General features: G+C 72.9%; 47 protein-coding genes and 3 pseudogenes (1 of these 50 cut by a window edge). 21 read left to right on the top strand and 29 right to left on the bottom strand.

Going from position 1 to position 56,719, the window contains the following annotated elements:
* On the bottom strand, positions 1 to 1,425 hold the 5' portion of the coding sequence (asnB, locus tag BIV25_RS33330) for an asparagine synthase (glutamine-hydrolyzing) (protein WP_071376225.1). 417 nt of this gene lie to the left of the window's left edge; 1,425 of the gene's 1,842 nt are visible here — the first part of the coding sequence; the start codon lies at positions 1,423 to 1,425; the stop codon falls past the left edge of the window.
* 278 nt (positions 1,426 to 1,703) lie between these two features.
* On the bottom strand, positions 1,704 to 2,141 hold the full coding sequence (locus BIV25_RS33325; protein ID WP_071376224.1) for a MarR family winged helix-turn-helix transcriptional regulator: 438 nt from the start codon (positions 2,139 to 2,141) through the stop codon (positions 1,704 to 1,706).
* An 80-nt stretch (positions 2,142 to 2,221) separates the two neighbouring features.
* On the opposite strand from BIV25_RS33325, the gene BIV25_RS33320 reads away from it, so the two are divergent.
* The 3 genes from BIV25_RS33320 to BIV25_RS33310 all read left to right on the top strand — a co-directional run bounded on the left by BIV25_RS33320 (position 2,222) and on the right by BIV25_RS33310 (position 4,937).
* Positions 2,222 to 2,662 carry a PaaI family thioesterase gene (locus tag BIV25_RS33320; protein ID WP_256256510.1) on the top strand — a complete coding sequence of 147 codons (441 nt, stop codon included), beginning with the start codon at positions 2,222 to 2,224 and terminating at the stop codon, positions 2,660 to 2,662.
* 74 nt (positions 2,663 to 2,736) lie between these two features.
* On the top strand, positions 2,737 to 3,831 hold the full coding sequence (locus BIV25_RS33315) for a chemotaxis protein (RefSeq protein WP_071376222.1): 1,095 nt from the start codon (positions 2,737 to 2,739) through the stop codon (positions 3,829 to 3,831).
* Between the two features lie 71 nt (positions 3,832 to 3,902).
* A complete protein-coding gene (locus tag BIV25_RS33310; protein ID WP_079177037.1) occupies positions 3,903 to 4,937 on the top strand; it encodes a Gfo/Idh/MocA family protein in 1,035 nt (344 codons plus the stop codon).
* Here BIV25_RS33310 and BIV25_RS33305 read toward each other — a convergent pair.
* Positions 4,927 to 6,960, bottom strand: coding sequence for a phosphocholine-specific phospholipase C (locus BIV25_RS33305; RefSeq protein ID WP_071376221.1), 2,034 nt, complete (start codon positions 6,958 to 6,960; stop codon positions 4,927 to 4,929). The genes BIV25_RS33310 and BIV25_RS33305 overlap by 11 nt on opposite strands.
* 128 nt (positions 6,961 to 7,088) lie before the next feature.
* Complete coding sequence (locus BIV25_RS33300; RefSeq protein WP_071376220.1) at positions 7,089 to 7,502, bottom strand: SsgA family sporulation/cell division regulator; 414 nt, start codon at positions 7,500 to 7,502, stop codon at positions 7,089 to 7,091.
* A 347-nt stretch (positions 7,503 to 7,849) separates the two neighbouring features.
* On the opposite strand from BIV25_RS33300, the gene BIV25_RS33295 reads away from it, so the two are divergent.
* The gene (locus BIV25_RS33295) at positions 7,850 to 9,304 is read left to right on the top strand and encodes a PP2C family protein-serine/threonine phosphatase (protein WP_071376219.1); all 1,455 of its coding nucleotides are present in this window, start codon (positions 7,850 to 7,852) and stop codon (positions 9,302 to 9,304) included.
* 85 nt (positions 9,305 to 9,389) lie between these two features.
* Here the strand turns inward: BIV25_RS33295 and BIV25_RS33290 are convergent, their stop codons facing one another.
* Entirely contained in the window at positions 9,390 to 10,880 is a 1,491-nt protein-coding gene (locus tag BIV25_RS33290; protein WP_071376218.1) for a hypothetical protein, read from the bottom strand.
* 282 nt (positions 10,881 to 11,162) lie between these two features.
* On the opposite strand from BIV25_RS33290, the gene BIV25_RS33285 reads away from it, so the two are divergent.
* Both BIV25_RS33285 and BIV25_RS33280 read left to right on the top strand, forming a co-directional pair.
* Complete coding sequence (locus tag BIV25_RS33285) at positions 11,163 to 12,302, top strand: aminoglycoside phosphotransferase family protein (protein ID WP_071376217.1); 1,140 nt, start codon at positions 11,163 to 11,165, stop codon at positions 12,300 to 12,302.
* 270 nt (positions 12,303 to 12,572) lie between these two features.
* Entirely contained in the window at positions 12,573 to 14,546 is a 1,974-nt protein-coding gene (locus BIV25_RS33280) for an N-acetylmuramoyl-L-alanine amidase (RefSeq protein WP_071376216.1), read from the top strand.
* A gap of 10 nt (positions 14,547 to 14,556) precedes the next feature.
* Here the strand turns inward: BIV25_RS33280 and BIV25_RS33275 are convergent, their stop codons facing one another.
* From BIV25_RS33275 to BIV25_RS33245, 7 genes are all read right to left on the bottom strand, one after another.
* On the bottom strand, positions 14,557 to 15,054 hold the full coding sequence (locus tag BIV25_RS33275; RefSeq protein ID WP_071376215.1) for a hypothetical protein: 498 nt from the start codon (positions 15,052 to 15,054) through the stop codon (positions 14,557 to 14,559).
* A gap of 94 nt (positions 15,055 to 15,148) precedes the next feature.
* Positions 15,149 to 16,051 (bottom strand): universal stress protein, encoded by a 903-nt coding sequence (locus tag BIV25_RS33270; protein WP_071376214.1) that lies wholly within the window; start codon positions 16,049 to 16,051, stop codon positions 15,149 to 15,151.
* Between the two features lie 122 nt (positions 16,052 to 16,173).
* Positions 16,174 to 16,416: a DUF397 domain-containing protein gene (locus BIV25_RS33265; protein ID WP_071376213.1), complete on the bottom strand. Its 243-nt coding sequence runs from the start codon at positions 16,414 to 16,416 to the stop codon at positions 16,174 to 16,176.
* Positions 16,417 to 16,520: 104 nt separating this feature from the next.
* Entirely contained in the window at positions 16,521 to 17,687 is a 1,167-nt protein-coding gene (locus tag BIV25_RS33260) for a thiolase domain-containing protein (RefSeq protein WP_071376212.1), read from the bottom strand.
* Positions 17,684 to 18,754, bottom strand: a complete 1,071-nt coding sequence (locus BIV25_RS33255) for a thiolase domain-containing protein (protein WP_071376211.1) — start codon at positions 18,752 to 18,754, stop codon at positions 17,684 to 17,686. The genes BIV25_RS33260 and BIV25_RS33255 overlap by 4 nt, the downstream gene beginning before the upstream one ends.
* Entirely contained in the window at positions 18,751 to 19,701 is a 951-nt protein-coding gene (locus BIV25_RS33250) for a Zn-ribbon domain-containing OB-fold protein (protein WP_071376210.1), read from the bottom strand. Before BIV25_RS33250 ends, BIV25_RS33255 begins: the two co-directional genes overlap by 4 nt.
* A 14-nt stretch (positions 19,702 to 19,715) precedes the next feature.
* On the bottom strand, positions 19,716 to 20,516 hold the full coding sequence (locus BIV25_RS33245) for a crotonase/enoyl-CoA hydratase family protein (protein WP_071376209.1): 801 nt from the start codon (positions 20,514 to 20,516) through the stop codon (positions 19,716 to 19,718).
* Between the two features lie 157 nt (positions 20,517 to 20,673).
* Here BIV25_RS33245 and BIV25_RS33240 point away from each other — a divergent pair, with 157 nt between their 5' ends.
* Positions 20,674 to 22,290, top strand: coding sequence for an acyl-CoA synthetase (locus BIV25_RS33240; RefSeq protein WP_071376208.1), 1,617 nt, complete (start codon positions 20,674 to 20,676; stop codon positions 22,288 to 22,290).
* 121 nt (positions 22,291 to 22,411) lie between these two features.
* Entirely contained in the window at positions 22,412 to 24,157 is a 1,746-nt protein-coding gene (locus BIV25_RS33235; protein WP_177235501.1) for a sulfatase, read from the top strand.
* On the opposite strand, the pseudogene BIV25_RS33230 reads toward BIV25_RS33235, so the two are convergent.
* Both BIV25_RS33230 and BIV25_RS33225 read right to left on the bottom strand, forming a co-directional pair.
* A pseudogene (locus tag BIV25_RS33230) lies at positions 24,054 to 24,806 on the bottom strand (alpha/beta fold hydrolase); the annotation flags it as partial. The gene BIV25_RS33235 and the pseudogene BIV25_RS33230 sit on opposite strands and share 104 nt — an antisense overlap.
* Before the next feature lie 38 nt (positions 24,807 to 24,844).
* Positions 24,845 to 25,711, bottom strand: a complete 867-nt coding sequence (locus BIV25_RS33225) for an alpha/beta fold hydrolase (protein ID WP_177235500.1) — start codon at positions 25,709 to 25,711, stop codon at positions 24,845 to 24,847.
* 179 nt (positions 25,712 to 25,890) lie between these two features.
* On the opposite strand from BIV25_RS33225, the gene paaK reads away from it, so the two are divergent.
* The 3 genes from paaK (at position 25,891) to BIV25_RS33210 (ending at position 28,681) form a co-directional block, all read left to right on the top strand.
* Positions 25,891 to 27,195: a phenylacetate--CoA ligase PaaK gene (paaK, locus tag BIV25_RS33220; RefSeq protein WP_071376204.1), complete on the top strand. Its 1,305-nt coding sequence runs from the start codon at positions 25,891 to 25,893 to the stop codon at positions 27,193 to 27,195.
* 88 nt (positions 27,196 to 27,283) lie between these two features.
* Entirely contained in the window at positions 27,284 to 27,622 is a 339-nt protein-coding gene (locus BIV25_RS33215) for a helix-turn-helix transcriptional regulator (RefSeq protein ID WP_071376203.1), read from the top strand.
* A 108-nt stretch (positions 27,623 to 27,730) separates the two neighbouring features.
* A complete protein-coding gene (locus BIV25_RS33210; protein ID WP_071376202.1) occupies positions 27,731 to 28,681 on the top strand; it encodes a TIGR03620 family F420-dependent LLM class oxidoreductase in 951 nt (316 codons plus the stop codon).
* Here the strand turns inward: BIV25_RS33210 and BIV25_RS33205 are convergent.
* Positions 28,647 to 30,143 carry an acyl-CoA synthetase gene (locus tag BIV25_RS33205; RefSeq protein ID WP_071376201.1) on the bottom strand — a complete coding sequence of 499 codons (1,497 nt, stop codon included), beginning with the start codon at positions 30,141 to 30,143 and terminating at the stop codon, positions 28,647 to 28,649. The two genes, BIV25_RS33210 and BIV25_RS33205, sit on opposite strands and share 35 nt — an antisense overlap.
* A 104-nt stretch (positions 30,144 to 30,247) precedes the next feature.
* On the opposite strand from BIV25_RS33205, the pseudogene BIV25_RS33200 reads away from it, so the two are divergent.
* A pseudogene (locus BIV25_RS33200) lies at positions 30,248 to 30,763 on the top strand (penicillin acylase family protein); the annotation flags it as partial.
* A 68-nt stretch (positions 30,764 to 30,831) separates the two neighbouring features.
* Here the strand turns inward: BIV25_RS33200 and BIV25_RS33195 are convergent.
* From BIV25_RS33195 to BIV25_RS33170, 5 genes are all read right to left on the bottom strand, one after another.
* Positions 30,832 to 32,406, bottom strand: coding sequence for an acyl-CoA synthetase (locus tag BIV25_RS33195; protein ID WP_071376199.1), 1,575 nt, complete (start codon positions 32,404 to 32,406; stop codon positions 30,832 to 30,834).
* Complete coding sequence (locus BIV25_RS33190; protein WP_071376198.1) at positions 32,403 to 33,512, bottom strand: nitronate monooxygenase family protein; 1,110 nt, start codon at positions 33,510 to 33,512, stop codon at positions 32,403 to 32,405. The genes BIV25_RS33195 and BIV25_RS33190 overlap by 4 nt, the downstream gene beginning before the upstream one ends.
* 79 nt (positions 33,513 to 33,591) lie before the next feature.
* On the bottom strand, positions 33,592 to 35,160 hold the full coding sequence (locus BIV25_RS33185) for an NAD(P)/FAD-dependent oxidoreductase (RefSeq protein ID WP_071376197.1): 1,569 nt from the start codon (positions 35,158 to 35,160) through the stop codon (positions 33,592 to 33,594).
* Positions 35,161 to 35,700: 540 nt separating this feature from the next.
* Entirely contained in the window at positions 35,701 to 37,677 is a 1,977-nt protein-coding gene (locus BIV25_RS33180) for a serine/threonine-protein kinase (protein WP_071376196.1), read from the bottom strand.
* 572 nt (positions 37,678 to 38,249) lie between these two features.
* Positions 38,250 to 39,428, bottom strand: a complete 1,179-nt coding sequence (locus tag BIV25_RS33170; protein WP_071376194.1) for an acyl-CoA dehydrogenase family protein — start codon at positions 39,426 to 39,428, stop codon at positions 38,250 to 38,252.
* A 185-nt stretch (positions 39,429 to 39,613) separates the two neighbouring features.
* Here BIV25_RS33170 and BIV25_RS33165 point away from each other — a divergent pair, with 185 nt between their 5' ends.
* Positions 39,614 to 39,979 carry a DUF6479 family protein gene (locus tag BIV25_RS33165; protein ID WP_071376193.1) on the top strand — a complete coding sequence of 122 codons (366 nt, stop codon included), beginning with the start codon at positions 39,614 to 39,616 and terminating at the stop codon, positions 39,977 to 39,979.
* A 70-nt stretch (positions 39,980 to 40,049) separates the two neighbouring features.
* On the opposite strand, the gene BIV25_RS33160 is transcribed toward BIV25_RS33165, so the two are convergent.
* The 3 genes from BIV25_RS33160 to BIV25_RS53430 form a co-directional block, all read right to left on the bottom strand.
* Complete coding sequence (locus tag BIV25_RS33160) at positions 40,050 to 40,505, bottom strand: RpiB/LacA/LacB family sugar-phosphate isomerase (RefSeq protein ID WP_071376192.1); 456 nt, start codon at positions 40,503 to 40,505, stop codon at positions 40,050 to 40,052.
* A gap of 128 nt (positions 40,506 to 40,633) precedes the next feature.
* On the bottom strand, positions 40,634 to 42,034 hold the full coding sequence (locus BIV25_RS33155) for an ANTAR domain-containing protein (RefSeq protein WP_256256480.1): 1,401 nt from the start codon (positions 42,032 to 42,034) through the stop codon (positions 40,634 to 40,636).
* Positions 42,031 to 42,567, bottom strand: a complete 537-nt coding sequence (locus BIV25_RS53430) for an STAS domain-containing protein (protein WP_256256479.1) — start codon at positions 42,565 to 42,567, stop codon at positions 42,031 to 42,033. The genes BIV25_RS33155 and BIV25_RS53430 overlap by 4 nt, the downstream gene beginning before the upstream one ends.
* A gap of 354 nt (positions 42,568 to 42,921) precedes the next feature.
* On the opposite strand from BIV25_RS53430, the gene dhaK reads away from it, so the two are divergent.
* The 3 genes from dhaK (at position 42,922) to BIV25_RS33135 (ending at position 45,008) form a co-directional block, all read left to right on the top strand.
* Positions 42,922 to 43,914 carry a dihydroxyacetone kinase subunit DhaK gene (gene dhaK, locus BIV25_RS33145; protein ID WP_071376191.1) on the top strand — a complete coding sequence of 331 codons (993 nt, stop codon included), beginning with the start codon at positions 42,922 to 42,924 and terminating at the stop codon, positions 43,912 to 43,914.
* Positions 43,915 to 43,986: 72 nt separating this feature from the next.
* Positions 43,987 to 44,601, top strand: coding sequence for a dihydroxyacetone kinase subunit DhaL (gene dhaL, locus BIV25_RS33140; RefSeq protein ID WP_071376190.1), 615 nt, complete (start codon positions 43,987 to 43,989; stop codon positions 44,599 to 44,601).
* Positions 44,598 to 45,008 (top strand): PTS-dependent dihydroxyacetone kinase phosphotransferase subunit DhaM, encoded by a 411-nt coding sequence (locus BIV25_RS33135; protein WP_071376189.1) that lies wholly within the window; start codon positions 44,598 to 44,600, stop codon positions 45,006 to 45,008. The genes dhaL and BIV25_RS33135 overlap by 4 nt, the downstream gene beginning before the upstream one ends.
* A 37-nt stretch (positions 45,009 to 45,045) precedes the next feature.
* Here BIV25_RS33135 and BIV25_RS33130 read toward each other — a convergent pair whose 3' ends face one another.
* Entirely contained in the window at positions 45,046 to 45,747 is a 702-nt protein-coding gene (locus BIV25_RS33130) for a glycoside hydrolase family 75 protein (protein WP_071376188.1), read from the bottom strand.
* 436 nt (positions 45,748 to 46,183) lie between these two features.
* Between BIV25_RS33130 and BIV25_RS33125 the strand changes: the two genes are divergently transcribed.
* Together BIV25_RS33125 and BIV25_RS33120 are read left to right on the top strand one after the other, a co-directional pair.
* Entirely contained in the window at positions 46,184 to 47,152 is a 969-nt protein-coding gene (locus BIV25_RS33125; RefSeq protein WP_071376187.1) for a fibronectin type III domain-containing protein, read from the top strand.
* 184 nt (positions 47,153 to 47,336) lie between these two features.
* On the top strand, positions 47,337 to 47,834 hold the full coding sequence (locus BIV25_RS33120; protein WP_071376186.1) for a hypothetical protein: 498 nt from the start codon (positions 47,337 to 47,339) through the stop codon (positions 47,832 to 47,834).
* A gap of 51 nt (positions 47,835 to 47,885) precedes the next feature.
* Here BIV25_RS33120 and BIV25_RS33115 read toward each other — a convergent pair whose 3' ends face one another.
* Positions 47,886 to 48,431, bottom strand: coding sequence for a PadR family transcriptional regulator (locus tag BIV25_RS33115; RefSeq protein ID WP_071376185.1), 546 nt, complete (start codon positions 48,429 to 48,431; stop codon positions 47,886 to 47,888).
* 39 nt (positions 48,432 to 48,470) lie between these two features.
* Complete coding sequence (locus BIV25_RS33110; RefSeq protein WP_071376184.1) at positions 48,471 to 50,486, bottom strand: NADPH-dependent 2,4-dienoyl-CoA reductase; 2,016 nt, start codon at positions 50,484 to 50,486, stop codon at positions 48,471 to 48,473.
* Between the two features lie 173 nt (positions 50,487 to 50,659).
* Between BIV25_RS33110 and BIV25_RS33105 the strand changes: the two genes are divergently transcribed.
* Positions 50,660 to 51,073 carry a tautomerase family protein gene (locus tag BIV25_RS33105; protein WP_071376183.1) on the top strand — a complete coding sequence of 138 codons (414 nt, stop codon included), beginning with the start codon at positions 50,660 to 50,662 and terminating at the stop codon, positions 51,071 to 51,073.
* A gap of 17 nt (positions 51,074 to 51,090) precedes the next feature.
* On the opposite strand, the gene BIV25_RS33100 is transcribed toward BIV25_RS33105, so the two are convergent.
* Both BIV25_RS33100 and BIV25_RS33095 read right to left on the bottom strand, forming a co-directional pair.
* A complete protein-coding gene (locus BIV25_RS33100; RefSeq protein ID WP_071376182.1) occupies positions 51,091 to 51,462 on the bottom strand; it encodes a hypothetical protein in 372 nt (123 codons plus the stop codon).
* 106 nt (positions 51,463 to 51,568) lie between these two features.
* Positions 51,569 to 52,447 carry a hypothetical protein gene (locus BIV25_RS33095; protein ID WP_071376181.1) on the bottom strand — a complete coding sequence of 293 codons (879 nt, stop codon included), beginning with the start codon at positions 52,445 to 52,447 and terminating at the stop codon, positions 51,569 to 51,571.
* 331 nt (positions 52,448 to 52,778) lie between these two features.
* Here BIV25_RS33095 and BIV25_RS33090 point away from each other — a divergent pair, with 331 nt between their 5' ends.
* Positions 52,779 to 54,857, top strand: a complete 2,079-nt coding sequence (locus tag BIV25_RS33090) for a SpoIIE family protein phosphatase (RefSeq protein ID WP_071376180.1) — start codon at positions 52,779 to 52,781, stop codon at positions 54,855 to 54,857.
* Positions 54,858 to 54,869: 12 nt separating this feature from the next.
* Here BIV25_RS33090 and BIV25_RS33085 read toward each other — a convergent pair whose 3' ends face one another.
* Positions 54,870 to 55,661 (bottom strand): putative protein N(5)-glutamine methyltransferase, encoded by a 792-nt coding sequence (locus tag BIV25_RS33085; protein WP_071376179.1) that lies wholly within the window; start codon positions 55,659 to 55,661, stop codon positions 54,870 to 54,872.
* 313 nt (positions 55,662 to 55,974) lie between these two features.
* On the opposite strand from BIV25_RS33085, the pseudogene BIV25_RS33080 reads away from it, so the two are divergent.
* Positions 55,975 to 56,719, top strand: a pseudogene (locus BIV25_RS33080) (hypothetical protein); the annotation flags it as partial.

The raw sequence follows: 56,719 nt of genomic DNA, 5'->3' as shown, positions 1-56,719 counted from the left end.
GCGGTCGAGCAGGATGCGCACGAAGCGGGTGAGATGCAGATGGCTGATCTGCCGCATCCGGTACTCGAAGTCGCTCTCGCCGTCCAGCCGGTCGATCGTGGCGACGGCCGTACGGTAGCCGTCGGCGATGTAGCTCTCCAGGTCGAGGGACTTGGCCAGGTCGGTGCGCAGGACGTCGGTGTCGTCGCCGAAGTGCCGTCCGAAGTGCACCAGCCAGGGGAAGGTGTCGGTACGGCGCACCTCCTCGTCGAAGAACTGGAGGTAGCCGCCGAAGACCTCGTCGGCGGACTCGCCGGACAGCGCGACGGTGGACTTCTCGCGGATGGCGCGGAAGAGCAGCAGCAGCGAGGAGTCCATGTCGCCCAGGCCGGACGGCAGATCGCGGGCGCGGATCACCTGCTCGCGCACGGCGGGATCGGCGAGGGACTGGGAGTCGAGCACGATGTCCTGGTGATCCGTCTTCGCGAGCCGGGCCACGTCGTGCACGAAGGGCGTGTCGGGGGTGCCGCGCAGTTCGTCGGCGACGAAGTTGTCGGTCTGGCCGACGAAGTCGACGGCGAAGCTGCGTACCTTCTCGCCCTGTTCGGCGAGTTGGCGGGCGGCGATCGCGGTCATCGCGGAGGAGTCGAGGCCGCCGGAGAGCAGGGTGCAGCGCGGCACGTCGGCGACGAGCTGTCGGCGCACGATGTCGTCGAGCAGGGAACGGACGGTGGCGATGGAGGCGGCACGGTCGTCGGTGTGCGCGAGGGTCCGCAGCCGCCAGTAGACGCGGGTGCCGATGCCGGTGCGGTCGACGGTGACGACGGTGCCGGGTTCCACCTCGCGCATGCCGTCCCAGATCGCGTGCCCGGGCGTCTTGACCATGACGAACAGCTCGCGCAGGCCGTCCAGCGTGACCCGGCGGCGGGCCAGCGGGTTGGCGAGGATCGCCTTGGGCTCGGAGCCGAACAGGACGCCGTCGGCGGTGGGGTAGTAGTAGAACGGCTTGATGCCCATGCGGTCGCGGATCATCACGAGCTTGTCGTGACGACCGTCCCAGACGGCGAACGCGTACATGCCGTTGAGGCGTTCGGCGACCTGGTCGCCCCATTCGAGGTAGCCGTGCAGGACGACCTCGGTGTCGGAGTCGGTGGTGAACCGGTGCCCGCGGGCCTCGAGTTCGCGGCGCAGCTCGGTGAAGTTGTAGGCCTCCCCGGTATAGACCATGGCGATGTTCCCCTGGGGGGTCGACAGGGACATCGGCTGCCGGCCGCCGGGAAGGTCGATGATCGCAAGACGGCGGTGGCCCAGGGCGGCCGGGCCCTCGGTCCAGGTGCCGCGGTCGTCCGGGCCCCGGCAGGCCATCGTCTCGGTCATCGCATGCAATGTGGTGGCCTCGGTGGTCAGGTCACGGTCGAAGGAGACCCATCCGGTCATGCCGCACATGCGTTACCTCCTGCCTCCGGTTCACGGCCGGCCTCCGCGCTCACCTGCGCTGTCTCTATGGAAGTCGGATTCCGGTCGAAGAACCACTTGTAACAAGCACCTATATGTCGAGCGTCCGTCAGTTGCCCGAGGCAGTCAATGTGGGCGTAACACGGACGACCCCTTCACCCCATGGTTTCGGCCGCTTTTTGCTTGCACGAAATCCGGTGAAGCCGGTCCTGCCGGGCCGCTGCCGCCATGAACCGGCCACGGGCAAAAACTTCACCACGATCGCGGCGTCACGGCGCGGTGGGGGGCTCCCAGCGGGTGAGCGTCCGCAATGCCCCGGCCGCGCGGCTGAAGCCGTCCGTGCCGAGCGCGGCGCGCAGGCCTGCGTTGAACCGGTCGACCTCCGGCCCGGCGGCAACCAGCGCCGCGGCACCGGCATCGGTCAACTCCAGCACCACGGCGCGGTGTTCGCGGGGGTGGGCACGCTTGTCGACCAGTCCGGCGGCGGTGAGCCGGGTGACGAGCGCGGTGACGCCGGACTCGCGCAGGCCCAGGTCCGCGGCGAGTTCCCGCTGGGTGATCCCGGGCCGGTCACGCACCGCGTACAGCGCGCCGAGCTGCGCCGAGGTGATTCCGGCCGCGGCCAGCAGCCGGCGGTCCGCCGCGGTGCGCAGCTGGTGCGCTGCCCGCTGAAGCAGGAAGAACAGGCGCTGGTCGGGCTCGGACATGGGCCGATGTTGACAGAGGCGGCAGACCGGCGCCACTCTCACTTCACTAGTGAAGTGAGATGAGGAGAGCGAGGCGTGCCGTGCCCGACGTCCCTGATCTGTCGGCCGCCCGGAAGGTCCTGGCCGCACAGCCCTTCAGCGCCCTGCTCGGGGCCCGTCTCGTGGCCTTCGGTGACGGCGAGGCGACCCTCGAACTCGACGTCCGGGAGGAACTGCTCCAGCAGTACGGCTTCCTGCACGGCGGAGTGCTCGGCTACGCGGCCGACAACGCGCTGACCTTCGCCGCGGGCAGCGTGGCCGGGTCCCGGCTGATCACCGCCGGGTACGCCATCGACTACCTGCGCCCGGCCCGGGGCGCGACGCTGCGCGCCCACGCCCGGGTGATCCGGGCGGGGCGCAGCCGGGTCGTGTGCCGCTGCGACCTCTGCGTGGTCGACGACGACGGCAGGCAGACCCTGTGCGCGGTGGCCCAGGGATCGGTCGCGGTGGGCGCACCGGCCGTACCCGCCACCACGGCCTGACCCGGGAAACATCCCTCCCGCCCGGCGGGATTGCCCCGAATGCCCCATCCGTGAATCGGCCCTATCGTGCTGTCATGGAGCACGCACTGAGTCCCGCGACCCTGGCCGAACTGCGGCGCCCGCGTCCCTACCCGGCGGTGTCCGTGCTGACCCCGACACACCGCCGTGAACCGGAGAACGGGCAGGACCCCGTCCGGCTGCGCAATGTCCTCACCGAGGCACGCAAACGCCTGGAGGCCGACCCCGCCGTCACCCGTGAACGACGCAACGACGTCGAGGCCCACCTCGAACGGGCCCTGTCCGAGGTCGACCTCGCGCACGCCGAGGACGGCCTGGTGATCTTCGCCGCCCCGGGCGAGCACCAGGTGTGGTCCCTGGCCCGCACCGTCCCCGAGCGGGTGGTGCTCTCGGACACCTTCCTCACCCGCAACCTGGTCGCCGCGCAGGCGGCCGAGCGGCCGTTCTGGGTGCTGTCGGTCTCCGCGGACCGCGTCACCCTGTGGAGCGGCGGCGAGGACCGCGTCGTGGCCGACGACTCCGGCGGCTTCCCGCTGGAGCGCCCGGAGCGCAACTTCGACCCGGAGCGCCAGGAGCAGATCGGCGACACCCCGAGCGCGTACCGTGACGAGGCCACCCGCCAGTTCCTGCGCGACGCGGACACCGCGATGGCCGCGCTCCTGCGCGAGCAGCCCCGGCCGCTGTACGTCACCGGTGAGCAGGCGGCGCTGTCCCTGCTGGACGAGGCCGGCAGCGTGGCCGGCAACGCCGTGCAGATCCCGCACGGCGGCCTCGCGCACGCCGGTCCCGAGGCCGTGTGGCAGGCGCTGCGGCCGGTGCTGCAGGCCGCGGCCCGCAAGGACGCCTCGACCGTGGTGAGCGAGCTGACCTCGGCGCGCGGCCACCGGACCTACGCGGCCGGTCTGGACGAGCTGTGGCAGAGCGCCCGCGAGGGCCGGGTGCGGCTGCTCGCCGTCGAGGAGAACTTCCGGGCGACCGCCAACGACCTCGGCGACCATCTGGTGCCAGCCGCGCCTGGCGACCTGGAGGCCCGCGAGGACATCGTCGACGAGATCGTCGAGCAGTGCCTGGAGACCGGCGCCGCCGTCCGCTTCGTACCCGACGGCGCCCTGGGCGACGCCGACGGGATCGCGGGTGTGCTGCGGTACTGAGCCACTCCCCCGGCGGCGCTCCCTGCGCGGCGTACGCTACGGCGTGATCGTCGGCGTAAGGGAGCGCACGCATGGGTGACCTGCTGGGTGTGGCGGTACTGGGTGCGGGGCACATGGGGGCCGATCACATACGACGGCTTGATCAAGTGGTGAACGGCGCCAGGGTCGCGGCCGTGGCCGACCCGGACGTCGAGCGGGCGAAGGAGGCGGTGGCCGGCCTCGTCGGAGTGAGCGTGCACGCGGACGCGGAGGCCGCGCTCGACGCGCCCGGTGTCGCCGCCGTACTCATCGCCTCCCCGGGACCGGCGCACGAGGAGGCGCTGCTCGCCGCGTTCGCCCGGGGCCTGCCGGTGCTGTGCGAGAAGCCCATGGTCCCGGACTCCGCCGGTGCGCTGCGGATCGTGGAGGCCGAGGCCCGGCTGGGCCGCCGGCTCGCGCAGATCGGCTTCATGCGCCGTCACGACGCCGAGTACCGGCGGCTGAAGGCGCTGCTGGACGGCGGGAGCCTCGGCCGGCCGCTGATGCTGCACTGCACCCACCGCAATGTCTCCTCGCCGCCCGGTTTCACCAGCGCGATGCTGGTGAACAGCTCGGTCTCGCACGAGATCGACGCGGCCCGCTGGCTGCTCGGGCAGGAGCTGACGGCGGTGACCGTGCTGCGGCCCGCGCCCTCCGCGGGCGCCCCGGCCGGCCTGCTCGACCCGCAGTTCGTGCTGTTCGAGACCGACCGCGGCGCGCTGGTGGACGTCGAGGTCTTCGTGAACTGCGGCTTCGGCTACCAGGTGCGCTGCGAGGCCGTGTGCGAGCGGGGCAGCGCCCGGGTCGGCGCCGAGCACACCATGGTGGTCACCACCGGCGGCACCGCTCACGAGGAGGTGGCGCAGGACTATCTCGTGCGCTTCGCCGCCGCCTACGACCGCGAGGTGCAGGCATGGGTCGACGCCGCCCGGCGCGGCGAGGCCACCGGCGCGACCGCCTGGGACGGCTACGCGGCCTCCGTCGTCGCCGAGGCGGGGGTCCGGGCGCTGGAGCAGGGCGGCCGGATGGCCGTCGCCCTCGCCCCGCGCCCGGAGCTGTACGACAGCTGCGCCGAGGTCAGCCGCTGACGCTCGCGCCGCCCGTCTCCAGGTGCCCGGTGAGCCGGCGCGACCAGGTCGCGTCGGCGTCGGCGGTCACCGTGAAGTCGTACCAGCCGTTCTGGTACGCGACGGCGTTGAAGAAGTCCTCCGTCGAGGCGCCCGCGGCGACGGTGTAGGTCCAGGGGCCGTCGCCGCGGTAGTGGTTCGAGGTGATGGTGAACTTCACCGACGACGATCCGGAGTTGGTCATCTTGATGTAGAGCGCGAGCTTGCCGGTGCCGGGCTCGACGGCGTAACGGGCGCGCACCTCGGCCGACTTGCCCGCCTTCGTGGCGTCCCCCTGGAAGCGGCGCAGGAAGCGGTTGGGGCCGACCATGGTCAGGTCGTACTGTCCGCCGCCGAAGCCGGTCCCGATGTTGAAGAAGTCGGAGGCGGTGCCGCCCGCGTCGACCGTGTACTGGTACGGCGTGGTGTCGCGGTAGGCGTTCGGGTGGATGGAGAAGTGGGCGGCGCGGGAGGCCGGGGTGCCCTGGTTGGTCATGGTGAACCAGGCGAGGGTCTTGCCGGCCGCGTCGAACTCCAGGTGGTCCAGGTAGCCGTTCGGCTGGTACGGCAGCGCGCGGGCGGGCCGGGTGCCGGACTCCTGGGCGGGCAGGGCGTTGTCGGTGGGCACCGGATTGGGCAGCGGGCCGCAGGTGTTGATGCCGATGACGCTGGTCGCGGGCAGCGGGACCGCTCCGTGGACCGGGTTGGCGAAGTCGAAGACGCCGGTGAGGTCGCCGCTGACCTTGCGCCGCCAGTCGCTGATGTTGGCGCACCGCACGGGCGTGCCGAGCGCGGTCGTCCAGGTCTCCAGGAAACGCAGCACCGAGGTGTGCTCGAAGACCTCCGAGGAGACCCAGCCGCCGCGGGTCCAGGGCGAGATGACGATCATCGGGACGCGGAAGCCGAAGCCGAAGGGCACGCCGTTCAGGAACTCCCCGGCCGTGCCGGCGGGCGGCACCGGCGGGGGCACGTGGTCGAAGTAGCCGTCGTTCTCGTCGTAGTTGAGGAACAGGACGGTCGAGTCGAACACGTCCGGGTCGGCGGCGAGGGCCTGGTAGACCATGCTCACGAAGTGGGCGCCGTCGCCGGGCGGGGCGTAGGGGTGCTCGGAGAACGCCTGGTTGGCGACCACCCAGGAGACCTGGGGGAGGGTGCCCGCGACGACGTCGGCCTTGATCGCGGCGGCGATGTCGTCCGGGGTCGAGCCCGTCACGCCCGGCACCGAGGACATGCCCCGGTCGTACAGCGGATCGCCCGCCTTGGCGTTCGCGAAGTTCTTGAAGTAGGCGCAGCCGTTGTCCCCGTAGTTGTCGGCCGCGTTCTGGTAGACCTTCCAGGACACCCCGGCGGCCTGGAGCGCCTCGGCGTAGGTCTGCCAGGTCAGGCCGGACTCGTCGCCGCCGTCGTACGAGGAGGAGTCGACCTTGCCGCTCCACAGGAAGGTGCGGTTGGGGCCGGTGGCGCTGAGGGTGGAGCAGAAGTAGGCGTCGCAGACGGTGTAGTTGTCCGCGAGCGCGTAGTGGAACGGGATGTCGGAGCGGTCCAGGTAGCCGAGCGAGCGGACGTTGCCGACGCCCGCGACCCAGTTGTCCATCCGGCCCTTGTTCCAGGCGGAGTGCTGCGAGGACCACGAGTGCGGCAGGTCGCCGTTGCACTGCGCCAGCGTCTCGCCGTCCTTGCCGCCGGCGGACGGGGTCGCGCTCAGCTTCCACGGGTACTGCCGGCCCACCCCGTTCGGCTGGTTGAAGACCGGGTACCCCCCGCCGAGGGCGATGCCGCTGCGGTCGTCGAAGCCGCGCACGCCCTTCAGACGGCCGAAGTAGTGGTCGAAGCTGCGGTTCTCCTGCATGAGGATCACCACGTGCTGTACGTCCTTGATGGTGCCCGTCGCCGTGGCCGCTGCGGCCGACGCCGACGCCGTACGGGTGGTGCCGGCGCCCAGCGCCACACCCGCCGCGACGGACGCGCCCAGTCCCACGAAGCCTCTGCGGCTGATCGGTGTCATTCGCCCCGTCCTCGTCACCGGTGCGCCCGTGCGGCACACCGCGCGACAGGGTGCACGGGGTGATCGTCAGGGTCCATACCCGTGCGGTGAGGCGGAGGTGAACAGAAGTCAAAGGACACCCGCACCGCTCAGACCCCGCCGAACAGAGCGCTCAGCCCCCGTTCCACCACCCGTGCCACGTCCTCCTGTCCGGGCGCCACCGCCGCGTAGGTCCGCAGCAGGAATCGGCGCAGGGCCGAGGACTGGAACTGGAGCAGAGCCATGCCGTGCGGCGAGTGGAACTCCAGCACCGTCCGGGTGCGGCCGTACGGCCAGATCTGTACGTCCCCGTGACCGGCCGGGGCGCGCAGCCCGTCGTCGAGCAGGGAGCGCGCGAAGGTCCAGGTGACGTCCTCGCCCTCCAGGGACGCCTCTGCGGGGAAGTCGACGAAGACGGCCAGCGGATCGTCGGCGGTGTACCGCAAGGTTGCCGACACCGGGATCTCCTGATCCTCGGCCGTGATGAGCCGGGCGAGCACGGGCTGTTCGACAGTGGTCTCCATGTTTATATGGAGTGCGGGAAGGCCCTTCGCATGCCGCCAAATCCGGTCAGAGTTCGATGAGTACAGGCCGGTCGACACGGAGGCGAACAGAGACGCGTCGAACACGCGCGTGGGCGCCACGCGAAGATCGCTCACACGGGCCAACTCTCGTAGGTTTTCTACGACTTGTCCCGCCCGGCGCGTACGTCATTCGTGCCTGCGGATCACTCCCGGAAGACTCTGGCATATGCCGGAAGCACCACCGTATCGTGTGTTGCCAAATCCCTTACAGGGCGTCGCGGGCTGTGCCACAGTCGTAACGGTCCCCCGTCCCGCCCTGGCCGTTTCGTCCCCCTTCGGAGTGCGTCATGCCGTCCCCAGTCTCCGCGGGCCGCCCAGCCGCCCAGCCTCCCGGGCGCGGCTCGGTCGAGGCGCTGATCACACAGACGCGGCGGCTCAAGGGCGACGTGGACGCCGTACGACGGGACACCCGGATCGACGGTGCGGACCCCGAGGAACGCTGGCAGCGCGCCCTGTACGACCTCGCCCTGCACCAACTGGACGACCTGGACACCCACTTGGCCCAGCTCCGGGACGGGCCGGACCTCGCGCCGGCCGCCTCCCCCCAGCCCGCCCCGGCCCGGCCCGGCGCGGCGCCCGGACCCCGCCGAGCGCCGTCCGCTCCCCCGCACGGCTCGCTGCTCAGCAGGGTCGGCAGCGCGGAGTGGAACCTGCTGACCGACGAGGCGACCTGGTCCGGCGAGCTGTACCAGATCCTCGGCCGCGACCCGGCCGACCCCGCCCTCACCCTGGACGAGCTGCCCTCGCTGGTCCTGGAGGAGGACCGGCCGAAGCTGACCTCGATGGTGACAGGCTGCCTGGTCGACGGCAGGCCGATCGACGGCGAGTTCCGCGTCGCACGGCCCGACGGCTCCGAACGCACGGTGCACATGATGGGCGAGCCCGTACTCGGCGCCGACGGCGGCACCGCGTCGATGTGGGCCGTGCTGCGCGACGTCAGCGAGCTGCGCCGCACCCAGCGCACGGTGCGCGAGACCCGTGACTCCCTGCACCGCCGACGCAGGGAGGAACAGACCGAGCACCGGATCGCGGCCGAGGTGCAGGAGGCCGTACTACCGCCCTGGCTCGGCTCCCTGCGGCTCCCGCCCCCGGGTCCGAGCCCCCTCGACCTCGCCGCCCAGCGCCTCCCCGCGGCGGCGAGCACTCTCATCGGCGCCGACTGGTACGACGCGCTGGACCTGCCCTGCGGCGAGACCCTGCTCAGCGTCGGCGACCTCACCGGACACGGGGTCGCCGTCGCCTCGGGCATGGCCATGCTGCTCGGTGCCGTACGCGGCATGGCGCTGGCCGGCACCGGTCCGGGTGACCTCCTGGGCATGCTCAACCAGCTGCTGGACGCCACCGTGCAGCCCGCCCTGGGCAGCGCCGTCTGCTGCCGCTACCGGCCCGACACCCGCACGCTGGTCTGGGCGCAGGCAGGACACCCCGCCCCGCTGCTCTACCGCGACGGGACGGGGCGGATGCTGACCGCGCCGGACGGCGTGCTGCTCGGCGCGACCTCGGGTGCCGTCTACGGGCAGGCCGACGAGACTCTCCGGCCGGGCGACGTCCTGCTGCTGCACACCGACGGGCTGGTGCCGGGGCAGACCCCGACGGCGGCCGTGGACCGGCTGCTCGGCCTCGGCCCACGGTTCGGCGCGGCGTGCAGCGCGCAGGACTGTGTGCGGACGGTGGTCGAGGAGTTCGGCGGAGCCGGACGCGAGGACGACGCGTGCGTACTCGTCGCCAGGATCACGGTCTGAGCCCCGGAAGACGCATCAACCGGCACAACCGGTGCGACCGGTAAGGGAAACGAAACGAGCGCGCGGGCCTCCTGTGCCCGTGCGCTCACGCCTGAGCGCTGCTGCCCTTGGCCCTCGGCGTGGGCAGGGCACTCCTGATCTCCTCCCGCAGTTGGTGGATCTTCGGGTACTCGGCGTACTGGGCGGTCAGCTGGTACATCTGGCGCAGCCGGTCCCAGGTGCGACGCGAGGAGTTCGAGCCCATCGACATCAGGGCCAGCCGGGCGAAGCGGTCGGCCTGTTCCGGATCGTCGGCGATGAAGCAGGCCGACGCCATGGACAGATGGTCGAAGATCTTCGACCGCTCCCGCCCGTCGACGCGCAGGGCCAGCGCCTTCTCCGCGTAGTACTGAGCGTGCGCGGCCGCACTCGGGTCGAAGTCCGCCAGCGTGCGATAGGCGAGGGCCTGCATGCCGTACAGGTCCTCGTCCTTGAAGGTCTGCATCCAGTCCGGCGGTTCCACGTCCTGCCGGTCGGTGACGAAGAGGTCCTCCGCCTGACCGAGCGTGCGGCGCATCGCCTGGCCCTTGCCCATCGAGGCCTGCGCCCAGGCCTCGATGGTGTGGAACATCGCCTTCGTACGCGGCTGAAGGCGCTCGCCGGAGCCGGTCTGGGCGAGCTTCATCAGGTCCAGGGCGTCGTCGGGCCGGCCCAGGTGCACCATCTGCCGGGCCGCCCGGGACAGGGCCTCCCCCGCGCGGGGGCGGTCGCCGCCCTCGCGGGCGGCATGGGCGGCGATGACGAAGTACTTCTGCGCCGTGGGCTCCAGGCCGACGTCGTGCGACATCCAGCCCGCGAGGACGGCGAGGTTGGCCGCGACGCCCCACAGGCGGCGCTGGAGATGGGGTGGATGGTGGTAGGCGAGCATGCCGCCCACCTCGTTGAGCTGGCCCACGACCGCCTTGCGCTGAAGCCCGCCGCCGCGGGCCGCGTCCCAGGCGCGGAACACCTCGACCGAGCGCTCCAGCTCCTCCACCTCCTGCGATCCGATGGGGGCGGCCTCGTAACGGTCGAACCCAGCGGGGTCGGCGTGCAGGGGGTCGTCGAGGACGGGGGCGTCGGCCTTCAGGGCCGGGTCGGTGTGCAGCCAGTCGTGCATGGCGCTGCTGAGTGTGGATCCCGCGGCGAGCGCGGCACCCGCGCCCACCAAGCCGCGTCGGTTGAGCATGAGGTCCATTCCCGTGAATTCGGTGAGGACCGCAGCCGTGCGCTCGGGCGCCCACGGCACGCCGTCGGGATGTTCCTCGATCCCGCCGTCCTGCCGTTTCCCGTTACGCCCGTGCCGCACCAGACCGAGGTCCTCGATGGTCACGACACGGCCGAGACGCTCGGTGAACAGGGCCGCCAGCACCCGCGGCACCGGATCGCGCGGGATCTCTCCCATGTCGATCCAACGCCGTACCCGGGAGGTGTCGGTCGACAACTGGGGGTGGCCCATGGCCGCCGCCTGCTTGTTGACCAGCCTCGCGAGTTCGCCCTTGGACCAGCCGGCCAGGCCGAACAGGTCCGAAAGGCGGGTGTTGGGTTGTCCGCTCACTTCAAGCCCCCAGGTTCTCGGCTGACTTGACAGTAGCCCCGTGGAGGTTGCCGAGCGACTATTCGCCAGGGTTCGCCAGGGTGCGCCAGATGGTGTGCCACTGCCCATCGGGTGTCAGGTAGGAACGCGCCACCCCGACCCGGTCACCCCAAGTCGGCGAGAGCCGACGGGCGTCGATATGACAGGGGCATTCCCCAGGGTGTCCCGGGCGACCGGGCCGGGTTGCGCGCAAGGACTTGCACAGGCAGGCACCGCAGGCACACGAAGGGATCTGTTTCTCCCATGTACGCAGCATCGTCCTCCGTGTCCGCCCCGCCCCGGCCGCTGCGCTCCCGCCCGGCGGGCGGCGGGCCGTACCTCGACCCGGTGGCGCGTCCGGGCGGACCCGTACCGGTCGCGGGCCGGCTCCGGCGCGTGCCGGGCCAGCCCGGTACGCCGCCGCTCAGCGGGAGACTCGACCTGTCCGGCCCTCAGGGGGCCCAACTGCGCGCCGCGATCGCCTCCGTGCACCGGATCTGCCCGGAGTTCGCTCCCGTGCAGGTGCTGCGGCGCAGCGGGCGCTCCGTCCTGATCGTGGGGACGACCGGGCGCAGTACGGCCGTGGCCAAGTGCCTGCTGGACCGCTCGCCCGCCTGGGCCGAGCGGATCCGCCACGAAATAGCCGCATACCGCTCGTTCGTCCGGCACCGACCCCCGGTCCGTGTGCCCCGGCTGATCGCGGCGGATCCGGACAACTGCACCCTGGTGATCGAGCGGATGCCGGGCCGGGTGGCTGCGCTCCAGCGGCATCCGGTGGAGGCACCGCCGCGGCCGGACATCCGGGTCGCGCTGGGCGCGATCTGCCGGGTGAACGCCTGGCGGCCTCCCGCGGGTACGTTCGACAAGCCGCTGGAGTACGGCGCCCGGATCGCCCGGTTCCACGAGCTGGGCCTGCTCACCGACCGGGACCTCGGCGACCTCCAGAAGCTGCTGCACGGCATCGCCCACGAGGTCGGCCGGCACGGCATGCTCCAGTTCAACCACGGCGACGCCCTGCTGTCGAACATCCTGTTGTCCCCGGCCGGTCCAGTGCTGGTGGACTGGGAGCACGCGGGCTGGTATCTGCCGGGGTACGACCTGGCCACGCTGTGGCTGGTCCTCGGGGACGCGCCGGTGGCCCGGCGGCAGATCAGCCAGATCGCCCAGTCGGCGGGCCCGGCCTCCCGGGACGCCTTCCTGGTGAACCTGATGCTGCTGCTCACCCGGGAGATCCGGACGTACGAGACCGCGGTGCAGCGTTCGATGCAGGACACGGCTCCGGTGGCCCCGGTCCAGCCGGGAGCCGCGCCGTCCGGCGAGGAACAGCGGCTGCTGCTTCGGCGGCTGCACGACGACTGTCAGCTGGCCCGCAAGGCCGTACGAGCGGCAGTCGGTACCCGCTGACGGGCACGAGGGTCCGCGGTGCGCCAGAGCGGCGGCGCATCGCGGACCTTCGTGCGTCCGGGCGCGCCACCCGCCCCGGGCCACCACTGGTGTATGCCTGTGACGCCCCGCAGGCCCGTGCCCGGCCGGGGCGAAACTCGCCGAAACCCCCTTGTGGCAGGGGAAATCAACGGCCCGAATGCATCATTGACGGATCGTCGGCAAGCCGGTACCACTGACCCAGCTCGGCGCCGTACGACCCTGCACGCCCGCCTGTCACAGGAGGCCGCATTGCGAGGTTCCGCCACCGATTCCCTGTCCACTCCCGGCCACAGACATCTACGGCGGGCTGCCGTTCCGCTCGCCTCGGCGGCCCTGCTGCTGCCGCTGCTCGGCGCGGCTCCCGCGCAGAGCACCACCGTCAACTCCTCCGCGCACCGGCTCCAGCAGGCCTTCGCCGGCGCCGCGGCCGAGTACCACGTGCCGCAGAGCGTTCTGCTGGCCGTCTCCTACCTCCAGTCCCGCTGGGACTGGCACGGCGGCGCGCCGAGCGTGACCGGCGGCTACGGCCCCATGCACCTGACCGACGCCCGAACCGCGATCGCCGCCACGGAGCACCACGCCGAGGGCACGGAGGACGCACGCGGCGACGGCTCCCGCCCGGCCGTCCGTCCCACGGTCAGGGTGCCGGCCGAGTCGCGGCTCCCGGCCCGGCTGACGACGCTGCCGAAGGCGGCGCAGCTGACGGGCCGGCCGGCCGCGGAGCTGCGCACCGACCCGACGGCGAACGTGGCCGGCGGGGCCGCGCTGCTCGCCACCGAGCAGAAGCAGCTCGGCGAACCGCTGAGCACCGACCCGGCCGACTGGTACGCCGCAGTGGCCCGCTTCTCCGGCGCGGACGACACGGCGACCGCGGCGGCGTACGCCAACGACGTGTACGACGTGCTGCGTTCGGGCGAGGAGCGCACCACGGACGACGGTCAGCAGGTCACGCTGGCGGCCGAGCCGCGCGTGTCCGCCGACACCGCTCAGCTGAAGCGGGCGGGCCTGCGCACGCTGTCCACGGACGGCATCGAGTGCCCGAAGTCGGTGTCCTGCGAGGCGGTCTGGGCGCCGTACGCCCAGTTCGGCAACAACGACTACGGCAACCACGACCTCGGCGACCGGCCGGCGTCGCAGCGCATCCGGTACATCGTCATCCATGACACGGAGGGCGCCTGGGACGAGACGCTGAAGCTGATCCAGGACCCCACCTACGTGTCCTGGAACTACACGGTCCGCTCCACGGACGGTCTGATCGCCCAGCATGTCAAGGCGAAGGATGTGGCGTGGCACGCGGGCAACTGGTACGTCAACGCCGCCTCGATCGGCATCGAGCACGAGGGTTTCCTCGCCGACCCGGACGCCTGGTACACGGAGGCGATGTACCGCTCCTCGGCGCGGCTGGTGAAGTACCTGGCCCGTACATACGACATCCCGCTGGACCGCGAGCACATCCTGGGCCACGAGAACGTGCCCGGCCCGACCACGTCCACCATCCCCGGTATGCACACGGACCCGGGTCCGTACTGGGACTGGCGGCACTACTTCGAGCTGCTGGGCCACCCCTTCGAGCGCACCGCGGGCAGGAAGTCGGACGTGGTGACCATCCTGCCGGAGTACGCCGTGAACCAGCCGGAGTACACGGGCTGCACCACCTCGGGCGAGCCCTGTGCCGCGCATGGCTCCGGCGAGGTGCGGCTGTACGCGGACCACGACACCGGCGCTCCGCTGATCAAGGACATCGGCCTGGGCACGGACCCGACCATCGATGTCAACGACGTGTCCTCGCGGGTCTCCACCGGCCAGCAGTACGCGGTCGCGGGCCGCTGGGGCGCCTGGACGGCGATCTGGTACCTCGGCCAGAAGGCCTGGTTCCGCAACCCGCCGGCGCAGCCCACGGCGGTCCCGGCGAGGGGCCTGCTGGTGACCCCGAGGAAGGGGCTGACCAGCGTCCCGGTGTACGGGCGCGCCTACCCGGAGAAGGAGGCCTATCCGGCGGGCGTCCCCGTGCAGTCGGTCGTGCCCCTGCCGTACACGATCCCGGCCGGGCAGCGGTACGTGGCCGGTGACGAGGTACCGGGCGAGTACGACTACTCGGTCACCTTCACCACCGACTCGCACCGGGTCGTGGTGGGCAAGGACCTGTACTACGAGATCCAGTACGGCCACCGGGTCGGCTTCGTCCGCGCCGCGGACGTCACCCTGGAGGGCTCGGCCGACTAGGGGGTGTCCCTCAGCCCTGCTGGAAAAGCTCCGCCGGGAGCGGCTTCAGCAGGGCGTACAGGTCGTCGGTGATGGGGCGGTCCCAGGCGGCGATGGTCACGAGCACGCCGTCGCTGCGGTCGAACTGGACGCAGGAGATCCGGCCCTCGGAGAGCTTCAGCCGCCGCACGATGAGGAGGTTGTCGCCCTGGAGGACGGGGGTGTCCTCGGTGCCGACGACGGTGACGTCCTCGTCGTTGTCCAGCGCGAGCAGCAGCTGGCCCACCTCGAAGGGGATCTCGTCCTCGGCGACCTCGCGGGCCGGGGAGCCCTCGGGGAGGTTGCCGATGATCATCGCGGGGCCGCGGCCGCCGAAGAGGTCGTAGCGCAGGAAGACACCCTGGCAGGTGCCGTCGGGGGCGGGCAGCAGGCCCGCGCCGAGGTTGCCCGGCCAGTCGCCCGGGTCCATGGCCAGCACGTCGAAGTCGGGTCCGGCAGGAGTGGCGCTGCGGCGGCGGAGGAACGACATGCGGCCATGGTACGTGTCCGGGCCGCAGGGGGTGACCTGGGCACCGGGTGCCCCTCGGGACGGCCGCTGCCGGTCCCGGCGGCGCGGCGTCCCCTCACTCCTCCGGCGGCCCGGGCGGTACCACGGCGATCGGGCTGGCCGCGTGGAGCAGGACGGCCTGGGTGACCGAGCCCATCATGCGCGCGGGCGCGAGCAGGCGACGGCGGTGGCGGCCGACCACCACCAGGTCGGCGTCCCGGGAGGCGGCCACGAGGTGGCCGGCCGCGTCGCCCGGCAGCGCCTCGGTGGCGACGCGGACCTCGGGGTGCCGCCCGTGGTGCGGGGCGAGGAAGCCCTCGGCGAGCGTGCGGGTCTCGCTCTCGACGGCGACCTGGTCGATCGCGGGCGGCACCAGCTGTCCGGGCGCGGTCCACGTCTGCACCGGCCACGGGTAGGCGGCGATCACCTGCACGCGGGCCGCGCGCAGGGCGGCCTCGGCGAAGGCGAACGCGAGCGTGCGGTCGTCGGGACTGTCGACGTGCAGGCCCACGACCACGCGTGGCCCTGGTTCGGCCGGACCCTGGCCGTGGACCTCCCGGCCGGGGCGGGGCACGACGACCACCGGGCACTCGGAGTCCCGTGCGGCGGCGAGGCCGTTGGAGCCGAGCAGCAGGCTGGCGAAGCCGCCGCGACCCCGGGAGCCGAGGACCAACAGCTGGGCGTCGGTGCCGAGTTCGGGCAGTACGGCGCCCGGCACGCCTTCGAGGGCGACGTACTCCACGGCGGGTTCCCCGGCGCCGTCCGCGAGCCGGGCGCGGACGTCGTCGAGGACCGGGTCGCCCTCCGCGTCGGGCGGGCCGGCGACCAGTACGTCGGCCTGGCCCCAGGCGGCGTACTGCCGTACGTGCACCACCCGCAGCGGTGCCGCGCGGCGCCGGGCGGCGTCGACGGCCCAGTCCAGCGCGCGCAGGCTGTCGTCCGAACCGTCGACCGCGGCGATGACCGGCGCAGTACTCATCGTTCTCACCTCCGGAACACGACCTTCCCCTTGCTGGGGCCAGCCTGACGCAGGGTCGGCCCCGGCGGGGCACTGCTGGTCGCGTGTCCGGAAATCCCGCCCGGAATGCCGCTGGGCGCGGCTCAGGTCAGGTCGAACTCCCCCTCGCGCGCACCGGAGACGAAGGCGCCCCATTCGGCTGGCGTGAAGATCAGGGAGGGGCTCTCCGGGCGTCCGCTGTTGCGCATCGCGATGAAGCCCTCGACAAACGCGATCTGGACATCGCCCAGACCCCGGCTGCTGGACTGCCATTCGGCGCTGCTGAGGTCCAGGTTCGGCTTGTCCCAGCCCGCGAGCGGCTGCTGCTGGATGGTGGTCTCGGCCACGTCCGTGCTCCTCCCGGTTCGTCGTCCGCGGCTCAGCCTAGCGACCGGTCCCGACTGCCGACAGGCCACCTGGGAAGGACTTCGGCCCCTCGTCGGCCGGCCGGTCAGGCGCCGGGCGGCTCGGATCCCACCAGCCACATGGAGAAGAACTGCGATCCGCCGCCGTAGGCGTGTCCGAGGACCTTGCGGGCGCCGTCCACCTGGTGTTCTGCGGCCAGGCCGCGCACCTGGAGCGCGGCTTCGGCGAAGCGGAGCATGCCGGAGGCGCCGATGGGGTTGGTGGAGAGGACGCCGCCCGACATGTTGACGGGCAGGTCGCCGTCGAGTTCGGTGACCCCGGACTCGGTGAGCTTCCAGCCCCCGCCCTCCTCGGCGAAGCCGAGGTTCTCCAGCCACATGGGTTCGTACCAGGAGAACGGCACGTACATCTCGACGGCGTCGATGTCGCGGCGCGGGTCGGCGATGCCGGCCTGCCGGTAGACGTCGGCGGCGCAGTCCCGGCCGGCCCGCGGGGAGACGAAGTCCTTCCCAGCGAACAGGGTGGGTTCGCTGCGCATGGCGCCGCCGTGCAGCCAGGCGGGCGGGCGGGGGGCGCGGGCGGCTCCGGCGCGGTCGGTGAGGACCATGGCGCAGGCGCCGTCGGAGGAGGGGCAGGTCTCGGAGTAGCGGATGGGGTCCCACAGCATGGGGGCGGCCAGCACCTTCTCCAGTGTGATGCCGTGCTCGTGGAGGTGGGCGTAGGGGTTCTTCAGGGCGTTGCGCCGGTCCTTGTAGGCGACGAGGGCGCCGATGGTGTCGGGGGCGCCGCTGCGCCGCATGTACGCGCGCACATGCGGGGCGAAGAAGCCGCCCGCCCCGGCGAGCAGGGGCTGCTGGAAGGGGATCGGCAGGGACAGGCCCCACATGGCGTTCGACTCGGACTGTTTTTCGAAGGCGAGGGTGAGCACGGTGCCGTGGACGCGGGCGGCGACCAGGTTGGCGGCGACCAGTGCCGTCGACCCGCCGACCGAACCGGCCGTGTGCACGCGCAGCATCGGCTTGCCCACGGCGCCCAGCGCGTCGGCGAGGTACAGCTCGGGCATCATCAGGCCCTCGAAGAAGTCGGGTGCCTTGCCGATGACGACGGCGTCGATGTCGGCCCAGGTCAACTCGGCGTCCTGCAGGGCGCGTTGCGCGGCTTCGCGGACGAGTCCCGCGATCGACACGTCACGGCGGGCGGCGACGTGCTTGGTCTGGCCGACGCCTACGACGGCCACGGGCTCCTTGCTCATCGTGGATCCCCTTCGAGTACGGCGACCAGGTTCTGCTGGAGGCAGGGTCCGGAGGTGGCGTGGGCGAGGGCGCGGTCGGACGCGCCGCGGTGGATGCGGGCGGCGGCCTCGCCGATGCGGACGAGTCCCGCGGCCATGACGGGGTTGGCGGCGAGCGCCCCGCCGGAGGGGTTGACGCGCACGTCGTCGCCGAGGCGCAGTGCCCTGCGCAGGACCACTTCCTGGGCGCTGAACGGCGCGTGCAACTCGGCGGTGTCGACGGGCCGTTCGAAGGCGCCCGCCTTCTCGGCGGCGAGCCGCGCGGACGGCGAGTCGGTGAGGTCGCGCACGCCCAGCCCGTGGGCCTCGATGCGGTGGTCGATGCCCCGGATCCAGGCGGGCCGCGCGCACAGTCCGCGGGCCCGGTCGCCGGCCGCGAGGATCACGGCGGCGGCGCCGTCGCCGACGGGCGGGCAGTCGCCGGTGCGCAACGGCCGTACGACGTAGTCGCCTTGGGGTATCCGGCCGGTGAGCTGGGCGTGCGGGTTGGCGGCCGCGTCGGCCCGGCTGCGGGCGCCGACGGCCGCGAGTGCGGGCTCGTCGGTGTGGCCGGCGTCCAGGAGGGCCTGTGTCTGGAGGGCGGCCAGGGCCACCGAGTCGGGCCACAGGGGGGCGACGTAGTACGGGTCCAGCTGCCGGGTCAGTACGTCGCGCACGGAGCCTGGTGAGGACTTGCCGTAGGAGTACACGAGCGCGGTGTCGGCGTCGCCGGTGAGCAGTTTGGTCCAGGCCTCGTACAGGGCCCAGGCGCCGTCCATCTCGACGTGCGACTCGGAGACGGGCGGCCAGGCGCCGACGCCGTCCAGGGCCATGGTGAAGGAGAAGGCGCGGCCGGCGAGGTAGTCGCTGGAGCCGGAGCAGGTGAAGCCGATGTCGGCGGTCCGCAGGCCCGTCTGCGCGAGCACCTCGTGCAGCACCGGCATGAGCATCTCGACCTCGGAGGACTCCTCGGTGGAGCGCCGGTGGTCGGTCTGGGCGAAGGCGACGACGGCGACGTCCCGGCCCGCGCGGACTTCTTCGCTGGTCACAGCAGCTCCTTGTACGTCTCGTAGTCCGCGTCGGGCTCGCCGGCGGGCCGGTAGTGGTCGGGGTAGCGGGCGTCCTCGGTCCACACCGGTTCGACGCGCAGGCCCATGCGCACCTGGTCGTAGGGGATGCCGCCGATCCGGGCGTGCAGGGCGAGGTCGGCGCCGTCGAGGGCGATGTGCGCGTAGACGTAGGGGACCTCGATGTCGAGATTCGCCGTATGGGCAGCCTTGATGTTGACGATGCAGAAGGTGGTCACGGTGCCGCGCGGCCCGACCTCGACGTGTTCGTCCGTCGCCACGCCGCAGGTGGGGCAGGCGCCCCGGGGCGGGACGTACACCTTGCGGCAGGAGGGGCAGCGCTCGCCGACGGTCCGCCGGCCGGACAGGGCGTGGATGTAGTCGGACTGGGCGCGGCCGGGCGAGTACGTGTAGTCGAGGCGGGCGGGAGTGACGATCCCGGTGACCGGGTCGGCGAACTCTCCGCTGTGGCCCGCCGGTTGTACGGCTGCTCCGTCGTACGGCTCGAAGCAGGCGATGTCGGTGATGGCACCGGTGCGTTCCCCGGCCCAGCGGACGCGCACCCGCATGCCGGTGCGCACGGCGTCGGGGCCGGGGGCGTCGAGGGCGTGCAGGAGGGCGGTGTCGGCGCCGTCGAGCCGGACGAGGACCCAGGCGAAGGGGGTGCCGAGGGGCTGGCCGCGCCGGGGTTCGTGGTTCCACGCCCAGGTGGTGACGGTTCCCGTGGGGGCTACCTCGACCAGGTCACGGATCTCCTCGGCGGTGACGGGATCGTACTCGACCGGCGGGACGAGGACGCGTCCGTCGGCGGCCTTGACACCGAGGACGACGCCTTCGCGCAGGCCGGTGAGGAAGGCGCTCTGGACGGGGCCGAGGGAGCGGGTGAAGGGGAACTCGACGACGAGGGGGGCTTTGAGGACTTCGGGCACGGTGGCTCCTCGGGTCAGGCGCGCTTGTAGACGGGGGGCCGCTTCTCGGCGAAGGCGCGGGCGCCTTCCTTGGCGTCGGCGGTGTCGAAGACCGGCCAGCCGCGCGCGAGTTCGGCCGCGAGGCCGTCGCTCTCCGTCAGCTCGGCGGTCTCGTACACCGACGCCTTGACGGCCTCGACGGCGAGCGGGCCGCAGGCGTTGATCCGCCCGGCGATCTCCAGTGCCGCGTCGAGGGCGGTGCCGTCGGGGACGACGTGGCCGATCAGGCCGATACCGGCGGCCTCCTGGGCGGTGTACGGCCGTCCGGTGAGCAGCATCTCCAGGGCGTGGGTGCGCGGGATCTGGCGCTGGAGCCGGACGGTGGAGCCGCCGATCGGGAACAGTCCGCGCCGGACCTCGAAGAGGCCGAACGTCGCGGACGCGCCCGCGACCCGGATGTCGGTGCCCTGGAGGATCTCGGTGCCGCCCGCCACGCAGTACCCCTCGACGGCTGCGATCACCGGTTTGCGCGGGCGGTGATGGCGCAGCATCGCCTTCCAGTGCAGATCGGGGTCGGCCTTGAGCCGGTCACGGTAGTGCTCGCCCTGCATGCCGTTCCCGGCGAGCGCCTTCAGGTCCATGCCGGCGCAGAAGGAGCCGCCGGAGCCGGTGAGCACGATCGAGCGGATGCCGTCGTCCGCGTCGGCCTCGGTCCAGCCGTCGTACAGGCCGACGAGCATCGGAAGCGAGAGCGCGTTCCGGGCGTCGGGCCGGTTGAGTGTGAGCACCAGTGTGGCGCCCTCGCGCCGCACGGTGAGGTGTTCCGTCCCGCCCATGGGCCTTCTCCCCTCGGTGAGAACGAGAACAGGTTGCAGTAGCCAGGGAGGCACTTCAAGGGTTTTCTGACAGAGAGTCAGATTTATTGACGCGGACCCTTCACAGTTGCGCCGCCCTTTGCTCTGATGACCGGCGAAGCGACGGTCAGGAGGAGCGGTGGAGTACAATCTTGCTGATCTGTTCGAGTCGGTCGTCGACGTTGCCGGGGACCGCGAGGCGCTCGTGTACATCGATCATCCAGGCACCGGTGCGGAGCGGCGGCTGACCTACGCGGAGCTGGACGCGGCCGCCAACCGCATCGCCCATCACCTGATCGACAGCGGGATCCGCCCCGGGGAGCACCTGGGCCTGCACCTCTACAACGGCGTCGAGTACCTGCAGACGGTGCTGGCCTGCCTGAAGGCACGCGTCGTTCCGGTCAACGTCAACTACCGCTATGTCGAAGAGGAGTTGGTGTACCTCTACCAGGACGCCGACCTCGTCGCGCTGGTCTTCGACGCGGAGTTCGCGGACCGGGTGGCCGGGGCGCTGCCGCGGGTGCCGGGGCTGCGGCATCTGCTGTGCGTGGGGGCGGAGGCGTCCACGGTGCCGGGCGCGGTGCCGTTCGCGCGGGCGGAGGCCGCCGGGTCGCCGCGACGCGGCTTTCCCGCGCGCTCCGGGGACGACCAGTTCATCATCTACACCGGCGGCACGACCGGCATGCCCAAGGGCGTGATGTGGCGTCAGGAGGATCTGTTCTTCGCGGGGCTGGGCGGCGGGGCGCCCACCGGGGAGCCGGTGAAGACGCCGGAGGAGCTGGCCGAGCGGGTCGCGGCCGGCGGCACCGGCATCACGTTCTTTCCCACTCCCCCGCTGATGCACGGCACCTCGACGCTGACGGCGTTCATCGGCTTCAACTTCGGCCAACGCGTCGTCCTGCACCGCAAGTTCGTGCCCGAGGAAGTCCTGCGGACGATCGAGCGGGAGAGGGTCACCAGCGTGTCGCTGGTCGGCGACGCCATGCTCCGGCCGCTGATCGACGTGCTCGGCGGCCCGCTGAAGGGCACCGACTGCTCGGCCCTGTTCAGCGTCTCCTCGTCCGGGGCGATCATGTCGGAGACGGTGCGCCGGCAGTTCCGGGAGCTGGTCCCGAACGCCGTGCTGCTGAACAACTTCGGCTCCTCCGAGTCCGGCTTCAACGGCACGGCGACGGACGACTCCGGGCCCGAGCGGGGCTTCCGCATCCGGGTCAACTCCCGTACCCGGGTGGTGGATCCGGCGACGCACGAGCCGGTCGCGGCGGGCGAGGTCGGCCGGGTCGCGCAGTGCGGCCACGTACCGCTCGGCTACTACAACGACCCACGCAAGACGGCGGAGACCTTCTTCGAGAAGGACGGCCGGCGCTGGGTGCTGCTCGGCGACATGGCGACGGTCGACGCGGACGGCGTGGTGACCGTGCTCGGCCGGGGCTCGCAGTGCATCAACACCGGGGGCGAGAAGGTCTACCCCGAGGAGGTCGAGCAGGCGCTCAAGGCCCATCCGGACGTGTACGACGCGCTCGTCGCCGGGGTGCCGGACGCCACGTGGGGCAATCATGTGGCGGCCGTGGTGCAGCTGCGCACAGGGGCGACGCTCCCCTCCCTGTCCGACATCCAGACCCACTGCCGGGCCCGGCTGGCCGGCTACAAGATCCCCCGCCAGCTGGTGATCACCGACTCCATCCAGCGCTCCCCGAGTGGCAAGGCCGACTACCGGTGGGCGCGGGAGGTGGCGGTGGCGGCGGACCGGCCGTGACACCGGGGTGTCCCGGCCCGCCCGCGACACCAGAGGAATACCCTGTGTGCCCGATCGCCGCCATTCCATGACTCACAGTGACGGCCGGTCGTAGGAGTTCCGCGCACGGAAGGATCCTCGGGTGTCGCACCCCACGCCTCGTTCCTGGCTCGCGTGGTGCCGTCGGCACCCCCGGATCGGGCAGGGGGTGACCGTCGGCACGACCGTCCTCGCCGCCGCCTTGCTGCCGGCCTCGCTCCTCCTGCCGGACCGGCCCGACCAGCTCGCCCCCGCCGCGTTCCTGCGCCTGCCGGCCGAGGCCGTGCTGCTCGCCGCCCTGCTGCTCGTGCTGCCCGGCCGGGCCCGGCGGGCCGGGGCGGTGGCCCTCGGTGTGCTGATCGGGCTGGTCACCCTGGTCAAGTGCCTCGACATCGGCTTCTACTCGGTGCTGTTCCGCCCCTTCGACCTGGTACTGGACTGGGGGCTGCTGGGCAACGCGGCGGATTATCTGCGCGAGACGTCCGGACGGTCCGGCGAGCTGGCCGCCATCGCCGGTGCCGTGCTGCTCACGGTCGCGGTCCTCGTCCTGACGACGGGCGCCACGCTGCGGCTGACCACCCTGCTGGCCCGGCACCGCACCCGCTCGGTCCGCGGCACCCTGGTGCTCGCCACCGCGTGGGTCACCTGCGTCCTGTTCGGCCTGCACAGCGCCGGCCGGCCCGTCGCCGCCGCGCTGGACGCCGAGCTCCTCGGCGACCGCGCCCAGCAGGTCCGCACCTCGCTCGCCGACGCCCGGCTCTTCCGCCGCCAGGCCGCCGTCGACGCCTTCGCCCACACCCCGCCGGACCGACTGCTCACGGGCCTACGCGGCAAGGACGTGCTGTTCACCTTCGTCGAGAGCTACGGCCGTTCGGCGATCGAGGACCCCGCGATGGCGCCGCAGATCGACGCGGTCCTCAAGGAGAGCTCGGCGAGCCTCGCGGCGGCCGGTTTCGGTGCGCGCAGTGGCTGGCTGCGCTCACCGGTGACCGGCGGCGGCAGCTGGCTCGCCCACGCGACCTTCCTGTCCGGCCTGTGGATCAGCAACCAGCAGCGCTTCCGCGGCCTCACCTCCAGCGACCGCACCACCCTCACCGGCGCCTTCCGCAAGACCGGCGCCTGGCGCACGGCCGGCATCGTGCCGGGCGTACTGACGGCCTGGCCCGAGGGCCGGTTCTTCGGCCTGGACCACGTCTACGACGGCCGCCATCTCGCCTACCACGGCCCGGACTTCGGCTGGTCACAGGTGCCGGACCAGTTCGCCCTGGAGGCCTTCCGACGCGCGGAGCTCGCCCGGCGCGGCCGCGGCCCGCTGATGGCGGAGATCGTCCTCACCTCCAGCCACTACCCCTGGGCACCTCTCCCGCGCCTGGTCGACTGGCGGGACCTGGGCGACGGCTCGGTCTTCCGGCCGGTCAGGCGTGCGGGCCGGTCCCAGGAGGAGGTCTGGCGAAGCCCGGAGAGCGTGCGCACCGCCTACCGCACCTCGATCACGTACGCCCTGCGCAGCCTCGTCCAGTTCCTGCGTCGCTACGGCCACGCGAACACCGTCCTGGTCTTCCTCGGCGACCACCAGCCCGTGCCGACGGTCACCGGGAACAGCCCCCGCAAGGACGTGCCGGTCACGATCGTCGCCCGCGATCCGAAGGTGCTGGACCGGATCTCCGGCTGGGGCTGGACGCAGGGGCTGAAGCCCGCCGCGAACGCCCCCGTCTGGCCGATGGACGGCTTCCGCGACCGCTTCCTCACCGCGTACGGGCCCCGGACCGGCGGTCGAGGAACTCCTCCAGCACGGCCAGGAACTGCTCCGGGCGGGTCTCATGGACCAGATGCCCCGCGTCGAGGGTGACGAGCCGGGCGTCCGGGATCAGACCGGCGAGCTGTGTGACCTGCTCCTGCGGGACGAGACTGGTGGGGCCGCCACCGACGACCAGCGTGGGCATGGTGATCCGGGCCATGTGGTCCCGCCACACGGGATCGGGTGCGTTGCGCTGGTCGTCGGTGGCCCGCACCATCGCCCAGTCGAACGGCAGCTCCCCCTCGGGCCGCGGGGTGGGCGGCCGGGGCGGGTCGAGCGGCACCGGTGCGCAGACGTCCTCCAGCACCAGGCGCCGTACGACCGCGGGGTGGCGCTGCGCCAGCAGACACGCGACGAGACCGCCCAGCGAGTGACCCACCACGTCCGCGTGCTCGACTCCGAGGGCCGCCAGCAGGGCCCGCACGTCGTCGGACATCGCCTCCCAGGTGTACTGCCCCGGCCAGTCGCTGCGTCCGTGGCCGCGCAGGTCCGGGGCGTACACGCGGCGCGGAGCCGGCGGGGCCGCGAGGTGTTCGGCGACGGGCGTCCAGTCGGCGCCGTCCGCGCCCCGGCAGTGCAGCAGCAGGACGGGCGGCGCATCGGTCAGGGCGTCGGGCGGGCCCCAGGTCCGGCAGGCCAGGGTGATGCCGTTCGCCTCGACGGTGAACAACTCGGCGGGGTACGGCTCGGCGGTGTCCATGCCCGGCACGCTAGCCGGGCGGGCAGGGCCCGGGCCGCCTACTCTGCCGAGGGCAGAGCGGAGCCCGCGGGCCCGTCGAGGAAGGCGAGCAGCCTGCCCGTGAACCACTCCGGATCGTCCAGCCAGGGGAAGTGACCGGCGCCGGGCTGGACGCTGAACTCGGCCTTCGGGAAGGCCTCGGCGGCCCGTCGGGCGAGGTCGGGACGGGGGCCGCCGTCGAGTTCTCCGGCGAGCACGAGGACCGGTGCGGTCAGGTGGGTGAGGGCGGCCCGGGTCGCGTCGGGGGTGAAGGCACCGTCGCCGGAGTACCGCTCGCACGCCTCGTCGTTGGTCTGCTCCAGCTCGGCGTCCGCGTGCGACCGGGCCGCGTCGTCCCAACGGCCGTAGAAGAACGGCAGGAACACGTCGTCGAAGTCCGCCTCGCCCGCCAGCCAGGCCCGGAACGCGGGGAACGCCTGAGCGAACCACGGCTCGGCCGCGCGCAGTCCGGCCACGGCCAGCCGGTCGTCGGGCGTCGTCTGCAGGCCGAGCGCGGACGGGTTGGGGGTGATCAGCAGCAGCCGTCCGACCCGGTGCGGGTGGCGGGCCGCGTAGAGCATCGCCAGGGCGGCGCCCGCCGAGTGCGCGAGCAGATCCATGCGTTCCAGGCCCAGGTGGGCCCGCCATGCCTCCACGTCCTCGACCATGCGGTCGCAGCGGTACGTCGCCGGGTCCGCCGGGGCGGCCGAGTCCCCGGTGCCGCGCAGGTCCAGGAGGGCGAGCCGGCGGTGTGCGGTCAGCCCGCCGAGGTCACCGAGGTAGGCGGAGGCGCGCATGGGGCCGCCGGGCAGGACGACGAGGGGCTCGCCCGCGCCCCGCAGGTGGTAGGCGAGCCGGGTGCCATCGGTCGCGGGGAAGGTCGGCATGGGGGTGATCATCCAGGTCCGCCGCGGCGGGGCGCAACGTCTTTGCACGGGGGACGCGTGGCCCGCAAAATCCGCGCCCCCCTCTTGCCTCACGGCGCATGACCTGAATTACTGGCCCCGAACAGGTCGACCGAACGATCGGTCGCCCGGAATGTACGGTCGGCAAGGGAGACGTCCCGATGACGGACACGACGGATCTGCTCGACGCGGGCGAACGGCTCGGGCCCGACGAGCTGCGGGCCCTGCAACTGGAGCGGCTGCGCTCCACCCTGCGGCACGCCTACGACCACGTGCCGTTCTACCGGGACTCCTTCGACAAGGCCGGCGTGCGCCCCGAGGACTGCCGCTCGCTCGCGGACCTCGCCCGCTTCCCGTTCACGACCAAGGCGGACCTCAGGGAGAACTACCCGTACGGCATGTTCGCCGTTCCCCGGGAGCGGATCCGCCGGCTGCACGCCTCCAGCGGCACCACGGGCCTGCCCACGGTGGTCGGCTACACGGACGACGACCTCTCCATGTGGGCCGACATGGTGGCGCGCTCGCTCCGCGCCGCCGGCGCGCGGCCCGGCGACATCGTGCACGTGGCGTACGGCTACGGGCTCTTCACCGGCGGCCTGGGCGCCCACTACGGCGCGGAGCGCCTCGGCTGTACGGTCGTGCCGGCCTCCGGCGGGATGACGGCCCGGCAGGTACAGCTCATCCGGGACCTGAAACCGGCCGTGATCATGGTGACCCCCTCCTACATGCTGACACTGCTGGACGAGTTCGAGCGGCAGGGCGTGGACCCGCGCACCACCTCGCTGCGCGTCGGCGTCTTCGGGGCCGAGCCCTGGACCGAGCAGATGCGGCGCGAGATCGAGGAACGCTTCGCGATCGACGCCGTCGACATCTACGGGCTGTCGGAGGTGATCGGCCCCGGTGTGGCGCAGGAGTGCGTGGCGACCAAGGACGGGCTGACCGTGTGGGAGGACCACTTCTATCCGGAGGTGGTCGACCCGATCACGGGCGAGGTCCTGCCGGACGGGGAGCGCGGCGAGCTGGTGTTCACCTCGCTGACGAAGGAGGCCATGCCGATCGTCCGGTACCGGACCCGGGACCTGACCCGGCTGCTGCCCGGCACGGCGCGGGTGTTCCGGCGGATGGAGAAGGTCACCGGGCGCAGTGACGACATGGTGATCCTGCGCGGGGTGAACCTGTTCCCGACCCAGATCGAGGAGATCGTGCTGCGCACGCCGGGGGTGGCGCCCCACTTCCAGCTCCGGCTGACCCGGGAGGGCCGCCTGGACCGGCTGACCGTCCGCGCCGAGGCCCGCCCGGACGCACCGGCGCAGACCCGGGAGACGGCGGCCCGGTCCATCGCCCTGGCCGTGAAGGACGGCATCGGGGTGTCGGTCGACGTGGAGATCGTGGATCCGGAGTCGCTGGAGCGGTCGGTGGGCAAGATCCGCCGGATCGTGGACCTGCGGTCGCGGAACGCGGGGTGACCGGCATCAGCTTCGGCTTCGGCTTCCACCGGGGGACGCTCGTATCGACGTACCCCGAAACGTCGGCGTCGCCCTATACTCCGGAGCCATGACGGACACGGACACCGCCCCCATCCCGGACCCGGACCTGGTCAACGCGCTGCGGGCACTGTCCAACCCGATGCGGCTGCAGATGCTGCGCTGGCTGCGCGAGCCCGAGCGGCACTTTCCGATGGACCGGGCCATCGCCGACCCGGCCGAGGTGGGCGTGTGCGTGAGCCACATCCAGGAGAAGGCCGGACTGGCCCAGTCGACGGTGTCGGCCTACCTGGCCGAGCTCCAGCGCGCGGGCCTGGTCCGCGCCACCCGGGTGGGCAAGTGGACCCATTACAAGCGGGACGAGCGGCGCATCGCCGACCTGGTCAGCGAGCTGGGCCGAGCCCTGTAGTCACGGACGCCCGCCATGCCTCGGGCGCACTCCCTTGCGCTTCATATCGAGAATCTGCGATATTTCGATTAATAGATCACATCGGCCGACGCACGGGGAGCAGGACACATGACGGGCCAGCACGGCTTGGATCTCGGCACGTTCGGGATCTACACCTTCGACTTCGAGCATCAGCCGGCCGCCGGGATCCGGGACGCGGTCCAGGAGCTGGAGGGCCTGGGCTGGCCGGCGCTGTGGGTGCCCGAACTGCTCGGCCGCGAGGCCCTCACCCACGCCGGCTTTCTGCTGGCGTCCAGCCGGCGGCTGAGCGTGGTCAACGGCATCGCCCAGATCTGGCCCCGCCGCGCCCGCTCGACGTACGGCGCCGCGCTGCTGCTCGCCGACGCCTACCCGGGCCGGCACGTGCTCGGCCTGGGCTTCGGCGGCGAGCCCCGGCCCGGGGTGAAGCCGCTCGCGGCCATGGCCGCATACCTGGACCAGCTCGACGAGCCGGCCGCCGCGGACCCGCCCGCGCTCCCCAACCCGCGCCCCGCCACCCCACTGCGGCGCCTCCTGGCCGCATACGGCCCGAAGATGCTGGAGCTGGCCCGTGACCGCGCCGACGGGGCCCAGACGTATCACGTGAACGTGGCGCACACGGCGCAGGCGCGGGAGATCCTCGGGCCGGACGCCTTCCTCGCCGTCGAGCACGCCGTCCTCTTCGAGAGCGACCCGGCCCGAGCCCGCGCCGCCGCCCGCGCGCACCTGCGCGGCTACCTCGAAACCCCGTACAACATCGCCAAGTTCCGCCGCCTCGGCTACACCGACGACGACCTCGGCGCCGGCGGCAGCGACCGCTTCGTGGACGACCTGGTGTTCTGGGGCGAGCCGGACGCTATCATCCGCAAGCTCCACGGACATGTGACGGCGGGCGCCGACCACGTCGCCGTCCAGGTGATCGGCGTCGAGCCGGGCGAGTCGGCCCTGCCCCACTGGCGGCTGCTGGCCGAGGCGCTGCTGCCGACGCCGCCCCGGGCACACACCGTCAGCGGCCGAAGCGGTCCCGCAGTTCGCGCTTGAGGATCTTGCCGCTGGCGTTGCGGGGCAGTTCTGACACGAACACGATGCGCTTGGGGGCCTTGAAGGCGGTGAGCTTCTCCTTCACATGGGTGATGAGCTGCTCCTCCGTCACCTCGCCGCGCGGCACGACGACGGCGGTGACGGCCTCGATCCAGCGGTCGTCCGGGAGGCCGATCACCGCGGTCTCGGCGACGGCCTCGTGGGTGTAGAGAGCGTCCTCGACCTGGCGTGAAGCGACCAGGACACCACCGGAGTTGATGACGTCCTTCACCCGGTCCACGATCGTGAAGTAGCCGTCGGCGTCGCGGACCGCGAGGTCGCCGGAGTGGAACCAGCCGCCACGGAAGGCCGCGGCGGTCTCGTCGGGTTTGTCCCAGTAGCCCTCGCACAACTGCGGCGAGCGGTAGACGATCTCGCCGGGGGTGCCGTCGGGCACGTCCGCGCCCCGGTCGTCCACCACCCGAGCCTCCACGAAGAGCACGGTGCGGCCGCAGGAGTCCAGGCGGCCCTCGTGCTCGTCGGGGGCGAGCACCATGGCCAGAGGGCCGATCTCGCTCTGCCCGAAGCAGTTGTAGAAGGCCAGCCCCGGCAGGCGTGCGCGCAGGCGCTCCAGCACCGGGACGGGCATGATCGAGGCACCGTAGTAGGCCTTGCGCAGGCCGTCGAGGTCGCGGGTGGCGAAGTCGGGCCGGCCCGCGAGCGCGATCCACACCGTGGGCGGCGCGAACAGGCTGTCCGCCCGGCCCGCTTCGATCAGGTCGAACAGGCGGTCCCCGTCGGGCGCGTCCAGGACGACGTTGGTCGCGCCGACCGCCAGGTACGGCAGCAGGAACACGTGCATCTGCGCCGAGTGGTAGAGGGGAAGCGCGTGCACCGGGCGGTCGCCCGCGCTCAGGTCGAGGGCCGCGATGGCGCTCAGGTACTCGTGCACGAGCGCCCGGTGGGTCATCATCGCGCCCTTGGGCAGAGCCGTCGTGCCGGAGGTGTAGAGCAGCTGCACCAGGTCCTCGGTGCGGGGCCCGGGGCCGTCGTACGGCGCCGCCTTCGCCTGGCGTGCCAGGAGCGAGTCCCCGGCGTCCCGGAGCGGCAACTGCCGTACGCCCTCCGGGAGTCGGCCCGCCAGGTCCGGGTCGACGAGCACGAGGGTGCTGCCGGACTGGGTGAGGAGATACGCCAGGTCGTCGCCCGTGAGGTTCTGGTTGACCGGCACATGGACCAGCCCGGCCCGGGCGCAGGCGAGGAAGGCGATCAGACAGGCGTCGGAGTTGTGGCCGTAGGCGGCGACCCGGTCGCCGGGCGCGAGTCCCTGCGCGCGCAGTACCGAGGCCGCACGGGAGACGGCGTCGTCCAGTTCCTCGTACGTCCACCGTCGCTCGCCGTACTCCAGCGCGAGGCGCGCCGGCGTGCGCCGGGCGCTGCGCCGCAGCACCCCGTCAACCGTGCTGCCGTGTCCCTGCGTCATGACTCATGATCCTCGGTCCGTCACCGGGGCAGGTCAAGCACCGAGAGGGTCACACCCCCGGTGGGCTCAACAGCTCCTTCCCTCAATGATGTTGGTAAGCACCATTGCGCAGCCACCTGAGACGGCTGGCCGTCGTCGCCGTCGCCCTGTTCACCGCCTCGTCCGCACTGCCGGCCGCCGCGGCCGCGCGGCCGGGCCACCAGGAACATCCCGCACACGGCGGACTGTCCGCCGTCATCCGCTACACCGAGTACGGCATTGCGCACATCGTCGCCGGGAACTGCGCGGACCTCGGCTTCGGCACCGGCTGGGCGCAGGCCGCCGACCAGGTGTGCACACTGGCCGACGGCTTCGTGACCGTGCGCGGCGAACGCTCGCGCTTCTTCGGACCGAATGCGGCGACCGACCAGTCGCTGTCGTCGGCCGCCCGCAAACTGTCCGGTGACCTGAGCTTCCGGGGAGCACAACAGGCAGGCACCGTAAGGAAGTTGACGGCGGCACCGGCGCCGCTGGGTCCGAGCGGGGACGTGCGGGACCTGATGCGGGGCTTCGCCTCCGGTTACGACGCCTGGCTGCGGCAGAACCGGATCTCCGATCCCGCGTGCCCGCGCTCCGGGTGGTCCGCGTGAGCGAACACCGACCGTGCGGTCCCGCCCCGGGAACGTCTCCGGGCGGGACCGCACCGCTGTCACACCGGGCGGGTACGGCCCTCCCAGTACGGGTCCCGCAGCCGCCGCTTGTAGAGCTTGCCGTTGGGGTCGCGGGGCATCTCGGCGATGAAGTCGACGCTCTTGGGCCGCTTGTAGCCGGCCAGCCGCTCGGCGCAGTGGTCGAGGAGGGCGGCGGTGAGCGCCGGGCCGGGCTCGTGGCCCGGAGCCGGTTCGACCACGGCCTTGACCGCCTCGCCCCAGTCGTCGTGCGGGATGCCGAAGGCGGCGGCGTCGGCGACGGCCGGGTGGGCGAGGAGCACGGACTCGATCTCGGCCGGGTAGATGTTGACCCCGCCGGAGATGATCATGTCGATCTTGCGGTCGCGCAGGAAGAGGTAGCCGTCCTCGTCGAGGACACCCAGGTCGCCCACCGTGAAGAAGTCACCGATGCGGTTCTTGCGGGTCTTGGCCTCGTCCTTGTGGTACGCGAAGCCGCCGGTGCTCATCTTCATGTAGACGGTGCCGAGTTGGCCGGGCGGCAGCCGCCTGCCGTCGTCGTCGAAGACCGCGAGTTCACTGATCGGCCAGGCCTTGCCGACCGTGCCGGGCTTCTTCAGCCAGTCCTCGGCGGTGGCGAAGGCACCCCCGCCCTCGCTGGCGGCGTAGTACTCCTCCACGCAGTGCCCCCACCAGTCGATCATGGCCCGCTTGACGTGGTCGGGGCAGGGGGCGGCGCCGTGGATGGCGTGCCGCATGGACGAGACGTCGTAACGGGCCCGCACCGCGTCGGGGAGGGCCAGCAACCGGTGGAACTGGGTCGGGACCATGTGGGTGTGCGTGCACCGGTGGGCGTCGATGACGCGGAGCATCTCTTCCGGCGTCCACTTGTCCATCAGGACCAGCCGGTGGCCGATGTGCAGAGACGCGCCCGCGAACTGGAGCACGGCCGTGTGGTACAGCGGCGAGCAGACGAGATGGACGTTGTCGTCGAACGGCCGGATACCGAAGATGCCGAGGAATCCGCCCAGGTAGGCCTCCTCGGGTGCCTTTCCTGACAGCGGGCGGCGGATGCCCCGGGGGCGTCCCGTCGTACCGGAGGTGTAGTTCATGACCCAGCCGAGCTCACGGTCGGCGGGCGCCGACTCCGGCTGTCCGTCCAGGAGACCGGCGTACGGCCGGAAGCCCTCGATCGCGCCGACCGCGTACCGGTGGGCCGGCGGCAGACCCGCCTCGTCGGCGGCGGCCCGTGCCGCGTCGGCGAACCGCTCGTGGGCGATGAGCACCTTCGCCCCGGAGTCGGCGACGATCCAGGCGATCTCGGGGCCGACGAGGTGGTGGTTGACCGGGACCAGATAGAGGCCGGCCTGGGTGGCGGCCAGGTGGGCGGCGAAGAACTCGACACCGTTGGGCAGGACGACGGCGAAGGCGTCGCCGCGCTCCAGCCCGGCCGCGCGCAGCCCGTGGACGAGCTTGTTGGCCGCGGCGTGCAGACGTCCGGCGGTCCACTCCTCACCATCCGGGGCGATCAGCGCCGTGCGGTCGGGGTCGTGCGTGGCCTGGGCCCAGAATCCGGCGGGGGGTGTGCTGGTTCCCGCGGGGGGTGCACTGGTCACCGAGCGCTCCTTCCGGCGATGCGGTTGATACGGTCCACGGCCCGCTCGAAGCCGCGGGTGAGGTCGTCGAAGACGGCCTGGACGCTGCGTTCGCTGTTCATCCGGCCGACGATCTGGCCGACGGGCGTGCCGAGCAGCGGTTCGACCTCGTACTTCTGGATCCGGGAGACCGCCTCGGCCACCAGCAGCCCCTGGAGCGGCATGGGCAGAGTGCCGGGGCCGGCCGGGTCGTCCCAGGCGTCGGTCCACTCGGTGCGCAGCTGGCGCGCGGGCTTGCCCGTCAGGGCACGGGAGCGGACGGTGTCGCCGGACCCGGCGGCGAGCAGTTTGCGGGTCAGCGCGGGCGCGTGCAGATCGGCTTCCGTGGTGGTCAGCCAGACGGAGCCCAGCCACACGCCCTGGGCGCCGAGCGCGAGGGCGGCCGCCACCTGCTGTCCGCTGCCGATACCGCCGGCGGCCAGGACGGGCAGCGGGTCGACGGCGTCCACGATCTCGGGGGTGAGCACCATGGTGGCGATGTCGCCGGTGTGGCCGCCGGCCTCGTATCCCTGGGCGACGACGACGTCGATGCCCGCCTCCTGGTGCTTGCGGGCGTGCCGGGCGCTGCCGGCGAGCGCGGCGACCAGGACGTCCCGGTCGTGGGCGCGGGCGACGACGTCGGCGGGCGGGGAGCCGAGGGCGTTGGCGAGCAGCTTGACCGGATAGTCGAAGGCGACGTCGAGCTGGGTGCGGGCGACCTGCTCCATCCAGCCGGTGATGCGCCACCCGGAGGCCTCGCCCTCGGCCAGCTCGGGCACCCCGTGCCCCGCGAGGGTGTCCCGTACGAACTGCCGGTGCCCCTCGGGGATCATCGCCTCGACGTCCGTCTCGGAGACGCCCTCCACCTTCTTCGCGGGCATCACCACGTCCAGCCCGTACGGCCGGTCGCCGACGTGTGCCTCGATCCAGTCGAGGTCGCGCCTGAGGTCGTCGGGAGCGGTGTAGCGAACCGCACCGAGCACGCCGAAGCCGCCGGCCCGGCTGATGGCCGCGGCGACGGCAGGGAACGGCGTGAAGCCGAAGACGGCGTGCTCGACTCCCAGTCTCTTGCTCAGCTCGGTCTGCATGGGCGCAGGATGCCGCAGCCGACGTGCCGAGGGAAGACCCTTTCTGACGTTCCGTCAGATTCCTGTGACTGCCGGGCCGTTATGGAGCAGTGGCCTCCAGCACCGCCATGGCCGCGTTGTGCCCCGGCACCCCGCTCACCCCTCCCCCGCGCACCGCGCCCGCGCCGCACAGCAGGACGTTCGCGTGCCCCGTCTCCACACCCCAACGGCCCGTGCCCTCCTGGGCGTAGGGCCAGGACAGGGCGCGGTGGAAGATGTTGCCGCCGGGCAGCCCGAGGTCCCGTTCCAGGTCGAGCGGGGTCTTCGCCTCGATGCAGGGACGGCCGTCGGCGTCGATGGCCAGACAGTCGGCCAGCGGCTCGGCGAGGTGGGCGTCGAGCTGGGCAAGGGTGGACTTCAGCAGTTCCTCGCGTACGGCGTCGTTGTCCCGGTCGAAGAGCCGGGCGGGCGTGTGCAGGCCGAACAGGGTGAGCGTCTGGTAGCCGCGCTCGGCGAGTCCGGGGCCGAGGATCGAGGGGTCCGTCAGCGAGTGGCAGTAGATCTCCGAGGGCGGCGCGGCGGGGAGTTCACCGGCGGCGGCCTGGTCGTGGGCGGTGGCGAGCTGCCGGTAGCCCTCGGCGACATGGAAGGTGCCGGCGAAGGCCTCGCGCGGGTCGGTGTCCGGGTCGCGCAGCTTCGGCAGCCGGGTGAGCAGCATGTTGACCTTGAGCTGGGCACCCTCGGCGGATTCGGGTGCCAAGTCCCCCGTGAGCGTGGCCAGTTCCTGCGGGGAGGCGTTCACGAGGACGTGCCGGGCGGCGGCGACGCCCTCGCCGTCGGCGGTGCGGTAGGTGACCTCGGCGCGCTCGCCGTCGGTGGCGATGCGCACCGCCTCGTGCCCGGTGCGCAGTTCGGCGCCCGCCGAGCGGGCCGCGGCGGCCAGTGCGTCCGTGAGGGCACCCATGCCGCCGACCGGCACGTCCCAGGCGCCGGTGCCGCCGCCGATGACGTGGTAGAGGAAACAGCGGTTCTGCACGAGGGACGGGTCGTGGGCGTCGGCGAAGGTGCCGATGAGGGCGTCGGTGAGGACCACGCCCCGCACCAGGTCGTCGGCGAAGTCCTCCTCGACGGCAACGCCGATCGGCTCCTCGAACAGGGTGCGCCAGGCGGTCTCGTCGTCGACGCGGCGGCGCAGCTCGTCCCGGGTGGGCAGGGGCTCGGTGAGGGTCGGAAAGACACGCTCGGCGACGCGGGCGGTCATGCCGTAGAAGCGCTGCCAGGCCGCGTACTCGCGCGCGCCGCCGGTCAGCCGGGCGAAGGCCGCCCGGGTGCGCTCCTCGCCGCCGCCGACGAGGAGTCCGGTCGGCCGTCCGTCGCGCTCGACAGGGGTGTACGAGGAGATGGTGCGGGAGCGGACCCGGAAGTCGAGGCCGAGATCGCGCACGATCTTCTGCGGCAGCAGGCTGACCAGGTAGGAGTAGCGCGACAGCCGGGCGTCGACGCCGGTGAAGGCGCGGGTGGACACGGCGGCGCCGCCGGTGTGGCCGAGCCGCTCCAGCACCAGGACGGTGCGGCCCGCCCGGGCCAGGTAGGCGGCGGCGACCAGGCCGTTGTGTCCACCGCCGACGATGACGGCGTCGTAGGTGCGAGTTCCCTCGGTGGCAGGCATGGTCCTTCGTAACACGCCGTGATCCACGACGACCAGAGGCACGCTCCGGCGGGGGCGGGCACCGGTGGTGCGGCTTGGCGGGGGCGCGGTGTGGGGGCCGGGCGTCGTCCAAGCCCAGGCACCGCGGGCGGCGGGCACGGCAGGAGGCCGGGCGCCCTGGGAAGCGAGCATGGCCAGGAGAGGTACGACCGGGGGCAGGCATGGCAGGAGACCATGCGCGGCCGGGGTGGGTACGGCCGGGAACCGGGCGCCACCGGAGGCCTGGCGTCGCCAGAGGCCACCGCGGGAGACCGGGCGCGGCAGACGCAGAGCCCTTCCGGACAGCGGGCGCCCCGAAGAGCAGGCACCGCCGACGAGCAAGTGCCACCAGAGGCCGCGTGTTCCCGGAGAACAGACACCGCCGGAGACCAAGCGCTCCCGGAGAACAGCCCCCCAGAGCCCCGGCGCCACCGGATACCAGGAGCGCGCGAGACCAGACACCACTGGAGCTTGAACGAACGCCAGGAGCCGGCGCGGCCGGAGGCCGAGTGGCGTCGACGATCAGGCGCCGCCGGGCGTCGGGCGTTGGCGGACCACTGCGACACGGCGGTACAGCTCACCGGCCTCGGTGCCCCGGCCGAGTCGCTCCAGGCAGTGGGCCTCGTCGTTGCGGCTGGCGAGGGTGTCGGGGTGGTCGGGGCCGAGGACGCGCTCGCGGGCGGCGGCGACCCGGTGGTACTCGGCGAGCGCCTCGCCCCACCGGCCCAGCCAGCCCAGGGCGACCGCGACCTCCCGGCGGCTGACGAGCGCGTCCGGGTGGGCGGGCCCGAGGGCCTGCTCGCGCAGCAGGCACACGTCACGGGCCTCGGCCAGAGCCTCCTCCCAGCGGCCGATGCGGCCGAGGTTGACCCCGAGGCCGTGCCGGGCGCGCAGGGTGTCGGGGTGGTCCGGCCCCAGGACGCGGGTGCGGTCCTCGATCAGGTCGCGGTACAGCCGCAGGGCGTCCGCGCTGCGGCCCAGCCGGCCGAGGCTGAGCGCGGTCTCGTAGCGGGCGGCAAGGGTGTCGGCGTGGTCCGGACCGAGCACCCGCGCCCGTGCCGCGGCGACCTCCCGGTACAGCCCGAGAGCCTCACTCCAGCGCCCCAACTGCCCCTGGACATAGGCGACTTCGCAGCGTGAGACGAGGGTGTCCGGATGGTCCGCACCGAGCACACGCGCCCGTGCCGCGGCCACGTCGAGGGCCGCGCGCAGCGCATCGTCCAGGCGGCCGAGCCGACCGAGGGTGCAGGCGAGATTGTGCCCGCAACGCAGCGTGTCCGGGTGGTCGGGGCCCATGGCCCGCACCCGGGCGGCCAGCACCGCGGCGTACACCTGATGGGCCTCGAAGTGGCGGCCCAGCCGACCGAGCACGTAGGCGGTCTCCTGGCGGGCGGCGAGCGAGTCGGGGTGACCGGCGCCGAGGACGCGCGCTCTCGCCTCGGCGATGTCCGTGTAGGCCGCCAGCGCCTCGGTGAAACGGCCACCGCGGACGAGGCGCTCCGCGGGCAGGGCCGTGATGGACCGCCGGTCGACCGCGGGACCGTCGGGGAGGTCGGGGCCGGTTGCGTCCACGTGACGGCTGCCGCCCGCCGGACACGGCGGCCCCGCACTCCTTCGGGCCGCCTCCCGCGCGCCGCCGACCCGGGCCGGTGCGTGCCCTGCCCTGATCCGGCGGACCAACTCCCCCGCGTCGTACGGCCGTTCCTCCGGCCGCTTGGCGAGCAGGTCGAGGATGATCCCCTCCAGGTGGGCGGGCAGTTCGGGGCGCAGTTCGCGCAGTGGCCGCGGCGGGGTGTCCCGGTGGCCGATGAGGACCGCCCAGGCGTCCGCCAGGTCGAACGGCGGCGCCCCGGTGGCGATTTCGTAGAGCACGCAGCCCAGCGAGTACAGGTCGCTGCGCCGGTCCACCTCGCCGCCGCCGATCTGTTCCGGGGACATGTAGTGCGGGGTGCCCAGGGCGACGCCGGTGCCGGTCAGCCGGGCCGTGAAGCCGATGTCCTGGCCGAGGCGGGCGATGCCGAAGTCACAGATCTTCACGGTGCCGTCGGCCAGCCGCACGATGTTCGCGGGCTTCAGGTCCCGGTGCACGATGCCGCGTTGATGGGTGTAGGCGAGGGCGGCGGCGATCTGGTCGGCGATGTCCGCCACGTCGTCCACAGGCAGCGGATGCCCCTTGTTCTCCTCCAGCATGCGGCTCAGGTCGCGGCCGTCCAGCAACTCCATCACCAGGTACGGCATGCCGTCGCACTCGCCGAAGTCGTGGACGACGGTCACCCCGCGGTGCGAGAGCGCGGCGGCCACCCGGGCCTCACGGCGGAACCGCTCCCGCAGCACGCCGGAGAGGGCCGGGTCGTGGTAAGGCCCCAGCGGTTTGAGGCACTTCACCGCGACCTGTCGGCCCAGGGACTCGTCGCGGGCCCGCCACACCTCGCCCATCCCGCCCCGCCCGAGCAGTTCGAGCAGCCGGTACCGGCCCTGAACGAGCCTGTTCTCCCCCATAGCGATCCGCCGCCCCGTCGCCCTCCGCCTCCGCCCCCGGAGACCCGGCCCGGACCGCATCCGGCCGCATCGCGCCGACCCGATCCGCGCCACACCCCCCTGCTCGTCCAGTATGGCGGTCTGTCGTCCACGTTTGTACGGTGCCGGACGCGCGTCCGGGCCGAGCCCCGCCATCGCGCGCAGCACGTGTTTGGGCGGCAACTGCCTGCGCAGACGTGCGGGAACGCCGCGCAACAGCCTGCCCGTGGCCCGCAGCCGACGGGTCACGACCGCAGGCTCGGGGGCCGGTCTGCCGTACAGCTCATGGGCGTACAGAGGCAGAGCGGCGTACGCCAGGCGGGCCAGGCGCCGCCACAGCACCTCGCGCGCCGGCATGAGGAGGGGATGCGTCGGCGGGCGGAGGAGGAACTCGCCCCCCGCCCGCGCCTCGGGTCCCGCGGCCGGTTCCGTGCGGCTCCCCGGCACCGTCTCGGGGCCGAGGCCCACCAGGCGTGCGCTGACGCGGTGTTCGGCGACGTCGCGGTCGGCGGGGGCGTCGGCGGGGGGAAAGCCGGATCCCCTGTGCCCGCGGGCTAACGCCGTACCCTCGGCATCCCCAGACCGATCCAGGAGATGATCTCGCGCTGGATCTCGTTGTTGCCGCCGCCGAAGGTGAAGATGACCGCCGAGCGGTAGCCCCGCTCCAGTTCGCCGTGCAGGACGGCGCCCGCCGAGCCCTCCTTGAGGGGTCCGGCCGCCGCGACGATCTCCATGAGCCAGGCGTAGGCGTCCCGGCGGGCCTCGGAACCGTAGACCTTGACGGCGGACGCGTCCTGCGGGGTGAGCGTGCCCTCCTGGACGGCCGTGACCATCTGCCAGTTCATGAGCTTCATCGCGTCGAGCCGGGTGTGGGTGCGGGCCAGCAGCCGACGCACCCAGCCCAGGTCGGCGACCCGGCGGCCGTCGGCGAGCTTGGTCTCCCGGGCCCAGCGCTGGACGTCGAACAGGGCGCGGATGGCCATCGTGCCGTGGGCGGCGAGGGTGACGCGCTCGTGGTTGAGCTGGTTGGTGATCAGCCGCCAGCCCTGGTTCTCCTCACCGACGCGGCGTGAGACCGGGACGCGGATGTTCTCGTAGTAGCTGGCGGTCGTGTCGTGCGAGGCGAGGGTGTTGATGACGGTGCACGAGTAGCCGGGGTCGGAGGTCGGCACCAGCAGCATGGTGATGCCCTTGTGCGGCGGGGCGGCGGGATCGGTGCGGGTGGCGAGCCACACCCAGTCCGCGGTGTCGCCGTTCGTCGTCCAGATCTTCTGCCCGTCGACGACGTACTGGTCGCCGTCGCGCACGGCCCTGGTCTTCAGGGCCGCCAGGTCGGTGCCGGCGTCGGGCTCGCTGTAGCCGATCGCGAAGTCGATCTGGCCGGAGAGGATGCGCGGCAGGAAGTACGCCTTCTGCTCCTCGGTGCCGAAGCGCATCAGCGTGGGTCCGACGGTGTTCAGCGCCATGAGCGGCAGCGGTACGCCGGCCTGCGCGGCCTCGTCGAAGAAGATGAACTGCTCCATCGCCGTCATGCCGCGCCCGCCGTACTCCTTCGGCCAGCCCACGCCGAGCCAGCCGTCGGTGCCGAGCCGGCGGATGGTGTCGCGGTAGAACCGCTTCTGCGCGGCCGGGTCGGCGTACCGGGCGTAGGCGTTGTCCGGAACCAGCTGCGCGAAGTAGGCGCGCAGCTCGGTGCGCAGCCGCTGCTGCTCGGGTGTGTGGTCGAGGTGCACGGCGCCTCCAGGCTCCCCAAGGGCGGTCCTGACGGCGCACACCGTAGAACGTGTTCCAGAAATAGGGAATGACACGCCCAGGTCGAATTCCGGCGGCGGCCCGACGGGGCGGAGTCGCCGTGCGTCCACCACCGGTCACGCACAGTGTCCGGTTCGCCCGGGTTTGAGCGGGGTATTCCTGTCCTATGAGTACCGCATCGACGCAGCTGGCCGCAGCGAGCGGCCTCATGAGCCTCGTCCTGTTCGTCGTGGCCGTGGGTGTCCTCGCGCTGCTCGCCGGCGGATTCTGGATGAACTCCCGAGTCAAGTACCGCGAGTCCCCCCGCCCCCGCCCCGAGGAGCAGCCCACGCTGCCGCCGGAGGGGCCGGTGCGGGAAGTCCGGGAGAACAGGGAATCCCAGGAGGTTCCCGTGATCCCCAAGGGCGGCCGCCCGCTCACCCCGTACGAGCTGAGCAACCAGGACACCAGGCCGAGCGCGTCGAAGGAACGTCCGCGCTGGAGCCGGGGGTCCAGCGGCTCGTTCGGCGGCGGCGGACTCGGCGCCCACTGACCCCGATCCCGACGACCCTGTCGACCAGAGCGCACATCAGCCCCGGCCCGCGCCGGTCCGTCGTACGCCCCTAGGAGTCCTTCCGGGCGGTGTCCAGGCGGTCGACGCGGGCCATGTTCTGCCGGTCCTCGGCGTCCTGGCTGGGCTCGGCTGCGAACCAGGCGTCGAGGATCTCGTTCAGCACCGGTGCGGAGGTCAGACGCAGGCTGAGCGCGAGCACGTTGGCGTCGTTCCAGCGACGGGCGCCGTCCGCGGTCACGGCGTCCGTGCACAGGGCCGCGCGGACGCCGGGCACCTTGTTGGCCGCGATCGACGCGCCCGTGCCTGTCCAGCAGCACACCACCGCCTGGTCGGCCGCGCCCTCGGCCACGTCCCGGGCAGCCGCCTCCGAGCAGACCGCCCACTGCGGATCGGCCCCACGGCACAGCGCGCCGTGCGCCCGCACCTCGTGGCCGCGTCGTGCCAGCTCGGCGAGGAGGAGCCGGGCGACGGGTTCGTCCATGTCGGAGGAGACGGAGATCCGCATACCGGCGAGCGTAGCGGCTCCGCCGGGAGTGCCGTGCGGCCCGACGGGGGCGGCGTACCGCCCGGCGGGGGCGGCGTACCGCCCGGCGGGGGCGGCGTACCGCCCGGCGGGGGCGGCGTACCGCCCGCCTAAGAACGCCGTGGTCCGCGCGCGCCTTCGGGCCCCGCTGCCAGACCCGTCAGCTCCCGGTGCAGCTCCTCCAGGGCGTCGAGGAGGACCGAGCGGTGGTACCAGCTCAGCCAGGCCGCCGTGTCGGAGGCCAGCAGGGCGAGCGCCTGGCTCTGGTCGTCGGTCGGGCGGTGCCCGGCCTCGGGCCAGTGCAGGGTGATCACGCCGGTGCAGGACCCGGACCGCGACAGCACCGGGACACTGTCGACGGCGCGGGTGCCCGTGCCCAGCAGGACCCGCCGGGACTCCTCGGACAGGAGCGTGTCGGCGGCCACGTCGGGCACGCTGACCCGGCGGCCGAGCAGCCGGGCGACCAGGTCCGGCAGCCCCTCGTCCCAGCCGCGCACCAGGTGGTCCAGAAACGTGTCCGCACAGCCGTGGTCGGACTCCAGCATGAGCGCGTTCACGGCCGGGTCGACGCAGCGTACGTATCCGGCACAGGCCCGCCCGGCGGCGAGCGCCTCGTGCAGCACGGCGTCGATCATCTGCCGCCGGTAGCGCGGGTCCCGGCCCTCCCGGGCCAGGATCCGCAGCGGCGGCACGGGCAGCGGCCGGCGGCCCGGGAACCAGACCGCACCGTCGGGCGGCCGGGCCACGACGACGGCGGAGACGAGCACCCGCAGCGGCACGTTGAACCTCTGCGAGACCTCGCGCAGCACCCGGAACGCGCCGGCCGGGTCCGGCAGGCCGTAGCGGACCATCACCACGCCCTGCGCCATGCCGATGACGGGGGCGGAGCGGACCCGGGCGCGCAGCGCGCGGACCTCCTTGCGCAGGTCCTCGTAACTGGGCCGCAGCGGGTCGGAGATCTGCGACCGCCAGGCGGGCAGGTCCGCGCCGCGGGTGGCGGCCCGGGCCAGCTCGCGCAGTGCGTCGTCGAGGGTGGCGTAGAGCCGGACACCGTCGAGACGCGCGAGGTGCACCGCCTCGCGCAGCCCCGGCCGCGCCCGGACGATGACCAGGTCCGGGCGGCCGGAGCGGCCCCGGGTCGTCTCACTGAGCGCGCGCAGTACGGCGGCGCCGCCGAGCTGCACATGGGCCATGTCGAGGACGGGCCGCAGCCCCGCGAGATCCGCCTGTTCCAGATGGCCGCGCAACTGCGCCGACCAGGCCTGTGCGCCCTCTGTGTCCAGGCTCCCTGACATGCGCAGCAGCACCGCCCCCTCGGCCGGCAGCCCCTCGACGACGGACGACTCGATCAGGAGCGGCGCCGGCCTCCCGACGGGGACGACCGGGGCGGACGGACCGGCAGCGGCGGAAGAAGCGGTGACGGGAGGGAGGCCGGCAGCCGTGGGGGGAGAGGGGACGGCGGAGGCGGACGAGGCAGACGGGCCGGAGTCGGAATCGGAGGCGGGTTTCATGGCCCCGCCCGTCGGCGCGTCGCCGGGGCGTCCCGCCCGCTCCCGGCCTCCACGCGGTCGTCGCCGATCTCCACGGCGTCCCCGCAGGCCTCCGGCGCAACCCGGGTCTCCACCGCTTCCAGCGGTTCCAGCGCTTCCAACGCGGACGCCATCGTGGCGTGCACCCGGATGCCCGGCAGCCCCGCGGTGCGCAGCGCGTCGCGGGCGTGCGGGCGGGGCTGTACGACGGGCAGGGCACGGCCGGAGAAGGCGAGGGCGCCGGTGGCCCGGTCCAGGGAGCGCACGGCGGCGGGGCAGGCGAGGTACGTCTCGGTCATGTCCAGCAGGGGGTGTTCCGCGGCCCGGTCGGCGAGGGCGATGTGCCCGGCGAGCGCCTCGGAGAACTCCACGGCGTTGGCGACGTCGACCGTGCCCCGGGCCCTCAGGATGCTGATCCCGCCCACCTCGGGCCGTCGCTCGTGGACGGTCTGCACGAGCAGCGGGGCCGAGCCGCGCGGGCGGGCGCGGGCACGGGACGGCTGGCCGTTTTCCATGGGATCGGGCTCCCTGGGTGGGGAAGGATCAGCCAGCCGCGTCTTGACCGGGGCTTCACTGTGCTCCGCGCGTGCCTCCGATGCAACGATTTTCCCCAGGCGTGTCGCACCCCGCGCGGCCCCGCCGGGCAGCGGTCGGGAGGAGGTCTGAAGGGCGGTGCGCACACCCGGAGTTCCCGCGCCGGCGTCTCCCGCCGCCGCGGGCACGCCCGCATCGCGTGACCTCGTCCGGTCCAAGGCCGATACTGCCCTTAGCTCCATCCGCATGATCCCTCCAGCACCACCAGTGAACCCGGCCCGGCGGCGGAAACCGCAGGTCCCGAGCCCACCCGCAAGGCGCACTAGGAGATACCGATGAGGATGCTGATCAACGTGCCGGAGACCGTCGTGGCGGACGCGCTGCGCGGGATGGCGGCGGCGTATCCCGATCTGACCGTGGATGTGGAGAACCGGGTGATCGTCCGCCGGGACGCCCCCGTTGCCGGGCAGGTCGCGCTGGTGTCGGGCGGCGGGTCGGGACACGAGCCGCTGCACGGCGGGTTCGTCGGCCACGGCATGCTGTCCGCCGCCTGTCCCGGGGAGGTGTTCACCTCGCCGGTGCCGGACCAGATGGCCCGTGCCGCGGCCGCCGTGGACAGCGGCGCCGGGGTGCTGTTCGTCGTGAAGAACTACACCGGTGACGTGCTGAACTTCGACATGGCGGCCGAACTGGCAGAGGACGAGGGCATCCAGGTCGCCAAGGTGCTCGTGAACGACGACGTGGCCGTGACCGACAGCCTCTACACCGCCGGCCGGCGCGGCACCGGCGCGACCCTGTTCGTGGAGAAGATCGCGGGCGCCGCCGCGGCCGAGGGGCAGCCGCTGGAGCGCGTGGAGGCGATCGGCCGCCGGGTGAACGAGAACTCCCGCAGCTTCGGTGTGGCCCTGAGCGCCTGCACGACCCCGGCGAAGGGCACCCCGACCTTCGATCTCCCGGACGGCGAGCTGGAGTTGGGTGTCGGCATCCACGGCGAGCCGGGCCGGGAGCGGCGGCCGATGATGACCTCCGGGGAGATCGCCGACTTCGCGGTGAACGCGATCCTGGAGGACATGCCGCCGCACAACCCGGTGCTGTTGCTGGTCAACGGCATGGGCGCCACCCCGCTGCTGGAGCTGTACGGCTTCCACGCCGAGGTGCAGCGGGTGCTCGCGGAGCGCGGGGTCGCGGTGGCCCGTACGCTCGTCGGCAACTACGTCACCTCCCTGGACATGGCGGGTGCCTCGGTGACGCTGTGTCAGATCGACGAGGAGCTGCTGCGGCTGTGGGACGCGCCGGTGCGCACCCCGGCACTGCGCTGGGGCATGTGAGCGCCTCCCGTCCCCGCTCCCCCCTATTCCCCTCTTCCAGAGCTCAACCCCCTTACCACGCAAGGAGATCCAGTGCTCGACGCCGACTTCTTCCGCCGCTGGATGGCGGTGACCGCCGCGTCCGTCGACCGTGAGGCGGAGCGGCTCACCGAACTCGACTCGGCCATCGGGGACGCCGACCACGGCAGCAATCTGCAACGCGGCTTCCGGGCCGTGACGGCCACCCTGGAGAAGGAGGAGCCCGCCACGCCGGGCGCCGTCCTGACGCTCGCCGGACGGCAGCTCATCTCGACGGTCGGCGGGGCCTCCGGGCCGCTGTACGGCACGCTGCTGCGCCGGACCGGCAAGGCGCTCGGCGAGGCCGCCGAGGTCAGCGTGGAGCAGCTGGCCGCGGCGCTGGGTTCGGGGGTGGAGGGGGTGAAGCAGCTCGGCGGAGCGGTGGTCGGGGACAAGACCATGATCGACGCCCTGGAGCCGGCCGTGGCCGCGCTCGAAGGCGGCTTCGCCGCCGCGCGGACCGCAGCCGAGCAGGGCGCCGAGGCGACCACACCGCTCCAGGCCCGCAAGGGCCGGGCGAGTTACCTCGGCGAGCGCAGCATCGGCCACCAGGACCCGGGCGCGACCTCGTCGGCGCTGCTGATCGCCGCACTCGAAGCAGCCGCTTCGCCGGCGGAGGGCCGGTCGTGAGCGACGAGAAGCTGGTCGGCATCGTGCTGGTCTCGCACAGCGCGGAAGTGGCCGCGTCGGTCGTGCAGTTGGCGAAGGGGCTCGCGGGCGGGGCCACGGAGGTGCTGGTGGCGCCGGCCGGCGGCACCGAGGACGGCGGGCTCGGCACCAGCGCCGAGCTGATCTCCGCCGCGGCGGCCTCGGTCGACCGGGGCGCCGGAGTCGCGGTGCTCAGCGACCTCGGCAGCGCGGTACTGACGGTGAAGGCGCTGCTCGCCGAGGGCGACGAACTGCCGGACGGCACCCGCCTGGTGGACGCGCCGTTCGTCGAGGGCGCGGTGGCCGCCGTGGTCACCGCCGCCGCGGGAGCGGGCCTGGACGCGGTGGAGGCCGCGGCGGCGGAGGCGTACACCTACCGCAAGGCGTGACGGCCACGCGGGCGGCGGGGCGGCACGCGGGAGGCGGTCACTGGCCGGTCGCGAACAGGCGGGCCAGCCGCTCTCCCGTCGCCACCGCCGCCGCGTGGTCCTCGACAGGTTTCACGCGGGAGTCCTTGAACACGATGTAGGTGACGCCGGAGGGCGCGCCGCCGTCGTTCGGGTCGGTGCTGATGCCGAGGCCCCGGGCGGTGGCGTAGGAGGCCTCGCCGATGAGGTCGCGCGGGCCGATGTCGCCGACCACCGCGTACTGGACCCGGTCGCGGTAGACGACGGCGGCGACGGAGCCGCCGCGCACGCCGTCGTCTCGGTGGTCCCAGATCCGGCTCGGCGCCGGAATCACGATGTAGGGCAGTGTCTCGGCGTTCAGACCGCGGCCGTCGGACTGCGGGTAGGCAGTGGCGGCGGCGAATCCCGGGTCGGTGGCGCGGTTGCAGTGGGCGGTGCGCTGGCCGTCGCAGTCGATGTCCATGTCGGCCTTCCAGAACACGGCGTCCCGTGTCCCGCACACGGGTACGGTCGCGCGGTGGCCGGCGTCGGTGCGGTACCGGCCCCGGGAGATCTGGTGGCAATCGCCCACCCGGGACAGCAGTTCGGTGGCAGCGACGGCGCCCTCGCTCCTGGCCGGGGGGCGCTCCCGCGGCGGGACGGCGAGAGCGGCATCGGGGAGCGCGGCCGGGGCGAGCAGGGCGACGCCGGCCGCGGCCAGCGTCAGCGACGGGACACGCACGATGGGGGACCTTCTCGTCGGGGACGGGTGGACCCGGGCCACTGTGCTGCGAGTTCGCGCCCGCGACCGTCCGGGCCGCTCCGAAGGGGCCGGATGGAGCACGCTTCTGACGCCCCGTGAGGGACAAGAGGATTATCGGCGGGCACAGGGGCCGGGGATCCGGGCACCGAACCGGCCCGGATCCCCCGGCCGCCCGCGCCGGCGCGGCTCCGGCGACGACAGCGTGTCCGCGCCGACGGCATGAACTCCCGTGACTTCTCGGGCAGTTCGGCCGCAGGGAGGCTCAGCATACGTAACTCTCCGGGAGGGTCACCACCACGGGTCCCGCCCACCGGCCGCCCCGTGCGGCCCTCTTGCCGCCGCCGCACCCGCCGGGCATATTGGTCCGGACTTTTGCGTGAGTTCGATCCCGATGCCGTCCCGGGGAGGCGGAGCCGTGCGACGCGTACCCCTGCCGCTCGTACTGGTCTGCGGAGCCCTGCTGCTGGTCACGTCCTGCGGCTGGAGCCGGGGCGGTGACGGTGACGACGGCCGGGCCCCCGGCCCTCCGACCGGGGTCACCGCGCAGGCGGGCAGCGCCACGAGCGTGCACGTGATGTGGAACGCGGTGACCGACAGCCCCGGTATCCGCACCTACGAGGTGTACCGCGGCACCACGAAGGCGGCCGAAGTGCCGGGTTCGCAGCACATGGTGGACGTCGTCAGGCTCAGGCCGTCCACCCGGTACGCCTTCACCGTGCGGGCCCGGGACGACCGGGGCCGCCTCGGTCCGCCCAGCCGGGCGGTCCCGGCGCGGACGCCGGCCCGGGTGGCTGCGGACCGCTCGGCGCCCACCCGGCCGTCGGCGCCCGCGGGGCGGGTCGTCGGCAGCCGCGCGGTCCAGCTGTCCTGGGGCGCGTCCCGGGACGACCGGGGCGTGGTCTCGTACGACGTCTGCCAGGGCGGGGCGAGGATCCACACCGTCGAAGGCGACCAGACGGCGACCGTGGTCACGGGTCTGCGACCGGGCACCGCCTACGTCTTCACGGTCCGGGCCCGGGACGCGGCCGACAACCTCTCCCCCGAAAGCACCCCGGTCCGTCTCACCACCCCGGGTACCGACGACGGCCACGCCACCGCGCCCACCGACTTCACCGCCGGGACCCACCGGTCCGGCGAGGCCTCCTACATCGACCTGTCCTGGGACCCGCCGGCCACGGACGGAGTGATCACCGAGTACCAGATCGAGCTGGACGGCAGGCCCGCCACCTCGCTGGTGTGGGGCGGCACGCCGCCGACCGGGCGGGCGGGATACAGCTTCTACGGCGGCACCGGCCACGGCGAGGAACACCGGGTACGGCTGCGCGCCCGGCTGCCGGACGGCACCTGGGGCGGCTGGTCACAGGAACGCACAGTGACCACCTGACCCCGGTGATCGCGGCGGACGAGCGGGCGCCGCTGCGCCGCACGGAGGAAACCGTCACCTGACCGGCCGTCTCCCGCAGGCCGGCCCCCGCGGCAGCGCCTTGGCTGCTGACCAGGCGCACGGACGTACCCGACCCTCGGCGGCCCATGGGACGTACCGCCGACCGTGCCGCCGGAGGCCGGTCATGTCCTGCACGCGACTTCTGCTCCGCTCCGGACCGGTCCTGGCGGCCGCCCTCGCGCTTCCCGCCGGGCAGGCCGTCGCGGCGTCGGGCATCTCCGTCAGCGCCGTCGGGTCCACCGTCTCGGTGGTCACCAGCGCGTGCACGCGGACCGACGGCGGCTGGGGCAGCGCCACCCTGCTGACCGGCCGGCGGACGGACGTCTCGGCGGGCCGGCGGACCATCCTCGCGGGCACGACCGCCGGCCAGTCCGCGACCTGGTCGGACGTGCGCCCGGGGACGTACACCGTGGTCGTGGTCTGCTCCGGCGGCGGCACGGCGGGCACCCGGCCGGTGCTCGTCCCGTCGGCCTCGGGGACGTCCTCGGCCGCGCCGGCCCTCGGCATCATGGGCGGCCTCGGCGGCGCCGCCCGGGACTACGGCCCGCTGACACTGGGCGTCGGCGCGGCCCTGGTCGGCGGCGGGGTGATCGCCACGGGCTGGTACCTGCGCCGCCGTTGACGCCGTTCCGGTTCGACACACCCGTACCGGCGCGCCCGCCCCGCACGGGGCTCAGTCGGTGTCCGGCAGGTCGGCGAACTCGCTCAGCGCGTGGGCGAGCCACTGGGTCCAGAAGGTCTCCAGGTCGATGCCGGCCCGCAGCACGAGGTGGCGCAGCCGGTCCTCGGGGGCGTCCCGGTCCGGCGGGAAGTCCCGCTCCTCGATCTCCCGGTACTCGGCCAACTGCCGCCGGTGCAGCTCCAGATGGCGGCGCAGATCCGTCTCCAGGCCCGCCGTGCCGACCACCGCGGCGGCCCGCAGCCGCAGCAGGAGCACGTCCCGCTGCGGCTTGGGGTCGCGCGCGGCCGCGGTCCAGCGGGCCAGTTCGGCGCGGCCGGCGGGCAGTACCTCGTAGCTCTTCTTCTGCCCGCGGGCCGGTGCCTGCGCCGGCAGTGCGCGGATGAGCCCGTCGGCCTCCAGCTTCCCCAGCTCGCGATAGATCTGCTGGTGCGTCGCGGACCAGAAGTAGCCGATCGACTTGTCGAAACGGCGGGTCAGTTCCAGTCCCGACGACGGCTTTTCCAGCAGGGCGGTGAGGATGGCGTGCGGGAGTGACATGGCCTCATCCTAGGGAGACGGCGAGGTACGGCAGGCGCCCTACAGCGCCGCCGCCAGCTCCGTGCCCTGCTTGATGGCCCGCTTGGCGTCCAGTTCGGCCGCGACGTCCGCGCCGCCGATCAGATGGACGCTCTGCCCGGCGGCGGCCAGCTCCTCGTACAGGTCGCGGCGCGGCTCCTGTCCGGTGCACAGGACGACCGTGTCGACCGCCAGGACCGTGCTCTCCTCGCCTACGGTGATGTGCAGGCCGGCGTCGTCGATACGGTCGTAGCGCACACCCGGGACCATGGTCACGCCCCGGTGCTTCAGTTCGGTGCGGTGGATCCAGCCGGTGGTCTTGCCGAGCCCGGCGCCGACCTTGCTGGTCTTGCGCTGGAGCAGGTGGACCTGGCGGGGCGGGGCGGGCCGCTCGGCTGCGGCGAGGCCGCCCGGCGTCCGGTAGTCCATGTCGACGCCCCAGCCGCGGAAGTACGTCTCGGGGTCCTCGCTCGCCTTGTCGCCGCCGTCGGTGAGGAACTCGGCGACGTCGAAGCCGATGCCGCCGGCGCCGAGGACGGCGACCCGCTCGCCGACGGGGGCGCCGCCCTGCAGTACGTCGAGGTAGCTGACGACGCGGGGGTGGTCGACGCCCGGGATGTCCGGGGTGCGCGGGGTGACGCCGGTGGCGACGACGACCTCGTCGTAGCCGGCGACGGTCTCGGCGGTGACCCAGGTGTCCAGGCGCACGTCGACGCCGTGCGCGTCGAGCTGGTGGCGGAAGTAGCGCAGGGTCTCGTCGAACTCCTGCTTGCCGGGGACCCTGCGGGCGACGTTGAGCTGGCCGCCGACCTCGCTCGCGGCGTCGAAGAGCGTGACCGCGTGACCGCGTTCGGCGGCGCTCACGGCGCAGGCGAGGCCCGCCGGTCCCGCGCCGACGACGGCGACGCGCTTCCTCAGCCGGGTCGGCGCGAGCACCAGCTCGGTCTCGTGGCAGGCGCGCGGGTTGACCAGGCAGGAGGTGATCTTCCCGCTGAAGGTGTGGTCGAGGCAGGCCTGATTGCAGCCGATGCAGGTGTTGATGGCCTCGGGCGTGCCGGCGGCGGCCTTGGCGACGAAGTCGGGGTCGGCGAGCATCGGGCGGGCCATGGAGACCATGTCGGCGAAGCCGCCGGCCAGCAACTCCTCCGCGACCTCGGGGGTGTTGATGCGGTTGGTGGTCACCAGCGGGACGGACACCTCGCCCATCAGCTTCTTGGTGACCCAGGTGTAGGCGCCACGCGGCACCGAGGTGGCGATGGTGGGGATGCGGGCCTCGTGCCAGCCGATGCCGGTGTTGATGATCGTCGCCCCGGCGGCCTCGATCTCCTTGGCGAGGGTGACGACCTCCGGCAGCGAGGAGCCGCCCGGGACCAGGTCCAGCATGGACAGCCGGTAGATGACGATGAAGTCCTCGCCGACGGCCTCGCGTACCCGCTTGACGATCTCGACGGGGAAGCGCGTCCGGTTCTCGTAGGAGCCGCCCCAGCGGTCGGTGCGCCGGTTGGTCTGCAGGGCGATGAACTCGTTGATGAGGTAGCCCTCGGAGCCCATGATCTCGACGCCGTCGTAGCCGGCCTGCCGGGCGAGGCGGGCGGTGCGGGCGTAGTCGTCGATGGTCCGCTCGATGTCGGCGTCGCTCAGCTCGCGCGGCACGAAGGGGCTGATGGGGGCCTGGAGCGGGCTCGGCGCGACGAGGTCCTGGTGGTAGGCGTACCGCCCGAAGTGCAGGATCTGCATCGCGATCCGGCCGCCCTCGCGGTGCACGGCGTCGGTGACGGCCCGGTGCTGCTCGGCCTCGTCCTCGGTGGTGAGCTTGGCGCCGCCCTCGTACGGCCGGCCCTCGTCGTTGGGCGCGATGCCGCCGGTGACGATGAGGCCGACGCCGCCGCGCGCGCGGGCCGCGTAGAACGCCGCCATCCGCTCGAAGCCGCGCTCGGCCTCCTCCAGGCCGACGTGCATGGAGCCCATCAGCACGCGGTTGGGCAGGGTGGTGAAGCCCAGGTCGAGCGGGTTCATCAGATGCGGGTAACGGCTCATCGGGCCCTCCGTGCACGGGTGTCGTCACTCCTTGTTGTAGAGGACACCCGGACCTTTGTGCAACTAGTTGCAGAACCACGGGAAGGTGACGCCCACCACTCTGTACCTACTAGTATGTACATTCAGCACGGCACAGCACGGACCACCGCCCGCCTCCGAGAGGATGTTCCGCCATGCCCTTCGTCCGGATCGACACGCTCGGCACCGACCCCGTCCGGCTCGACGCACTCGGCCAGGCCGTCCACGACGCCCTGGTGGAAACCCTCGGCGTCCCGCCCGAGGACCGCTTCCAGGTGCTGACCGGCCACGACGGCGTGACCGGCACGCTGCGCCACGACGCCCACCTCGGCGTGCCCAAGGACGACTCGGCGGTGTTCGTCGCGATCACCCTGCGCGCCGGGCGCGGCCCGGACCGCAAGCGCGCGCTGTACCGGCGGATCGCCGAGCTGGTGCACGAGCGCACGGGCACGGACCCGGCGAACGTGCTCGTCACGCTCAGCGAGAACACGTCCGTCGACTGGTCCTTCGGGTACGGCGTGGCGCAGTACGCCCCGGACGGCGAGGGGCCGGCCGGGGCGCTGTCGTAGCGCTGTGCGAACAGGTGTCAGGCGCTCTCCAGGCGCAGGTGCAGATCCCGCTCCTGGTCGCCGGAGGCCGTACAGGTCTCCTGGACGGTGAAGATCGTGTCCAGGGTGTGCCGGAACCGGTCCACGGCCCAGTAGCCGCCCTGGACGTCCGCCTGGACGGCCGAGCCGAGGTGGACCGGCGCACAGTGCGGCACGTGCTCGTCCGCGACGTCGTAGGTGCCGAGCCACACCATCGGCCGGACCTCGTGCAACTGCCGGGGGACCTCCTCCGCGCCCCGGTCGGACGCGAAGCAGGACCTCAGGGCGTCGAAGACGATGCGGGCGTCCTCCTTGGAGCCGCTGATCTCCACCGTGACGGTTTCCGGATGCGACCGTTCCGCGTGTCCCATTGATCGCTCCTTTCGTGGCCGCGCCGCGGTGGAACGGGGTACCCCGCCCAGCCGCGTCCACCCCCAGGAAAGCACCACGGGCCCGTGAGCACACCCCCAGTCGGGGTCAGCCGCGCGTGAACTTGTACGTCTTGCTGTCGGTGAGGATGCAGAAGCCGGGCGACATCACGATCACGCGCAGGGTGCCGGTGCGCCGGTCGTAGTCGATGCCCTCCACCTCGAAGGTGCCCGAGCAGGAGCTGCGCAGCGGCAGCTGGCGCAGGGCGGTGACATGGCCGGAGACGTCCGTGGAGCCGGGGGTGGCCGACAGGTCGATCTGGAGCAGCGGCTTGGTCATGCCGAACAGGCTGCCGTCGGGGTCGTCCGAGGAGCACAGCAGGGTGGTGGGACCGGAGAAGTCGCAGCCCTGGACGTCACGGACCGGGTGGTCCAGGTGGACCTGCGAGGCCAGCGGGAGGTCGGCCGAGGGCGAGGTGCTCGCGTTGACGCCGGGGGTCGGGAAGACCAGCAGGCGGTTCATCGTGCCCCACTCGCCCGAGAGCATCCACTGGCCGTCGGGCGAGATCGCGTCCCACGAGTTGTTCAAGGCCTCGCCGGAGCTCAGCGTGTGCACGTACTCCGACCAGGTTCCGTCGGGCGCCTGCACGCGGTACATCTTCGAGTTGCCGGAGTCCTGCTGGTAGGGCTCGATGTAGTAGCCGTTGTACGAGGCGTCGGGGTCGCCGACGTGGTTCCAGCCGCGCACGGAGACGCTGAGCGGGATGGTGCCGATGCCCGTGTAGCGGTTGGGGCTGTTGGCCGGCACCTCCACGGAGGTCAGGCCCTGGCTCTCGGTCAGCGGGTCGGCGCGGTCGGAGCCGGTCTCGGTCCAGGTGTCGGCCGCGGAGGCGGGCACGGGCGCGGCGAGGGACACGACGGCGGCGGTGGCCAGGGTGACGAGTCCGGCGAGGACGGTGTGACAACGTTGCCGGGCGGACGCGGGCATGGCCGGCTCCTCGGGTGGGATGGGGGCGGCGTGCGGGGGCACTCGGACGGCGGACAGTCTGGCGTGGCCTGTTAGGCATGTACAGGCCAATGAAGCAACATGTGCGTGAACACTCCCGGTGTGCGCACGGCGCGTGCAGGATGTCCGGGAGGCGGCGCCGATGCGGCGGAGGCACCCGTTACGGCGGCTTCGGCGGACGTGTGCCGCCGCGGTGAGCGATGGTGGAGGTTAGCCGGCGAACGGGCCGGAGAGTCGGGTGTGACGCGGTGGAGCAAGGGGAGCCGGCACGGGGGACCACGTGCCGAGCCGACGGGCGAAGGCGGTGCAGTGCATGAGTGCAGCCGAGGCTCCGGTGACGCAGGGCGGCGATCCCGCCCGCGGGCCGGTACGGCCGGGCGGCCTGCTCGACGTGCTGGGCGTGGCGTCGGTGGTGCTGGACACCGACGGCCGGATCGTGCTGTGGAGCCCGCAGGCGGAGGAGCTGTTCGGGTACACCGCGCACGAGGCCCTCGGCCAGTACGCAGCCCGGCTGATGGTCCACGAGCGGCACATCGAGCTGGTCGGCAAGCTCTTCGCCGACGTGATGCGCACCGGGCAGAGCTGGGCCGGCGGATTCCCGGTCAGGCACAAGGACGGCAGCACCCGCCTGGTGGAGTTCCGCAACATGCGGCTGCTGGACGACCGCGGTGACGTGTACGCACTCGGCCTCGCCGCCGACCAGTCGACCGTGCGGCGCCTCGAACAGGACGTGGCCCTGTCCGAGCGGATGGTCGAGCAGTCGCCGAGCGGCCTCGCCGTCCTGGACCCGCAGCTGTGCTTCGTCTCGGTGAACCCCGCCCTGGAGCGGATCAACGGCCTGCCCGCCGCCGACCACGTGGGACGCCCGCTGGCCGAGGTCCTGCCCCGGCTGGTGACCGAGCCCCTGGAGGCGGAGGCCCGGCAGGTGCTGCGGACCGGGGCGCCGGTGATCGACCGGCTCGTGGTCGGCCGTACGTCGGCCGACCCCGAGCAGGACCACACCTGGTCGCTGTCGCTGTACCGCCTGGAGGACGCGCTGGGCAACGTGCTGGGCGTCGCGGCCTCCATGATCGACATCACCGAGCAGCACCGGGCGTCCGTGGAGGCGGAGACGGCCCGGCGCCGGCTCGCGGTCATCGCCGACGCCTCCGCCCGCATCGGTACGACGCTCGAACTGGACCGCACCGCCTGCGAGTTGGCCGATGTCGCGGTACCGGAGCTGGCCGACGTGGCCGCCGTGGACCTGCTGGACGCGGTGGTGGAGGGCCGGCGCAGCACGCTGGGCCCGGCGGAGCCGGCGGTGATCCGGGCCCTCGCGCTGCGCCCGCAGGACGACTCGGATGCCGTGCGGGCCGCGGACCCGCCCGGCGAGACCGCCCGGTACGAGCCCGACCGGCTGGTCACCGAGTGCGTGCGCTCTGCGGAGCCGGTGCTGGTGCCGCGCGTGAAGGACGCGGACCTGCCCCGCATCGCCCGCTCCCCCGAGGCGGCCGAGCTGCTGGGCCGCGCGGGCCTGCACTCGTATCTCGCGGTGCCGTTGATCGCCCGCGGCGAGGTGCTCGGCGCCCTGGACCTCAAACGCACCCGCAATCCCGCGCCGTTCGACGAGGACGACGTCCTGCTCGCCCGTGAACTGGCCGCCCGCGCCGCGGTGCAGATCGACAACGCGCGCTGGTACCAGAACGCCCGCAACACCGCCCTCACACTCCAGCGCAGCCTGCTGCCCAGCCATCCGCCGGTCACCACCGGCCTGGAGGTGGCCTCGCGCTACCAGCCGGCCGGGGCGACGAGCGAGGTCGGCGGCGACTGGTTCGACGTCATCCCGCTGGAGGGCGGCAGGACCGCGCTCGTGGTCGGCGACGTGATGGGCAGCGGGATCAGCGCGGCCGCGACGATGGGCCGGCTGCGCACGGCGACCACCACGCTCGCCTCCCTCGGCCTGGACCCCGCGCTGCTGCTGGAACAGCTGGACAAGACCACGTCCGCCCTCGACCACTCGATCGCGACCTGTGTGTACGCCGTCCACGACCCGTATCTGCAGCAGTGCCGGATCGCCAACGCCGGTCATCTGCCCCCGGCCCGGGTCCGCCCGGGCCGGCCGCCGGAACTGCTCGACCTGCCGACCGGGGTACCGCTGGGGGTGGGCGGGGTCGAGTTCTCCACCGTCACCGTCGACTTCGCTCCCGGTGACGAACTCGTCTTCTACACCGACGGGTTGGTGGAGACCCGCTGCCACTCGCTGGACGAGCGCCTGGACTTCCTGCTGTCCCTGCTCGACGATCCCGCCCGCCCCCTGGAGGAGACCTGCGACCTCCTCCTGCGCACCCTGCACCACCCCGACAACCACGACGACGTCGCCCTGCTCATCGCCCGGGCACAGGAACTGCCGTAGCCGGGACGGGCGTTACGGCAGTTCGCCGATGACGACGTGTGCGTACCACTCCTCCGACTCCGCCAGACGGGCCGTCAGGCCCGCCTCGGCGAAGGCGCGCAGGGCGGCGGGGGCCTGGCGTTCGCTGGTCTCGGTCAGCAGACGGCCGCCCGGTGCGAGCCACGCGGGCGCCCCGGCGGCCACCCGGCGCAGCACGTCGAGACCGTCGGCGCCGCCGTCCAGGGCGACCAGCGGTTCGTGGTCGCGGGCCTCGGCCGGCAGCAGCGGAAGCTCGGCGGTGGGGACATAGGGCACGTTGGCCAGCAGGACGTCGACGCGGCCGCGCAGTCCGGCGGGAAGGGCGTCGTAGAGGTCACCCACGTGGGCCGTGCCGCCGAAGGGGGCGAGGTTGCGGCGGGCGCAGCGGACGGCGGCCGGGGCGATGTCGGCGGCGTGCACCTCGGCGCCGTCCAGGGCGGCGGCCAGGGCCGCGCCGAGCGCGCCGGAACCGCAGCACAGGTCCACGACGACGGACGCGTGCGGCGCCAGGGCCAGCGCCCGGTCGACCAGGAACTCGGTACGTCGGCGGGGGACGAACACCCCTGGTGCCACGCGGATGCGCAGCCCGTGGAACCGGGCCCAGCCGAGGACCTGTTCGAGCGGGAGCCCCGCGACCCGCCGGTCCACCATCGAGGTCAGTTCCGCGTCGGTACGGGCGGTGGCAAGTATCAACTCCGCCTCGTCCTCGGCGAATACGCACCCGGCGGCGCGCAGCGCGGAGACGACGGCTTCAGGAGAAACGGCATCAGGGGAAGAAGAGTGCACGGAGGGCGTGAGCCTTTCGGGAGCGCTTGACCGGTGGGCGCTCCCCGCGGTCACCGCTTGCGGTGCACCGCGCCGTCCTGAGGAGAGAGCACCCCGGCTGACACAGCGGTGATGGGTCCCACCTCCTCGTCCGTCGGGGCCGCGTCAGTTCGCGACCGGACGGCCACCCTACCCCAACGGCCGCGTGGAGCCCCCCTGGCGGACCCCTGCGGAAAAGCGGATGACGCGCCGCCCGGACCGTGGTTACGATCCCCGCGATGACGACTCACCCGACTCTGCGATTGGGGGTCCCGTCCGCGCCAGGTGAGTGCTGATGCTCACTTCCACCGCGTACGGGGACTCCCGACTTTCCCTGTGGCAGCGCGTGCGTGCGTACGCCGTGCCACCGTCCATGATCGAGCCGGCCACCGAGCGGCGTGCCGCCGGAGACTGGGCGGGGGCCTGTGCCGCCGCACGGATCGACGTCGACCTCGATCTGCGTTCCGTCGCCCGCGCCCACGGCCACGACCTCGCGGCCCGGCTCCGCGCCGACCTCCGGCATCTCGCCCCCGACCTGCTGCGCTGGCACATGCCGAGGATCGCGCCCGACGGCCTGCTGCGCCCCGGGCTGACCCTCACGCTGGCCCGGTACGGCGGCTCCGGCCGTGCCGGTCCACTGCATCTCGTGGTGCGCACGCCGCCGGCCTGGGCGGATGCCGGCCAACGGATCGGCCTCGCCCTGTGGGATCCGGCCGAGCCCCACACCGGCCGCCATCCGCATCCGCACCCGAGCCGGCGCTACCGGCTCGATCTGCACCGGCATCTGTGGGACGCCCGCAGGGCCGCCGAGCTGCGCGACCGGTCGGGGGCCGGCGGGCCCGTACCGCCGGACGCCGATCCGCTGGGGCTGGCCCCGCCGGGACAGGGCTGTGCCGTCGGCCGGTGGGCGGCCGAGGCACGCCTCCTGCTGGCGGCCGAAGGCCGGCCGGCCGGCGCCTTCGCCGTACGACTCGGCGGGGGACGCCGCCTGGTCCTGACGATGGCCGCGGACGGAGACGACACCCCGAACCCCGCCGCAC

The sequence above is a fragment of the Streptomyces sp. MUSC 14 genome, from assembly GCF_001866675.1.
Lineage (GTDB): Bacteria > Actinomycetota > Actinomycetes > Streptomycetales > Streptomycetaceae > Streptomyces.
Note: the sequence above shows the minus strand (reverse complement) of the source record. Positions and strands in the feature narration are given on the sequence as shown.

What these genes read in the sequence shown, in the direction of transcription:
- BIV25_RS33325 (WP_071376224.1), bottom strand. Translation starts at nt 2,141, where the DNA reads ATGTCCGAGCCCGACCAGCGCCTGTTCTTCCTGCTTCAGCGGGCAGCG.
- BIV25_RS33315 (WP_071376222.1), top strand. Translation starts at nt 2,737, where the DNA reads ATGGAGCACGCACTGAGTCCCGCGACCCTGGCCGAACTGCGGCGCCCG.
- BIV25_RS33310 (WP_079177037.1), top strand. Translation starts at nt 3,903, where the DNA reads ATGGGTGACCTGCTGGGTGTGGCGGTACTGGGTGCGGGGCACATGGGG.
- BIV25_RS33305 (WP_071376221.1), bottom strand. Translation starts at nt 6,960, where the DNA reads ATGACACCGATCAGCCGCAGAGGCTTCGTGGGACTGGGCGCGTCCGTC.
- BIV25_RS33300 (WP_071376220.1), bottom strand. Translation starts at nt 7,502, where the DNA reads ATGGAGACCACTGTCGAACAGCCCGTGCTCGCCCGGCTCATCACGGCC.
- BIV25_RS33295 (WP_071376219.1), top strand. Translation starts at nt 7,850, where the DNA reads ATGCCGTCCCCAGTCTCCGCGGGCCGCCCAGCCGCCCAGCCTCCCGGG.
- BIV25_RS33285 (WP_071376217.1), top strand. Translation starts at nt 11,163, where the DNA reads ATGTACGCAGCATCGTCCTCCGTGTCCGCCCCGCCCCGGCCGCTGCGC.
- BIV25_RS33275 (WP_071376215.1), bottom strand. Translation starts at nt 15,054, where the DNA reads ATGTCGTTCCTCCGCCGCCGCAGCGCCACTCCTGCCGGACCCGACTTC.
- BIV25_RS33270 (WP_071376214.1), bottom strand. Translation starts at nt 16,051, where the DNA reads ATGAGTACTGCGCCGGTCATCGCCGCGGTCGACGGTTCGGACGACAGC.
- BIV25_RS33260 (WP_071376212.1), bottom strand. Translation starts at nt 17,687, where the DNA reads ATGAGCAAGGAGCCCGTGGCCGTCGTAGGCGTCGGCCAGACCAAGCAC.
- BIV25_RS33245 (WP_071376209.1), bottom strand. Translation starts at nt 20,516, where the DNA reads ATGGGCGGGACGGAACACCTCACCGTGCGGCGCGAGGGCGCCACACTG.
- BIV25_RS33225 (WP_177235500.1), bottom strand. Translation starts at nt 25,711, where the DNA reads ATGCCGACCTTCCCCGCGACCGATGGCACCCGGCTCGCCTACCACCTG.
- paaK (WP_071376204.1), top strand. Translation starts at nt 25,891, where the DNA reads ATGACGGACACGACGGATCTGCTCGACGCGGGCGAACGGCTCGGGCCC.
- BIV25_RS33215 (WP_071376203.1), top strand. Translation starts at nt 27,284, where the DNA reads ATGACGGACACGGACACCGCCCCCATCCCGGACCCGGACCTGGTCAAC.
- BIV25_RS33210 (WP_071376202.1), top strand. Translation starts at nt 27,731, where the DNA reads ATGACGGGCCAGCACGGCTTGGATCTCGGCACGTTCGGGATCTACACC.
- BIV25_RS33205 (WP_071376201.1), bottom strand. Translation starts at nt 30,143, where the DNA reads ATGACGCAGGGACACGGCAGCACGGTTGACGGGGTGCTGCGGCGCAGC.
- BIV25_RS33190 (WP_071376198.1), bottom strand. Translation starts at nt 33,512, where the DNA reads ATGCAGACCGAGCTGAGCAAGAGACTGGGAGTCGAGCACGCCGTCTTC.
- BIV25_RS33185 (WP_071376197.1), bottom strand. Translation starts at nt 35,160, where the DNA reads ATGCCTGCCACCGAGGGAACTCGCACCTACGACGCCGTCATCGTCGGC.
- BIV25_RS33180 (WP_071376196.1), bottom strand. Translation starts at nt 37,677, where the DNA reads ATGGGGGAGAACAGGCTCGTTCAGGGCCGGTACCGGCTGCTCGAACTG.
- BIV25_RS33165 (WP_071376193.1), top strand. Translation starts at nt 39,614, where the DNA reads ATGAGTACCGCATCGACGCAGCTGGCCGCAGCGAGCGGCCTCATGAGC.
- BIV25_RS33160 (WP_071376192.1), bottom strand. Translation starts at nt 40,505, where the DNA reads ATGCGGATCTCCGTCTCCTCCGACATGGACGAACCCGTCGCCCGGCTC.
- BIV25_RS33155 (WP_256256480.1), bottom strand. Translation starts at nt 42,034, where the DNA reads ATGAAACCCGCCTCCGATTCCGACTCCGGCCCGTCTGCCTCGTCCGCC.
- BIV25_RS53430 (WP_256256479.1), bottom strand. Translation starts at nt 42,567, where the DNA reads ATGGAAAACGGCCAGCCGTCCCGTGCCCGCGCCCGCCCGCGCGGCTCG.
- dhaK (WP_071376191.1), top strand. Translation starts at nt 42,922, where the DNA reads ATGAGGATGCTGATCAACGTGCCGGAGACCGTCGTGGCGGACGCGCTG.
- BIV25_RS33120 (WP_071376186.1), top strand. Translation starts at nt 47,337, where the DNA reads ATGTCCTGCACGCGACTTCTGCTCCGCTCCGGACCGGTCCTGGCGGCC.
- BIV25_RS33115 (WP_071376185.1), bottom strand. Translation starts at nt 48,431, where the DNA reads ATGTCACTCCCGCACGCCATCCTCACCGCCCTGCTGGAAAAGCCGTCG.
- BIV25_RS33110 (WP_071376184.1), bottom strand. Translation starts at nt 50,486, where the DNA reads ATGAGCCGTTACCCGCATCTGATGAACCCGCTCGACCTGGGCTTCACC.
- BIV25_RS33105 (WP_071376183.1), top strand. Translation starts at nt 50,660, where the DNA reads ATGCCCTTCGTCCGGATCGACACGCTCGGCACCGACCCCGTCCGGCTC.
- BIV25_RS33100 (WP_071376182.1), bottom strand. Translation starts at nt 51,462, where the DNA reads ATGGGACACGCGGAACGGTCGCATCCGGAAACCGTCACGGTGGAGATC.
- BIV25_RS33095 (WP_071376181.1), bottom strand. Translation starts at nt 52,447, where the DNA reads ATGCCCGCGTCCGCCCGGCAACGTTGTCACACCGTCCTCGCCGGACTC.
- BIV25_RS33090 (WP_071376180.1), top strand. Translation starts at nt 52,779, where the DNA reads ATGAGTGCAGCCGAGGCTCCGGTGACGCAGGGCGGCGATCCCGCCCGC.